Consider the following 54,801-nt stretch of genomic DNA (forward strand, 5'->3'; position numbering starts at 1 on the left):
GGTGATTTCGCCGCCGCTACCGTTGACACAACTCGCCTCATATGAGGGGGCTCTGGCCGGGTGCGCGGTCTCCTGACAGATTCCTGCGACCTTAATGCGATAAGTCGAGGGAAACGCACCGCATGGAGGAATTCATGACCGAGACGCTGGAGATCGTCAGCTTCCGCCTCAAGCCGAAGGCTGCGGGCGATTTTGTCGCCCAAAATGGCATCGTCACCGACTGGCTCGCGCGCCAGCCCGGCTTTCTCAGCCGCCATCTCGGCAAGCGAGAGGATGGAAGCTGGATCGACTTCGTGCGCTGGCAGAGCCTCGAACAGGCCCAGGCAGCGGCGCAGCGGATCATGGCCGAGATCGGCGATTGCGAGGCGATGCGGGCGATCGAGCTGGCCAGCGTCGCCATGAGCCATGCCGTTGTTGCACTGTCGATGCCTTAGCCGGACGGGCCGATACCTGAGCCGCTCAATTCAGGCGATGGCTTTCCAAAGACGCGGATAGTCGACAACGAAGCCGGACGGCGCGACCTCCAACACCTCGTCGTAACCGAATTTCGGCGCGGCATAGGCATAGCGGGTGTCGTCGAGGCGGCGGTAGATTTGGTCGAGGCGTTCGAGCCGCAGTTCGGGAAAGGCCAGATAGGCCGCGGGGGCAGGCATCGCAATGCCAGGCCGAAGATCGAAGCGTCGGATCGGCAGGAGATTCGAAGCGGGCGTGAAACCGAGGTCCAGGTCGATAAGGCCCATCACCTGTGCCTGCTTCTCGCCGTTGAGCATCCAGTCGCCGTCATCAAGTCTGTCGAACTGATAGTGGAGTGCGTCGCCGCCAAGAAATCCTTCAACGCGCGCGGCGCGGGTCCCCCATCCGGCATCGCAGTCGATCTCATAGGAAAGCCCGCACGGCGCGCCTCCTTGCATGAATACGGCCTGCCCTTTCAGGCTCCAGCCGTCGCCCGCCTTGGCAAGCAGACAGCCATCATGGCCTTCCTGGTCGAGCCGACGCCAAAGGATCGAGGCCTGCATGTTTCGCTCCTTCGAAGAATGATGTCCTTCCTTCGCTCGCGAAGCAGCCCTGTTTCATCGCGGGACGTATCAAGCTGCCAGGTGCTGACAACCTGGGGCGCGGTATCGGCAAAGCGCCGCCGCTGATCTTCTCCCTGGCAGCAGCAGAAAAAACCTGCCTTGACTTTCTCCGCCGTGGACCCGACTTCCTAGCGTTCCCCGACTTCCCAGCGTTCGAGGAGACCCGCCCTATGCCTGAGCCCCGCCGATCGACCATCGATGCCGGAGAAGTCGAGCGCTTCTCCGCCCTTGCCGCCGAATGGTGGAACCCGAACGGCAAGTTCCGGCCGCTGCACAAGTTCAACCCCGTGCGGCTTGCCTATATCCGCGACCAGGTGGCGGCGCGATTCGGCCGCGATCCGCGCGCGGCCAGGCCGTTCGAGGGCCTGCGCTTCCTCGATATCGGCTGCGGCGGCGGGCTTTTGTGCGAGCCGATGGCGCGGCTTGGCGCCGAGGTGGTCGGCGCCGACGCCTCGGCCACCAACATCGAGGTCGCCAAGCTGCACGCGGCGGAGGCCGGCGTCAGTGTCGACTATCGCGCCACCACGGCCGAGGCGCTGGCCGACGCCGGCGAGACATTCGACGTCATCCTCAACATGGAAGTGGTCGAGCATGTCGCCGATGTCGATCTGTTCGTCGCCAAATGCAGTGAGATGGTCCGGCCCGGCGGCATTATGTTCGTCGCCACCATCAACCGCACACTGAAGGCGCTTGGCCTTGCCATCATCGGCGCCGAATACGTGCTGCGCTGGCTGCCGCGCGGCACCCACCAGTTCGGCAAGCTGGTGCGGCCCGAAGAGCTGACAAAGGCGCTCGGCGCAGCGGGGCTCACGGTCATCGACCGCACCGGCGTCATCTATCATCCGCTGGCCGACCGCTGGCAGAAGTCCAGGGACATGGACGTCAATTACATGGTGCTGGCCGAAAAAGCCTCGGTCTGACCGGCCGAAGCCTTACAGCCAGCCGCTCGTCTTACGCTTCGAGCGGCCGATAGCCGCCCCGCCAGTAGATCAGCGCCTGGCCGGCGTCTTGTGTCCTGACCGCCTCGACGGTGCCGATGACGATCGAGTGCGTGCCGCGATCGATCATCTCGTCCAGGCTGCAGTCGAAGGCCGCTACCGCATCGGCAAGCAATGATGCGCCCGTTTTTAAAGTCGTCCATTCGGCGCCCTCGTAGCGGTCCTTGCCCTTGATGCCGCCGAAGCCGGAGAACCGCTCAGCCACGCGCTGGTGCTGCGGACCGAGCGAATTGACGCCGAAATGCCGGTAGCGCTCGATGATCGGCCAGGTGGATGAAGAGCGGTTGACGCAGGCGATCACCTTCGGCGGCTCCGCCGAAAGCGACACCATCGAAATGACGACGAGACCGGAGCGGTCGTCGCCGACGCCTGCGGTGATCACGCTGACATTGCCGACGATGAGCCGCATGCGGCGCGGAAGTCTGCGACACTGACCGGACCTTCTGGCGCGGACAAGGCTTCTCCCCTTTCGCCTAGGCCGCCGACCGCATCGCGGTCGGCGCGACGCGATGCCCCTCTCTTCGAGGATAGGCAGCACCGTATCGCGGAAATAGGGGAATTCCTCGACATAGTCGACAAAGGACAGCCGATTCAGCGCGACGCGCTTTTAGAACATTAAGCTGCCTGGCTTTGCATCTTCAGGCTTGGCTGGCTCTGCGCCTTGGTGGTGACGAACACGCCGGCGGTGATGATGCCGGCACCCAGCCAGGTCAGCAGCTGATAGTGCTCGCCGAGGAAGATCGTGCCGGCAAAAAGCCCGACGGCCGCCGCCACATAGCCGATCTGGCTGAGATAGACCGGACCGCCGACCGCCTGCAGCCGGAAGAAGAAGGCAAACATCGCCGAAGCCGACGCCACCTGTCCGGCGACCACCAGCGGCACGCCGCCGAGCGGAGCAAAGGCTTGCCAGCCGAACAGCGTCAGGATGCCGAGGAGAAGCAAAGTCGCCGACGCCAGATGACTGCCGACGGCGAGCTCGATCGGACCTGTACTCTCCGGCCAGTCGACGGTCCGGTAGATGTTGCCGGCGGCGAGGCTGACCGGGATCAGCAACCCGATCGCCACCCAGAAATAATCAGCGGGCTGGCCGGCCTCGCCGCGCGTGAGCGCGACCATCGCAGCACCGACAAAACCGACGGCGATGCCGATGACGCCGAGCAGGTTGGGCCGCCGCACGCCGAGTAGGATCGAGAACACAAGCGTGATGACCGGCGACAGCGTGAACATGATGCCGGTGTATCCGGCGCCCAGATGCGGAATGGCCGAGAACATCAAGAGATTGGGAAAGGCATAGGACACCGCCGCCGTGACGAAGAAATAGCGCAGCTTGTGCGCCGTCAGCCGGATGCGCTGGCCAAGCAGCAGAAGCGCGATCAGCAACACAGCGCCGGCGCCGAGCGAAATGACGAAGGCCCAGACCATGGCCGGCACGCCGGCGGCGGTCGCGAGCTTGCCGAAGGGCAGCGTCATGCCGAGCAAGCCGCCGGTGACGATCAGAAGGCCGAGTGCCGAATCCCAGAGAAATTTCATCCGTATGATCCTATCGCTGCGAAGCCGAGCTTGGCGGTCGCCCTGGCTTGAGGTAACATAGCGGAAAGATTCTTAATGTCAAGATACTTTGCGGTGAGGCACATGGACCGTGCGGCGAAAGCGATCGAGCAGTGGAAGCGCGAACGGCCGGATCTCGACGTCTCGCCGATGGCCGTGATCGGACGGTTGAGCGAAGCCGCGTCGCTGATCTCGCGAGAGCGGCTGGCGCCACTCTTCGCCCGCTTCGCATTGCAGCAAGGCGAGTTCGACGTGCTGGCGACGTTGCGCCGCTCCGGCGCTCCCTACTCTCTGACGCCGACCGAGCTTTACGAGGCGACGATGGTCACATCCGGAGCCATGACCGCCCGGCTCGACCGACTGCAAAAGGCCTGCCTGATCCGGCGCGGGCCGCACCCGAGCGATCGGCGCGGGGTTGTGGTGCAACTGACCGAAAGAGGCCTCGCCTTGGTTGATGAGGCACTTACGGCCCACGTCGCCAACGAGCACACAATTCTGGCCGGCCTGACGTCCGAGGATCGCGAAGTGCTGGCAAAATTGCTCGCGAAACTGATCGGGAGTATGGGTTAACCAATCAAGCGGTTTGGTGGCGCGCGAACCTGCGCCTATGCCGCCATCGCCGATAAGATACGGTCAGGTTGACAAGCCAAGCCGGCATATTGATCGCCACCGGTTTGCGCAAGGCCAATTCGGAACTCAGTTCCGATCCTCCGGCAAGCTTGGAATCGGCATGAACTCGACGCCGTCCTCGGCGAGGCTTTGCGCCTCCTCCGGCGTCGCCTCGCCATAGATGCCGCGTGGATCGGTCTCGCCGAAATGGATCTTGCGCGCTTCCTCGGCGAATTTGTCGCCGACATAATCGGCGTTCTCGCGCACCTTGTCGGCCAGCGCCTTGAGCTGCGCCAGCGCCTGCTTCTGCGCCTCGCCCATGGCGAGCGCCATCTTTTCCTGCTTGCGGGAAGTCGAGACGGCCGGCGCCATCAGCGCCTTCTCGACCTTGTGCGAGCCGCAGGTCGGGCAATCGACGAAGCCGCGCTTCTTCTGGGTATCGAAGTCGTCATTGCCGCGGAACCAGGCTTCGAACTCGTGCTCGTGCTCACAAATAAGCGAAAAACGGATCAAGAGGCTGCACCCCTGAGGCGCGGCGCCTCGCCCTCGCCGGCATTGACGGTGAAATCCCGCGCGTTCTTCAGATTGGGAATTTTCCGGCGCGCGGCAAGCGACTGCGCCGGATCGATCTCGGCGACGATCACGCCTGGTTCATCATGCGCGGCCTCGGCGATGATGCGGCCCCACGGGTCGACGATCAGCGAATGGCCATAGGTCTCGCGGCCGTCCTCATGCAGGCCGCCTTGCGCTGCGGCAATGACATAGGCGCCGTTCTCGATCGCGCGCGCCCTGAGCAGCACGTGCCAGTGCGCCTCGCCGGTCTGGCGGGTGAAGGCGGCGGGCATCGAAAGCAGCTCCGCCCCTGCCAGCGCCTCGGCGCGGAACAGCTGCGGGAAGCGCAGGTCGTAGCAAACGGCAAAGCCCAGCCTCGCGCCGTCGATCGTGGTGACGACAGCCTCCTTACCCGGCTCGTAGGAGGCGGATTCGCGCCAGCTCTCGCCGTTGTCGAGGTCGACATCGAACATGTGGATCTTGTCGTAATTGGCGATCAAGGCGCCATCCGGCGCGAACAGGAACGCGCGATTGGCGAGCTTGCCGTCGGCGCGCAGGATGGCCGTCGAGCCGACATGCAGGAAGATGCCGAGTTCCTTCGCCAGCTTGCGCGCCGTCGAAACCACGACGTCCTTATCCTCGGTTGTAAAGGCGGCAGCAACTGCCTGTTTGTCGCGGATCAGCGCGCCGGTCATTTCCGGTGTCTGGACATAGGTGGCACCCTGGCTTGCCGCCTCACGGACCAGCCGTTCCATGTCGGCCGCGTTGCGCTCCGGGCTGGTCCCCGAACGCATCTGCACTGCCGCCCCCTTGAAAACGCCCATGGTCAAGCCCTCGCTCCGTTGGCAAGCAGTGTGTCCAGCCGGCCCTGAGACTCCAGTTCATGGAGGTCGTCGCAGCCGCCGACATGCGTGTCGCCGATGAATATCTGCGGAAAGGTGGTGCGCCCATGCGCCCGGGAAATCATTTCCTGGCGCAATTCCGGCGAGAAGGAAGCGTCGTGCTCGGTGTAGGCCACCCCCTTGCGCTCGAGCAGCCGCTTGGCGGCCGCGCAATAACCGCACATCATCCGGGTGTAGATCGTCACATCGACCATTAATCAGTCATCCTGCCAATGCATGCCGCTCCCAAAAGTTGCGGAACAATGACATGCACCAAAATACAACCCTATATAGTCGCGGACTCATCGGCCCGAAAGTCCCCCGGCAGGACGCGGGCGAAGGTCAGCACGTCGACCGCTCCGGCGCCGCCCTTCTTCAGCGCCTTGGCCCAGCGCGCACGGTGGCGCCAGTGGTGAAGACATCGTCGATGACGAGCACCCGGCGCCCGGCGATCTCGATCTCGGCCTCAGGCGGGACGCGGAAAGCGGCGCGCACATTCTCCTCGCGCTCGTGCCGTTCCAGCCCGACCTGCTGGCGGGTGAGCTTCACGCGTCTCACCGCCGTCGGCGAAAAGGGCAGGCCGCTGAGCTTCGATACCGCCCGCGCCAGCTCGGCCGACTGGTTGAATTGTCTGCGCAAGAACCGGCGCCAGTGCAGCGGCACCGGCACCACAACATCGGCCTCGGCGATCAGTTCCGCGCCGGCGCGCATCATCCAGCGCGCCATCCACGGCGCGAGATCCGTGCGGTCCTGATATTTCAGCCCCTGCACCATCTGGCGCGCGACGCCTGAATAGACCACCGCCGCCCGCGCCCGTTCGAAAGGCGGCGGATCGGCGATCGCTTCGGCGGAGAGAAAGCCCTCGCCCATGTCATGGATGAAAGGCGTGCCCATCACCGGGCACCAGGGCTTCTCCAGCAATCGAAGCTTCGGCCAGCAGGCGCCGCACAGCACGCCGGGCTGCGAGACTTGGCGCCGGCAGCCGGCGCAGACCGGCGGAAACAGCATGCGCGCCGGCCAGCCCAACGCCTGCCGCGCCATGTCCTTGATCGCAATGGTCTTGATCTTGTGCACCGGATCGGCCACGTGAAGGAAAATCCCGCGCCACCATAGCATCGGTCCGGCATGCGCGGACAACAGGAATAGCCCATTGCAGCCCTTGATCGACACGGAGCTCTGGCTTGCGCACAAGCGCCGGGCGCTCATGCACCCCGTCGATGGCGCCGATTTCCTGATGCGGCGGGCGGCGGAGGACCTTGCCGACAGGCTGGGCGCGGTCGAGCGCAAATTCGGCGAGGCGGCGGCGCTGTTTTGCCAGACAGCGGCGGCAACCCAAGTGCTCGCCCGCAGCGGCAAGGTGGCCGAGATTGTTCGCGTGGAGATGGACGACGCCTTCCTTGCCGGCGAAGCCGGCGTGCTGGCCCCAGCGGAAACCGTGCCGTTCGAAGCCGAAAGCCTCGATCTCGTCGTCTCGCTGCTGTCGTTGCAAGCGATGAACGACATCCCGGGCATGCTGGCGCAGATCCGTCGCGCGCTGAAGCCCGACGGGCTGTTCCTCGGCGCTCTAGCCGGCGCCGGCACGCTTGCGGAGCTGCGCGAAAGCCTGCTTGCCGCCGAGACCGAGCTTCATGGTGGCGCGAGCCCCCGCGTCCTTCCATTCACCGATGTGCGCGACGCCGGCGCGCTGCTGCAGCGTGCCGGCCTGGCGCTGCCGGTCGCCGACGTCGAAACAGTCACGGTGCGCTACTCCTCGCTATTCGGCCTTGCCGCCGATCTGCGCGCCATGGGCGAGACCAGCCCGCTTTTCGACCGCAGCCGGCGTCCGGCCACCCGGCGGCTGTTCGCCCGTGCCGCCGAAATTTATGCCGAACGGTTCTCGGATCCGGACGGCCGCATCCGGGCGAGCTTTTCGATCGTGTGGATGTCCGGCTGGGCGCCCGACGCCTCACAGCAGAAGCCGCTCAAACCCGGCTCAGCCAAGGTCTCGCTGAAGACGATCCTGGAGAAGCCGACGGGGCATTAACCGATCCGAGCCGGGGGTCTACGGCAATTCCAGGAAAAGCGTTTAGCAGTTTTCCTTTCGGAATTGCGCAAGACAGATAGCCGACGCTGGACCGCTCTGATACGCGGTCAGTGCTTGGCAAAGGCGTTGGCAAGTCTGCTGTTGTTGTCGGAGAACAGCCACTGGATCGCATCGGCGGCCTTGCCGACGCCGCCGACGATTGCAAGCGACAGCACGGCAGCGATCAGGCCATATTCGATGGCCGTGGCGCCCGTTTCATCTTGTAGGAATTGCTGCAGCAGGTTTTTCATGGTCGTCGATCCCTCTTGCCGGGAACCATAAGGCCTACCCGTTAAGAAAGGTTAACGGCAAAAGCTTAACGGGGGGTGAAACAGCCGTTTCTGGCGGAATTTATTAACCAATTAGCAGTCGCCGTGGCGGCTGCCATCGTTGCGGATCACGCAGATGGAACTCGGCAGCGGCTGCAGCACGCTTCGCCGCAGCGTGTAGGTGTCCCGGTGGCCGATCGAGCCCGTGCTGGTCATGTCGAGACCGCCGATCAGACCGTTATGTGCGCCCTGCGGCCGCGTCTGGCTGTCCAGGAAAGGCGTCGCGATCAGCGCCAGCGCCACCGCGGCCGACCCGAAAAGCAAGGCGATCCGTAAAATACCCATGCCGGCATCGGCGGCGCGGAAAGTGCGGTCGGGCCGGATCGAGTCCCACTCTCTCTCGAGGCTCATGGATTGGCTCCAAACAAATCTGGATGCCGCCGCGCGGACGACTTTGCCTCAATCTTCCACGTCGAGATAAATCTTCCATTAACGCTGCCTAAAACAGACGAGGCATACGGCAGCTGAGGCAAATCCCGTCCGGAATTGCGTAAAAACAGTCAGCGTCTGGTGGAAACGCTGAACTACCCTGACGATCACAACAGATCGATGAGGAACTGGATCAGCGGCGCGTCCGCCGGCGGCATCGGATAGTCGCGCATCTGGCGCGGCCTGACCCATTTCAGCCCCTGCCCTTCCTTCGGCTGCGCGATGCCGCGGAACTTCCGGCAGACATAGAGCGGCATCAGCAGGTGGAAATCGTCATAGCTGTGGCTGGCGAAGGTGAGCGGCGCGAGGCAAGGGATCTCGGTCTCGATGCCGAGTTCCTCATGCAGCTCGCGCACCAGGCATTCCTCGGGCGTCTCGCCGGGCTCGACCTTGCCGCCCGGAAACTCCCACAGGCCGGCGAGCTGCTTGCCTTCGGGGCGCTGCGCCAGAAGCACACGCCGATCGGCGTCGACCAGCGCGCAGGCCGCGACGAGGAGCAGGCGCCTTCCGGCTGGCTTGATCCCGCTCATGCGCCAGGCGGCCGCCGATAATGGTAGCGGTAGACTTCCTCGAAGCCGAGCGACCGATAGAGCGATAGCGCCGCAGCATTGCCGGCCTCAACCTGCAGCCAGACTTCGCGCGCCCCGCGCAGCCGCGCCCATTTCAGCGCCGACAGGATGAGGTTGCGGCCATGGCCCTTGTTGCGCGCCGATTTTTCGGTGGCGACCTCAAACAGTCCGGCGAGGTCGCCGTCATGGACGCAGATCAGCGTCGCCAGCGGCTCGTTGCCGTCTTCGAGCGCAAACAGCCCGGCTTCCGGCTGGATGGCGCCGATGATCTCCGACAGGCCGGGCCGCAGCGCGGCGTCCGAGCCGTTCGTCCTGATCGCCGCGCCGATGAACCGGCTGATGTCCTTCAGCGGGATCTGGTCCATAGCCGCGTCGAGCTCAGCCTCCTTGAGCGGCAGCCGCATCACCAGCGACTCGTCGAACCGGTTCCAGCCCGCCTCGTCGAGATGCTTCGACAGCACCTGCCCCGAAAGCGGCGACATGCGAAAGGTCAGCGGCCTGCCATAGGCGTCGAAGCGGCGGCTGGCGCGCACGATGCGCTCGGCAATGTGCTGGGTGTCGCCCGGATCGAGCGGATTGACCGAATTCAGGCGCTTCGCCGGATGGCCTGCCGTCAGCCGCACCACCCACGTCCCGTCATAGTGGACGGCCGCCGCCGGCCAGGCGCGAAAGCCCGCCGCCTCGTAGCGCCGCACGATCGCGAGCACGCTTGCCGGATGTCTCGACACCGGCGCCATCAGCTCCGGTAGTCGCCATTGATGGCGACATATTCCTTGGTGAGGTCGCAGGTCCACACCGTCGCCTTGCCGCGGCCGATTCCGATGTCGGCGCGGATGCGGATGTCGTCCCGCTTCATATAAGCCGAGGTCGCTTCTTCCGAGTAAGCCGGATCGCGTTCGCCCTCATGCGCCAGACGATTGTCGCCGAACCAGATCGACAGCCGGTCGCGGTCGGCCGGCTCGCCCGCCTTGCCGACGGCCATGACGACGCGGCCCCAGTTGGCGTCCTCGCCGGCGACCGCCGTCTTGACCAGCGGCGAATTGGCGATCGAAAGCGCGATGCGCTTGGCCGAGCGGGCGGACTTGGCGCCCGTGACGGTGACCTCGACCTGCTTGCGCGCGCCCTCGCCGTCGCGCACCACTTGCAGCGCCAGCGACTTCAGCACCTTGCCCAACGCGCGGCGGAAGGCGCCGAGCCGCGCATCCTTCGGATCGCTGATCGCCGGAGCGCCGCGCGCGGTGGCCTTACCGGTGGCGAAGATGAGCAGCGTGTCGCTGGTCGAGGTGTCGCTGTCGACGGTGACCGCATTGAAGGTCTTGGCCGTGCCGCGCGACAACAGGTCCTGAAGCACGGGTGCCGCGATCGGCGCATCGGTGGCGATGAAGGAGAGCATCGTGGCCATATCGGGCGCGATCATGCCGGCGCCCTTGGCAATGCCGTTGATGGTCACGTCGGCATCGCCGAGCTTCACCATCTGGGTTGCCACCTTCGGATAGGTGTCCGTGGTCATGATGGCCTTCGCCGCCTCGGTCCACAGGTCCGGCTTGCCTTCCTTCACCAGGCCGGCAAGCAGATGGCTGAATTTGTTAGTGTCGAGCGGCTCGCCGATGACGCCGGTCGAGGCCAGGAACACCTCGCTCTCGGAGCATCCGGCGGCCTTCGCCGCCGCCTCGCCCGTCAGCGCGGTCGAAGTCTTGCCCTTCTTGCCGGTGAAGGCATTGGCATTGCCCGAATTGACCACCAGCACGCGCGCCTTGCCGGCGGGCAGGTTCTGGCGGCAGTAATCGACCGGCGCCGAGGGGCATTTCGACTTGGTGAACACGCCGGCGACGGCCGTTCCAGGATCGAAGACCATGGCAAGCAGATCAGTGCGATTCCGATATTTGATCCCGGCCTCGGCGGTGGCGATGCGCACGCCCTCGATGACCGGCATCTTGGGGTATTTCTTCGGTGCGAGCGGCGAAATCGTTGCGGACATGGGGACCCCGGAGCGGCAGAACGCGAAAGGAAGGCCGGTTTGCCCGATAGAACGCGCTGGCGCAAGAGGCGTTCTGGCCGCGGTTCGCGGGCTCAGTTGATGACGCCACAACCTAAAACGGTCCGTTTCGTTTCGCCTCAGGACCCAATATGATCGACAGAAGATTCATCGACTAAGGACGCAGAAATGGGCGAAGTCGCCCCGGGGCGCAAGTCGATCGGCGCAAAGCGAAACCCGGAAAGCGCCGACGCCATCATCGAGGCCGCCGAAGCGGTGCTGGCGGAGGCCGGCTATTCCGGCTTTTCGATCGAGGCCGTCGCACGGCGCGCGCGGGCCGGCAAACCGACCATCTATCGCTGGTGGCCGAGCAAGGCGGCGCTGCTGATCGAGGTCTATCAGCGGCAAAAGCGTGTCGCGGTGCCCGATACCGGCAAGCTCGAAGAGGATCTTGCCGGCTTCCTCGTGAATCTGTTCGCGCATTGGCGCGACACTTCGTCCGGCAATGTCTTCCGGTCGCTGGTCGCCGAAGCGCAATCCGACCAGGCCGCGGCGGTGGCGCTTGCCGACTATACAAAAGGCCGGCGCGCCCATACCGGCGGGATGATCGAACGCGCCAAGGCGCGCGGCGAGGTGGCGGCGGACGTCGACGCCGATATCGTGGCCGACCTGATCGCTTCCTACGCCTGGAGGCATCTTTTGACCAATCGCCTCGATGAAGACGAGGCGACGATCCGCACCGCGGTGCGTTATGTGGTGCGCGGCATAGCGCCCGCCTGAAACGCGAAAAGGGCGCCCGAAAGGCGCCCTCTGCAATGCTCCTAGCCGATGCGGAATTACTTGCCGCTCTCCAGCGTGTCGACCGCCGCTTTCAGCTTCGCGTCCGGGATCTCGACCTTGGCGGCACCGCGCAATTCCTTGACCATGGCGAAATACTTGTCGCGGATCACCGCCTGCTTGGCCTGATCCTTGACGTCGTCGAAGGCCGGCGGCTGCTTGGCGCGCTTGTCCTCGACCTTGATGACATGCCAGCCGAACTGCGACTGCACCGGCTCCTTCGAGTATTTGCCGACATCCAGGGCAAACGCCGCCTTGTCGAACTCCGGCACCATCTGGCCAGGGCCGAACCAGCCCAGGTCGCCGCCACTGGTCTTGCCGCTCGGGTCGCTGGTGTGCTCGTTGGCGAGCTTCTGGAAATCGGCACCGCCATCGAGCTGCTTGATGATCGCCTCGGCCTCTTCCTTCGTCTTCACGAGGATGTGACGGGCATGGATCTCATTGACCGGCGGCGTGTTGGCGATTTCCTGGTCGTAACGGGCGCGGACATCCGCATCCGTCACCTTGTCGACGACCTCCTTCTCGACCACCTCGCCATGCAGGGCGCGCTGCTGCAGGAACGCCATGCGGCGCTGGAAATCGGCATCCTTGTCGAGACCGCTGTCGACCGCCTTCTTGGCCATGACGCGGATTTCGATGGCCGCCGAAAGGGCGGCGGCGCGGCGCTGTTCCGGCGGCAGTTGCTGGAATTGCTGCGACAGCTCGCCTTCGGCCAGCGCAAGGTCGGCCTCGGTCAACTTCTCGCCGTTGATGGTGGCGACCACGGCGTTCGGATCGACCGGAGCGGTGGCGGGAGCCGCAGCGTCCGGCTGGGCGGGCTTGGTTTCCTGCGCCATTAGCGGCGACAGCGAAAGAGCCGAGAGCCCGAAGGCCAGGCCAAGGCTGGCGAGCGACGCGCGGCGGAACGACAAGGACATCAAGATAAACTCCAATGGGGGATTGCCAATAAGGATCGCTTGAGCGGAAGGGTTCCAATCCGTCCGATTGTGGCGGAATTTGGCGCTGCCCATAGGGTCAACGCGGCGTTGACATCAGTTGAGCCCCCTCTTATCTGTCCAACGACTTGGCGTCCAGAACCGTTTTCCGGGCGCTTTTTGCGTTTGTCCGCATTCACGCGGATTTGATGGGCCCGCCAGGCGCCTGTCGCAAACGGCTAAAATTGCTATCGAAAGGGCCATTGGATGGTCAGTCTCGGCGCTCTCGCGCGTAAGGTTTTCGGCTCCTCCAACGACCGCCGAGTCAAGTCGACCCGGCCACGGGTCGAGGCCATCAACGCCATGGAAAACGAGATGCGGGCGCTCTCGGATACCGAGCTTGCCGGCCGCACCGAAAAATTCCGCCAGGATCTCGCCAACGGCGCTTCGCTCGACGACCTGCTGATACCGGCCTTCGCCACCGCGCGCGAGGCGGCCCGCCGCGTTCTGGGCATGCGTCCTTTTGACGTGCAGTTGATCGGCGGCATGGTGCTGCACAATGGCGGCATCGCCGAGATGCGCACCGGCGAGGGCAAGACGCTGGTCGCCACCTTGCCGGTCTATCTCAATGCGCTCGCCGGCAAGGGCGTCCATGTCGTCACCGTCAACGACTATCTCGCCAAGCGCGACGCCGAATGGATGGGCCGCGTCTACAAGTTCCTTGGCCTGACCGTCGGCATCATCGTCCACGGTCTTTCGGATGACGAACGCCGCGACGCCTACGCCGCCGACGTCACCTACGCCACCAACAACGAGCTCGGCTTCGACTATCTGCGCGACAATATGAAATACGAGCGTTCGCAGATGGTGCAGCGCGGCCATGCTTACGCCATCGTCGACGAGGTCGATTCCATCCTGGTCGATGAAGCACGCACGCCGCTGATCATTTCCGGTCCGCTCGAGGACCGCTCGGAAATGTACAACACCATCGACGCCTACATGCTGAAGCTCGGCCCGGCCGACTATGAGGTCGACGAGAAGCAGAAGACTACGATCTTCACCGAGGACGGCACCGAAAAGCTGGAAAACATGCTGCGCGATGCCGGCCTGTTGAAGGGCGAGTCGCTTTACGACGTCGAGAACGTCGCCATCGTCCACCACGTCAACAACGCGCTGAAGGCGCACCTCCTATTCCAGAAGGACAGGGACTACATCGTGCGCAACGGCGAGATCGTCATCATCGACGAGTTCACCGGCCGCATGATGCCCGGCCGCCGTTATTCGGAAGGCTTGCACCAAGCGCTCGAGGCCAAGGAACATGTGCAGATCCAGCCGGAGAACCAGACGCTCGCCTCGGTTACCTTCCAGAACTATTTCCGCCTCTACAAGAAGCTCGCCGGCATGACCGGCACGGCGCTGACCGAGGCCGAGGAATTCGCCAACATCTACAATCTCGAGGTCACCGAGATCCCGACCAACCTGCCCGTCATCCGCAAGGACGAGGACGACGAGGTCTACCGGACCGTCGACGAGAAGTACAAGGCGATCGTCAAGGAGATCAAGGAGGCGCGCGACAAGGGCCAGCCGATCCTGGTCGGCACCACCTCGATCGAGAAGTCCGAGCAACTGGCCGAACGCCTACGCAAGGACGGCTTCAAGAATTTCGAGGTGCTGAACGCCCGCCACCACGAGCGTGAGGCCTCCATCGTCGCCCAGGCCGGCAAGCCCGGCGCCATCACCATCGCCACCAACATGGCCGGCCGCGGCACCGACATCCAGCTCGGCGGCAATGCCGACATGCGCATCGCCGAGGAGCTGGCCGACATGCCTGAAGGGCCCGAGCGCGAGGCCAGGGAAAAGGAAATCCGCGACGACGTCGCCCGCCTGAAAGAGAAGGCTCTCGGCGCCGGCGGCCTCTACGTGCTCGCCACCGAGCGCCATGAATCGCGCCGCATCGACAACCAGCTTAGAGGTCGTTCGGGAAGACAGGGCGACCCCGGCCGCTCGAAATTCTTCCTGTCGCTGCAGGACGATCTGATGCGCATCTTCGGTTCCGAGCGCATGGACGGCATGCTGCAGAAGCTCGGCCTGAAGGAAGACGAGGCGATCATCCACCCGTGGATCAACAAGGCGCTGGAAAAGGCGCAGAAGAAGGTCGAGGCGCGCAACTTCGACATCCGCAAGAACCTCTTGAAATATGACGACGTCTCGAACGACCAGCGCAAGGTGGTGTTCGAACAGCGCATCGAGCTGATGGACGGCGAGGGCCTATCGGAAACGATCGCCGAGATGCGCGAGGGCGTCATCGAGGAAATCGTCACCAAGAACATCCCCGAAAACGCCTATGCCGAGCAATGGAACGTGGCCGGCCTGAAGGAGGAAGTGGCGCAGTACCTCAATCTCGACCTGCCGATCGAGGAGTGGGTCAAGGAAGAGGGCATCGCCGAGGACGACATCCGCGAGCGCATCTCGGCCGCTGCCGAGGCCGCGGCGAAGGAACGCGCCGAGCGTTTCGGCCCCGACGTGATGAGCTATGTCGAGCGTTCGGTGGTGCTGCAGACGCTCGATCATCTGTGGCGCGAGCACATCGTCAACCTCGACCACCTGCGCTCGGTCGTCGGCTTCCGCGGCTATGCCCAGCGCGATCCGCTGCAAGAATACAAGGGCGAGGCCTTCGAGCTGTTCCAAGGCATGCTCGGCAATCTGCGCCAGGCCGTCACCGCGCAGCTGATGCGCGTCGAGCTGGTCCGCCAGGCTGCCGAAGCGCCGCCGCCCGAAGCGCCGGACATGTTCGGCAGCCACATCGACGGCACCACCGGCGAGAACGATTTCGAGGGCGGCGAGACGGCGTTGCTGGTTCGCCAGGAATCCAATGCCATCGTCGCGCCGGAAAATCGCGACCCGAAGAACCCGGCAACCTGGGGCAAGGTCGGCCGCAACGAGGCCTGCCCCTGCGGCTCCGGCAAGAAATACAAGCACTGCCACGGAGCATTCGCCTGATCCCTTTTCCCTTCTCCCCGTTTTACGGGGGTGACGTGGTCCGCGCAGCGGACGAAAAGCCAATTGCTTGGCTTTTCGAACGACGAACGCCCGGAGCGATAGCGAAGGGCCGGGTGAGGGGCAGCGCCGACACCGGCGATGCCTCTTCTCACCCAGGAACCGGTGTTTACAACAACCCCGACGCCCGCGCCGCGGCCGTCGCCTCGCCGCGCGAGACGGCTTCCAGTTTCTCCAGCACCGCCGAGACATGGTGATCGACCGTCTTCGGCGAGATGGTCAGGTGCGCGGCGATCTTCTTGTTGGAGAAGCCGCGCTCGATCAGCTGCAGCACTTCCATCTGGCGCTGGGTCAGGCCGGCGAGGTTGGTGCGCGTTGCCTGCCTTGGCCCCCGCGCGATATGGCTGACGCCGCTCTGCCGCATCAGGCCGCGCACATGCTGCGCTACCGGCCTTGCGCCAAGCCCTTCGAAAATGTCGAGCGCCTCGCGCTGCGCCGCCTCGTCGCCCTGCAGCAAGGCGAGCGCGCGCTCGAAGGGGGCGTCTATCCTGGCCCAGAACGCCGCGGCACCCCGCCAGTCGCCGGCAAGCAAAAGGCGATGCGGCTCGGCCATGCCGTCGATCTCGCCGGGATCGCTGTCAGGCGACAGAAATTGGCGCCAGGTTGCCAGCTCGCCAACCACGGCGCGCGTCGGCGACCGGCTTTCGGCAAGATCGATAAGGCGTAGCGCCTCGGCTCTGTCGCCCTGTCCTAGCCATGCGAGCTCCGCCATCACCGCCGCGTAAGGCGCCAGCCGCTGCAGCTCCATGCCTTTATCCAGGAACCGCTTCATCTCGTCCAGCACCGGCCCGGCTGATGGATCGCCGCGCCTGATGCGCAGTCTCGCCAACGCCACCAGCGAGGGGTAGCGCACCAGCGCGGTCGTCGCCTCGTCGTCAACGACATCATGCGCTATCGTCGCCGCCTCGTTCCACAGGCCGCGCCGCAGCAGCAACTGTGCCTGCACGCCGCGCATGTAGTCGCGCCAGGTCGCCAGATCGTTCTCGACGCAATAGGCGATGCCGCGGTCGAGGAAGGCTTCCGCCTCGTTGAGGTTGAGCCTGTTCATCTCGACGCAGGCGCAATTGGTGAATGCGCGCGCCGCATGCTCCTGGAAATTCCCCGCAAGGGCGATTCCAAGGCTGCGGGCGAGATCGCGTCGCCCTTTGGCGAAATCCAGCCATTGTCCGGCGGCGCCGACATTGTTGAGCGCGTGGCAGAGGATGTCCGGCCGGTTCAGCCGCTCCGCCAGCCCGACGGCCTTGGCTCCAAGCGAAAGCGTCTCGTCGAGCCTTTCGGCCAGCATCGCCAGCTGGGACAGGTTCGAGTAGGCCATGGCAAGCTCGGCGCTGTCGGGCGCCGTTTCCAGAAGCTCGACGGCCTGCACGCCGAACCGGTCCGCCGCCGCGCGGTCGCCGACGAGATAGGCGAAGCGCGACAGGCATCTGAGGCTGTCGCCTTCCTTCAGCCTGTCGCCAAGCGCCTGCCACAGCCGGCGCGCCTCGCCCTGCGCCTCCATGGCCGCGTCGATGCGGCCGATCAAATGGCATTCGAAGGCATGGCCTTCGTGCAGCGCCGCCTGGCCTTCCATCGGCAGGGCGTCAGAATAGCGCAAGGCGACCTCGTAATGGCCGGCGGCATCGCGATGCGCGCCGACGCGCGAGGCCTCGCGCGCGGCAAGCGGCGCAAGCGCGCGCACGGCCTCCAGGTTCTGCGCCTCCACCGCATGATGCACCAGCCTCGCGGTAGCCACATCCGGGTTCTCCTGCAGCGCTGCGAGCGCGCGCTGGTTGTACTCTCGCCGCCGGCTCGGCGTCAGCGCCATCTCGATGGCGCGGCGGGCGATCTCGTGCCGGAAGGCGTAGCCGTCGCCGAAATCCTCGAGCAGGCCTTGGCTGACGCATTCGGCGAGCTGACCGGCGGCGGCGATCCCGCAAAGGCCCTGCAGCGCCCAGCCGTCGGCGCGGCGCGGAAACACCGACACCGCGTCGAGCATCGAGCGGGCGCCGGGTGACAGCCGCTCTGCCCGCGCCAGCACCGCGTCGCGAACACTCGCCGGCAGCGCGGTGTCGCTTTCGGCGGTGAGCAGTTCCGTGACGAAGAAGGCATTCCCGGCGGTGGCCCGGTAGATGGCGCCGCCGTCGCGGTCGGCCAGCTCCGCTAGCGACAGCACCGCGGCCTCGCTGAGCAGCGGCACCTCGATACGCACGACATTGCCGGTCGGGATCTCGCCAAGCGCGCGGCGCACGCGCATCTGTCCCTCGCTGCGATCGGTGCGCGCCGTGATCAGAAGCAGGATGTGGGAGTTTGCAATGCGCCGGCCGAGGAAGCGGACGAAATCGAGCGTCGCGTCATCCGCCCAATGCAGATCCTCGATGACGAGCAGGCTCGGGCCTTTCGCCTCGAAGATGTCGAGCGCGTCGGAAAACAGCGGCAGCTTCTGCCCCTGCCGGTCATCGATCGCGCGCGGCAGTTCCCATTGCGCCTCGCGGGCGAGGTCGTAGAGCGGCCCCAGCGGGTCGGGGATCGACAGGTCCTCGCAGGCGCTGCGCAGCAACGTCACCCCTTGCCCCACATGACTCATGAAAGCCTCGGCCAGCGTCGTCTTGCCGGCACCGGCCTCACCCGCCAGCGCCGCGACGCGGCCACGGCCTTGTGCCGCGTCCGCCAGCAGGGCCTCCAATTGCCGCAGCTGCGTCTGCCGTTCCAGAAGCATCGTCAACTCTCTCACCAGTCGGAATTTTGCCATGGCGGCTTGCCGCCGCGATAGTACGGGATAGGGACTCGACAATGTGACCTTCCACACATTGAGGTGCCTCTCTCCACAAATAACGTCGCCAGCATGGGGAATCGTCCCACCCAATATGGGGAAAGGCTCCGATGCGCGGATTTTGCGAGCGTGGTTTTAGTCCGGCCGCGCTCGAACCGAGCGTCAATCAATTCATGAAAGGAAAACCAATCATGCCTCGCTATCTGGTTGAACGCACATTTCCCGACGGCCTCAATGTGCCGATGAACGATGCCGGCGCGACCGCCATGGGCGGCGTCATCGCCCGCAACGCCGAAAAGGGCGTGACCTGGGTGCAGTCCTTCGTCTCGCCCGACAAGTCGAAGAGCTTCTGCATCTACGATGCCCCCTCGCCGGAGGCGATCCGCAGCACGGCGCAGAAGAATTCGCTTCCCGTCGACAAGATCACGGAGGTGCGGGTCCTCGACCCCTACTTTTATCGCTGATCGAACAGCCGAGCGAGAGAACGATGCGCTTCAGACCGTCCCTGCCGGCGGCGGACCTGATGTCATGCCGGACAGCGAGGGAATACCCGCCCCGGCGGATATCCTCGCGCCACGGCACGGCTTCATCCGGCGGGCCGTGTCGGCGCTGTTTTCGCCTTTGCGAAACCGGCGCCGCCTTCCGCTCCCGCGGGATGACTATCTGAGACGCGACATCGGCCTCGAGGAGCGCGAGATGCCGCGCGAATATTGGGAATATTGGTGGCATCACCGCTGATTTTTGACCGGCGGGTCCGGGCAGTTCCGCCACAGCAATAGCAGGCGAGACAGGCATTTGCCGAACCTGGCCTTTGGCCGGCCGGCTCTGCCTTGCGCGCCTTAACCGAATTGGAGAGGAAAAAATGAGCATCCGCAATTGGAACAGAAGCCTGGTCGCCGCATCGGCGCTGGCTATCCTGGCAGTTGGCGCCGTCAGGGCCGAAACCATCAACCCGCTCGCCGAGAAGGTGCGGGCGGCCGACGGCCGCTTCGAGGACGTCGCGGTGGCGAAAGCCGAGGGCTATGCGCCGATCCCCTGCGCCAGCGGCCTCACCGGCGGCGCCATGGGCATCCACTACGTCAACGCTGCCTATCTGAAGGACGACGCCGTCAACGTCGCCAAGCCCGAGGCGGTGATGTACGAGCCGATGGCCGACGGCACGCTGAAGCTGATCGCTGTCGAGTACATCACCTCGAAGGGTCCGGCCTCGCTCGAAGGCCATCTGTTCAACTTCAACACGGCGCCCAATCGCTACGGCCTCGGCCCCTTCTACGAACTGCATGTCTGGGCCTGGAAGCAGAACCCCACCGGCGCCTTCGCCGACATGAACCCGAACGTGTCCTGCGACGCGATGAACGGGATGTAGGAGGCGCGCCCTTCCCTTCTCCCCGTCACTATACACGGGGAGAAGGAAGCTCCTCACCCAACCGTTTCTTAATGTGTTTCGAATACACCGAAACCTTGGAAACAGGCGGAAAACGGAGAGTATTCGGGGTGCGCTTTTCCGCGGCTACGACTGCCGGGCGGTTCTTGCCGCAGCGCTGGGTGCTGCGCATGCGGCCGCTGCTTGGCCGTATCGACGCCGTGCTGTTCACCGCCGACGAGCGCGGCGAAGCCGGCCGCATGTCGCTGATCGCCTTTTCCATCCGCATCGTCAGCGCCGTCATCGCCTTCATCAGCCAGGTGCTGATGGCGCGCTGGATGGGCTCGTTCGAATACGGCATCTTCGTGCTGGTCTGGGTGACGATGGTGATCGTCGGCAACCTTGCCTGCCTCGGCTTCCACACCTCGGTCATCCGTTTCATTCCCGAATATCGCGAGCGCGGCATGCTCGCCGAACTGCGCGGCATCGTGATGGCAAGCAGGCTGTTCGTGCTGGTCGCCTCGACGGTGATCGCAGGGCTGGGCGCGCTCGGCGTGTGGCTCGCCTCGCCCTGGATCGAGAACTACTACGTCGTTCCCTTCATCCTCGGCGTCATCTGCCTGCCGATGATCGCGATGGGCGATCTCCTGCAGGGGCTGGCGCGAGCCAATTCATGGGCGCTGTTCGCGCTATCGCCTACCTATCTCGTGCGGCCGGTGCTGATCCTGGTGTTCATGGCGGCAATGCTCGCCATGCACTACCTGCCCGACGCCAAGACCGCGATCTTCGCCTCGATCGCCGCCACCTATGTCACGACGCTCGGCCAGCTGATGGGCGTCATCTCGCGCATGGAGAGCAATATCCCGGCCGGACCGATGGCCGTGCATTTCGGCCAGTGGTTCCTCGTCTCGCTGCCGATCTTCCTGGTCGAGAGTTTTTTCTTCCTGCTGACCAATGCCGACGTGCTGATGGTCGGCGCCTATCTCGACCCCAATGATGTCGCCGTCTATTTCGCCACCGTGAAGACGCTGGCGCTGGTGCATTTCGTCTATTTCGCCGTCAAGGCAGGTGTTGCCCAGCGCTATGCGCAATTCACCCACGGCGAGCCGGAAAGGCTCGCCGCCTTCGCCCGCGAGACCGTCTCCTGGACCTTCTGGCCCTCGCTGGCGATGGCGCTGCTGGTGCTGGCGCTCGGCGAGCCGATGCTGGTGCTGTTCGGCCCGGAATTCACCGCCGGCTATCCGCTGCTTTTCCTGCTGGTCTTCGGTGTCGTCGCGCGCGGCGCCGTCGGCCCCTGCGAAAGCCTGCTCACCATGAGCGGCAACCAGAACATCTGCGCCGCCGTCTATGCCATGACGCTTGCCCTGAACATCGGTCTCAACGTGATCCTGATCCCGCTCTTCGGCCTCTGGGGCGCGGCGATCGCCACCAGCCTCGCCATGGTTTTCGAGGCCGGCGCGCTGTCCTTCACCGTCTGGCGCAAGCTCGGCATCGTCATGGCGATTTTCGTGCCTGCAAATAAGGAAGTCGCCTGATGGCCGCAGTTCCGTTGCTTGAAGAGACCAGCGGCGGCCCAGCCGGCGCCATGGTGTCGGGCCTTGCGGGCCTCGCCAGGGAGGCCGATCCCGCCCATATCGAGCTCTTCGCCAACAACCGGCCGGAGCGCAAGCTCGCGATCTATCCGGCTTCGGCCGGCTTCGACCTCGTCGAGGAGCTCGATTATCTCAGCGCCCGCACGATCGAGCCCAACGTCTTCTTCAACCCGCGCTTCGTGGCGCCCGCCATGCCGAGGCTCGAGGATCGCGAAGTGCGGCTGGCCGTGATCCGCGACGGCGACGAGTTCCGCAACCGGCTGCGGCTTCTGGTGCCGTTCTCGGTCGAGCGCCCGGCGATCCCGCTCGGCGTCCCGGTCATGCGCACATGGGCGAGCCCGTTCGGGCCGCTCGGCACGCCGCTGGTCGACCGCGACGATCCGGTCGGCGTCATCGAGGATTTCTTCTCGATGCTGTCCAGGCCGCATCTCAAATTACCGAAAGTGTTCGTGCTGCCCGACATGAAGCTGGACGGCCCGGTGGCGAGCCTGCTCACCTCCTTTGCCGACAGCCGCGGCCTGACCCTGGTCGTCACCGGCAAGGCCGAGCGCCCGGTGCTGGAAAGCGATGCCGACGGCGACGACTACCTCAAGGCATCGTTGCGCGCGCATCACTATCGCGAATTCCGCCGCCTCAAGCGGCGCCTCGCCGACCTTGGCAAGCTCGAGCATGTCGTGGCGCGCGGACCGGACGAGATCCGCCATGCCATCGAAAGCTTCCTGACGCTGGAGGCCGCCGGCTGGAAAGGCCGCGAGCGCACGGCCATGGCGATCGACCGCTACCGCGCCGCCTTCGCCCGCGAGGCCGTGCACAGGCTCGCCGAGCACGACATGTGCCGCATCCATTCGCTGAAGCTCGACGGCCGCACCATCGCCTGTCTGGTGGTCTTCGTCGAGGCGGGTGTCGCCTACACCTGGAAGACGGCCTATGACGAGACGCTGTCGGCCTATTCGCCGGGCACGCTGCTGATGCTCGAGGTGACGAAGCAGCATCTCGATGATCCCAACGTCGTCATGACCGATTCCTGCGCGGTGCCGGACCATCCGGTGATGAGCCGCCTGTGGATGGAGCGCCAACCTATGGGCACGCTGGTGGTCGGCCTGACGCCCGACGCCGACCGGCTGGCCCGCCAGGCGGCCTCGCAGCTCCACCTCTACCGCGAGACCCGCAACATGGCGCGCATCCTGCGCAACCGCATGCGGAGCCTGCTAAAAAGACGCTAGATGAAAGGCTGCACACCGGCTAAGGCATCCGATGGCCGGATCCGGCCGCCTTCACCACAAAGCATTTCCCAATGATCGAAACCTTCCTGCGCTTCGCCCGCCTCTGTGCGCCGCTTGTCCTGCTCGCCATGTTTCCGTCCCGGGCCCTGGCCGATACTTGTCCCGAGGATTGCTCCGAGCCTGCGCCGCCGCCCGTCAACATCTACAGCCACACCACCGCCGGCCATATGAGCCAGGCCGCGGCAGGTGCGTTGCCGCGCGTGTATGTGCCCAACCGCTCCTCGAACAGCGTCTCGGTGATCGACATGGCGACGCTGAAGGAAGTCGACAGGTTTCTGGTCGGCAGCAAGCCGCAGCACGTCGTTCCTTCCTGGGACCTGAAGACGCTCTGGGTGGCCAACAACGGCACCGGCAAGAACGGCAGCCTGACGCCGATCGACCCGACGACCGCCAAGCCCGGCAAGCAGGTTCCGGTCGACGACCCCTACAACATGTACTTCATGCCGGACGGCAGCGCCGCCATCATCGTCGACGAGGCCCTGAGGCAGCTCGACCTGCGCGATCCGCAGACCATGGCCCTGAAAGCGATCATCCCGACGCCGACCTGCCCCGGCATCAACCATGCCGATTTCGCGGCAGACAATTCCTATGCGATCTTCACCTGCGAATATGGCGACGGCGGCCTGGCCAAGATCGACCTCAAGAGCCAGAAAGTGCTCGGCCATCTCGATCTGTCGAGGATGGGCATGCCGCAGGACATAAGGCTCTCGCCCGACGGCAAGGTCTTCTACGTCGCCGACATGATGAATGACGGCGTCTTCCTGGTCGACGGCGACAGCTTCAAGGAGATCGGTTTCATTCCGACGGGAATAGGCGCCCACGGCTTCGTCGTCAGCCGCGACGGCAAGCGGGTCTACGTCTCGAACCGCGGCTCGCACAAGATGGAACAGGGCCGCGCCGACGGGCCGGGCAGCGTGACCGTGATCGACTTCACCACCCACTCGGTCGTCGCCCAATGGCCGATCCCGGACGGCGGCAGCCCCGACATGGGCAATGTCAGCGCCGACGGCAAGCAGCTATGGCTCTCCGGCCGCTTCGACAGCGAGGTCTACTTGATCGACACGACGTCAGGCGCCGTAACCAAGATCCGCGTCGGCGTGGAGCCGCATGGGCTGACCGTGTGGCCGCAGCCCGGGCGATATTCGCAGGGGCATACGGGGAATATGCGGTAAGGCGCTTTTTGGGTGGCCTGTCATCCGGAGCTCGCAGAGCGAAGGATGGTGCCCCTAGCCGGGATCGAACCAGCACTCCTTGCGGAACTCGATTTTGAGTCGAGCGCGTCTACCAATTCCGCCATAGGGGCTCAGGCCGGGCGGCCTGGATGGGCGCGGACTATACGGTTGGACGGGCTTTCGTCAACTGGCCTGTTGCCGATTTGCCGGCGCCGCCCGCGTCCCTGCCACAGCTTTTGGCTTCGTGGCGGCGCCGCCATTGTGCGGCGCGGAAAATCTTTCTAGACATGCGGCGTACCTGTGCCGAGACCCTCTGCTGCGGCGCTTTGGGTCCTTGTCTTCCTGCCTGTCGTTGCCCAAAACCGCTAAGCGCTTCGGGTGGCATGCATTAGGAGAGCCGATGCTTCGCGGACTTTACGACTGGACCCTGTCGCTGGCGGCAAGGAAATCGGCCGAATGGTGGCTGGCCTTCATCGCCTTCGTCGAAAGTTCCGTCTTCCTGGTGCCGGCCGACGTGCTCTTTCTGCCGATGGCGCTGTCCAAACCCGAACGCGCCTATCGCTATGCGCTGATCGCCACTGTAGCCTCGGTGCTGGGCGGCGTCTTCGGCTGGTTTATTGGCCACTATGCCTATGAGGCCGTGGCAAAGCCCGTCCTCGAATTCTACGGCAAATACGACGAGTTCGAGCAGATGCGGACTTCATCCGGTGTCGGCTTCATCATCCTGATGCTGGTCACCTCGGGCGCCGCACACCTGCCGCCGATCAAGGTGGTGACGATTCTCTCCGGCGTCATAGGCGTGAACCTGCTGCTCTTCATCGGGCTGGCGATCGTGGCGCGCGGCGCCCGTTTCCTGCTGCTTGCCTGGCTGCTGCGCCGCTACGGCGAGTCGATCAAGGAGTTCATCGAGAAGCGCCTGGGTATGATCGTCAGCGCCGGCGCCGCTGCCCTTATTTTGCTCTATATCGCGGTCAGATATGCCCACGGATAAGCCCAAGCGAACGGATCAGGACCGATGACAGCGACCATGAATGCCGACACCGGACGCCAGCGGACGCGCGCCGCGTTGTTCCTTGCCGTCGCCATGGCAGCCACCGTCGGCTCGGCGCTGGCCTTCCAGTACATCGGCGGCTACATCCCTTGCCATCTCTGCCTGGAGCAGCGCACGCCCTATTACATCGGCGCGCCGCTCATGGTGGTAGCTGTGGTTGCCTCGACGCTGCGCGCGCCGGCCTGGGTGACGCGCGGGCTGCTCGCGATCGGCGGCCTCCTGATGCTTTACGGCCTCTATCTAGGCGTCTACCACTCCGGCGTCGAATGGGCCTGGTGGCCCGGCCCCGCCGACTGCACGGCCGGCGCCGGCCCGGTGGACACCGGCGGCAAGGGCGTGCTCGACGCGCTCGACAAATTCGTGCCGCCCTCCTGCGACAAGGCGGCCTTGCGCATCCTCGGCCTGTCGCTTGCCGGCTGGAACGCCATCGCCAGCTTCATCCTCGCCGTGGTCGCCTTCCGCAGCGCGCTTTCGCGCGACTGAGCCGGCGCGACCCGGAACTCGCGGCACCCTGCCTGCAGCTGGATTTGAAGGTCGGCGCCGCCCCTCATTGCCCTGCCCGTCCTCCGCAGCAGCTGCGGAGGGTGGACCGGGCATTTCTCCCGTATAGTGACGGGGAGAAAGACGCCGTTATCAATGGTTTCGCCAATCATCAACGTTGCAGAATGGGTGCCGGGGTCGCGGACGGTTCCCTTCTCCCCGTCACTATACGGGGAGAAGGTGGCGGCAGCCGGATGAGGGGCAGCGCCAAAGATCGACAATTTGCGTGGCTGGTCGATTGTGCCGAACTCTACGGCTCCAGTTCGACATCCCAGTAGAGATAATCCATCCAGCTTTCATGCAGATGGTTGGGCGGGAACAGGCGGCCATTGTTGTGCAGGTCATGCACCGTTGGCTGATAGGGTTTTTGCAGCGGCCACATCTTGGCCTGCGCCGGCATCATCCCGCCTTTCCTGAGATTGCAGGGAGAGCAGGCAGCCACGACATTCTCCCAGGTCGTCGCCCCGCCGCGATGGCGCGGGATGACATGGTCGAAGGTGAGGTCGTCGGTGGTGCCGCAATACTGGCACTGAAAGCGGTCGCGCAGGAACACGTTGAAGCGGGTGAAGGCAGGATGCCTGGACGGCTTCACATAGGCCTTCAGGCTCACCACGCTCGGCAGCTTCATCGAGAAGGTCGGCGAGGAGACGGCATGCTCGTATTCGGCGACGATGTTGACCCGGTCGAGGAAGACAGCCTTGATGGCGTCCTGCCACGACCAGAGCGACAGGGGGTAATAGCTGAGCGGACGGTAGTCCGCATTCAGCACCAGCGCGGGAAGCCCATCCGGAGATACGGCAACCGTCACGTTGTTGGCCTCCTTGGTTCTAGAACCGAACGGCGCGGATACTGTAAGCCCGACATGACAGGGATGTGAAGCGGATTGTCGTTCGCCGAAAGGGTCAAAAACGCATGATTTTCATGCTTTTTTGGCGATCTCGACAGGAGGCGCCGCATCCCTGCCCTTCAATTCCCGATAATACGCCCAGAAAAGCCGCGACGCGACACCTCGCCACGGGCTCCATGATTCGGCCAGCCGAATCAGTGTTTTCTCCGGCGGACGGGGGTCGATGCCCAGCGCATGACCGACCGCCGTCTGCAGCGCGACATCGCGCGCAGGGAAGACATCGGGATGGCCGGCGGCGAAAAGCAGATAGCACTCCGCCGTCCAGGGGCCGATGCCGGGCACGGCCGTCATCGCCGCGATCGCCTCGCCGGCGTCGAGCGAGCAAAGGTGATAAAGATCGAGCCCGTCGGCCACGGCCTCGGCGATCGCGATCAGCCCGCGCTGCTTCGGCCGCGACAAGCCGGCCTCGCGAAAAATGTCCTCGCCGGCGCCAAGTATCTCCTCCGGCGTCAGCGGATCGACCAGCCTGGTCAGCCGGGCGAAGATGGCATCAGCGCTGGCGCGGGACACCTGCTGCGAGACGATGATCGAGGCAAGGCTGACGAATCCCGGCTCGGAGAGCCTCAGCGGCACCTCGCCCGCCATGCCGCGCACCTTCTCCAGCCGCGGATCGATCAGGCAGAGCGCGTCCAGTCCTGCCGCAATGTCGTCGAGCGAGGCGATGCGTTGCACGTTTGCTTGTTCCCTAGGCGCCCGCGAAGTGGCAATTGATGGTCTCTAACTATCAACCGGCAAAAGCGCCTTTCAACCCGAATGCCGCCTGAGACATGACGCTCCTGACATTCCGCTTCGCGCCCAGTCCCAATGGCGAATTGCATCTCGGCCATGCCTATTCGGCCCTGCTCAACCAGCAGATGGCGGCGCGGGCGGACGGACGGCTGTTGCTGCGCATCGAGGACATCGACATCACGCGCTGCACGCCGGAATTCGAGGCCGGCATATATCGCGACCTGAAATGGCTGGGCCTCGCCTGGGAAGAGCCGGTGCGGCGCCAGTCCGAGCATTTTTCCGAATACAAGGCTGTGCTCGACCGGCTGATCGCCGAGGAACTCGTCTATCCCGCCTTCATGAGCCGCGGCGAGATCCGCGCTTTCATTGCCGAGGCCGGGAAACGTGGCCGCGACTGGCCGCGCGACCCCGACGGCGTGCCGCTCTACCCGCCGCTGGATCGGGCCTTGTCCGTGAAGGAGCGCAAGCGGCGCATCGCCGAGAATGCGTCTTTCGCCTGGCGGCTCGACGTCGACGCGGCCATGGCGCGGGTGTCGGGTGCCCTGTCATGGACCGAGTTCACCGACGGGACCATGGTTGCGACGCACACCGTCGAAGCAAGGCCGCAGTCCTGGGGCGACGTCATCGTGGCGCGGCGCGACATCCCGACCAGCTACCATCTCGCCGTGGTTGTCGACGATGCGCTGCAGAGCGTCAGCCATGTCGTGCGCGGTCAGGACCTGTACGCGGCCACCGGCGTGCAGCGCCTGCTCCAGGAGCTGCTGGGCCTCTCGCCGCCGCGTTACTTCCACCATCGCCTGATTCTCGGACCGGACGGCAGGAAACTGTCGAAAAGCCTCAAGGACACCGGCCTTGCCGCACTTCGGGATGCGGGGACGTCGCCGCAGGAGATCAGGCGGCTGGTCGGGCTTTGATTAAAGGCGCGCCAGCCCGGCCTTGATCAGCGCCATCACGCTGATGAAGATGAAGGCGCCGCTCAAGCCCCATGCCACTGCGAGCCTGAGGTCCCTGAAGGTGATGCCGTGCTCGTTGGCGACCATCACTGCGACGAAGAACCCCAGCGTGAAGAGCAGCGTGTTGCCGGTCGAGCCGAAACCGTCGTCCTTCATGATGGCATCGAGCGCAGTGCCAAAAAAGAAACCGAAGACGGCAACGGTCGCGACCGCGAACAGAAGCCAAGTCGTACCGAGATGCAAAAGCATGTCTGCCCACGGCGTGCCTTAACGCCATGCCCCTCTGGCACCGTTTGTTGAATTCGAATGAGCTTATGGATCAACCGTTTCGTTTTGCTTGCCGAATTGAACGGCATTAGAGCAATTGCCGTCATCAACTTTTCACCCGCAGCCAGAGCCCTCGCGAAAATGCACAGCATCAAGCGGTTCATTCCCGCCTCTTTCGTCGTCCTGTGGACGACCGGCTTCATCGGCGCGCGTTATGCCATGCCGTGGGCGGAGCCTTTCACCTTCCTCGCCGTCCGCTTCGTGCTGGCGGCGATCCTGTTTGCGGGGCTGACCGTTCTCATCGGCTCGCGCCGGGCGACCCGCGAGGAGGCGCTTCACGCGACGGTGGCCGGCGTTCTCATGCATGGCGTCTATCTGGGCGGCGTGTTCTGGGCGATCCACCGGGGCATGCCGGCCGGGCTATCGGCGCTGATCGTCGGTCTCCAGCCGCTGATCACGGCGGTGCTTGCCGGCAAATTCCTCGGCGAGGCGATCCTGCCGCGCCATTGGGCGGGCCTCGAGGTCGGGCTTCTGGGCGTCGTTATCGTGCTCTGGCCGAAGCTCGGCATGATCGGCGGCGGCGTCACCGCGGCGACGCTGACGGCCTCGCTGGTCTCGGTGCTCGGCATGGCCGCTGGAACGATCTGGCAGAAGCGCTTCGCCTCCGGCGGCGACCTCGTTTCGGCGACGATGTGGCAGTATGTCGGCGGCTCCGTCGTGACGATCCTCGGATCGCTCGCCTTCGAGACGCGCACGATCACCGTCAACGGCGAGTTCATCTTCGCCATGGCCTGGCTGGTCCTGGTGCTGTCGGTCGGCGCCATCTTCCTGTTGATGGTGATGATCAGGGGCGGCGAGATGTCCAAGGTCGCTTCCCTTTTCTACCTGGTGCCGGCCGTCACCGCCGTCATCGCCTGGGCCCTGTTCGGCGAAGCGCTCAATGCGCTGCAGATCGCCGGCATGGCAATCGCCACGCTGGGCGTCGGCCTGGCCACTGCCCGCCGGAACAGGGCTCAGCCGACTCGCGCCCGCGCATCGAGATAGCGGCTGATCGCGGCGTTGAGCTCGCCGCCGAGGATGAAAATGGCCGAGATGATGTACAGGAACACCACAGCGATCATGATCGAGGCGAGCCCCGCATAGGTCGTCACATAGGACGAGAAATGGTCGAGATAGGTGGCGAAGATGGTCGAGCCGGCCAGCCAGGCGACCAGCGTGAAGACGATGCCCGGAACGATCGAGACAAAGCGACGCTTGCCGGCCGGCAGCCAGATATGCACCGAAAACAGACCGATGACGATGACCGTCGAGGCGATGACGTAACGCCATATGGTGATCGTGCCCATATAGGGCTTGATCCATTCGAGATGCGCCTCGGCCAGCCGCGCGAGCAGCGGCGCGAACACCAGAAGCACGCTGACGGCGAGAAAACAGGCCGTCGCGATCAGCACGAAAATGATGCTCTGCACCCTACGGTGGATGATGCCGCGCGTCTCGGTCACGCGATAGGCGCGGTTGAGCGAGGTGCGCAGCGCCTCGATGCCGTTCGAGGCAAAGTAGGCGGCCAGCAGCACGCCATAGGTCAGAAGGTCGGTGCGCCGCACGGTGAGCACGTTCTGCACCTCGCGCGCGATTGGCTTGGCGATCTGCTCCGGCCAGGTGTCGAACACCAGATGCACGGCCGTGTCGGCGAAGGCGCGCGCGCCGAAGAAACTCGCAAGCGTCGTGGCGAAGATCAGGAACGGAAACAGCGCCATCAGCGAGGTGATTGCCAGATGGCTGGCCATCGCCCAGCCGTCGTCCGTCGTGAAATGGCCGATCGCATCGTAGAGGACGCGCTTGATGGCGACGATATTCCTGAGCAAGGACCCGCGCTCCGCTCGATTGTGTCGACGCCGCGAATATGGGAAGTGATTGCGGCAAATGGCAACCCCGGGGTCAGACAACGTTGCCCACCGCTGAACAGTTGCGCAGCATCATCGTCACCGGCGCCTCCTCCGGCATAGGCGCCTATTGCGCGCGGGCATTGAAGGCGGAAGGCTGGCGCGTGTTCGCCACGGCGCGCAAGCCGGCCGACATCGCCGCGCTCAAGGCGGACGGCATCGAGGCCTTCTATCTCGACTATCGAGAAGCCGACTCCATCGCCGCCCTGGTCGATGCCGTGCTGGGGCGCACGGGCGGCACGCTGGCGGCGCTGTTCAACAATGGCGCCTACGCGCAGCCGGGCGCCGTCGAGGACCTGCCCGTCGAGGCGCTGCGCGAGCAGTTCGAGGCGAACTTCTTCGGCTGGCACGACCTGACCCGCCGTGTCGTGCCGGTCATGCGCCGCCAGGGCCACGGCCGCCTCGTCCACTGCTCTTCGATCCTGGGGCTCGCCCCGGTCCGTTTTCGCGGCGCCTATTCGGCGTCGAAACATGCCATCGAAGGCTTGATGCTTTGCATGCGCCAGGAGCTCGAAGGCAGCGGTATCCATGCCTCATTGATCGAGCCGGGGCCGGTGACCTCGAAGATCGCCAGCAACGGCCTGGCCTGGTTCTTGAAAAATATCGACGTCGAGAACTCCGTCCACCGCGCCGACTACCAGGCGCAGCTTGCGCGGCTGCAGGCCGGCGGCAGCGTCTCGCGTCTGAAGCCCGGACCGGAAGTGGTTCATGCCGCCTTGCGCCACGCGCTTCTGTCACAGCGCCCACGTCCGCACTATGTGGTAACGGTGCCGGCCAGAATCGGCGTGGTGCTCAAGCGCATCCTGCCGGCATCAGCGCTCTACCGCGTGCTCGCCAGGCGCGCCTGACCAAAACCGAACTGGAGCCCGCCCATGGCAACCGTCTTCAACATCCTCGCAATCGTCGTCATGGCCGCCGTCGTGGTCGTGCTGATTCGCGGCCTCATCAACATGATGCGCGGCGGCTCCGGCTTCACCTCGAACAAGCTGATGCAGGCCCGCGTGCTGCTGCAGTTCATAGCCTTGGTGCTGATCATGCTGACCGTCTACTTCACCCGCAAGTAACGGGCCGGGAGGGCGACGTGGTCAAGCTCAACAAGATCTACACCCGCACCGGCGACGACGGCACCACCGGTCTCGGCAGCGGCGAGCGGCGGCTGAAATCCGATCTGCGCGTCGAAGCCTATGGCACGGTGGACGAGGCTAATGCCTGCATCGGCATGGCGCGCGTCCACACCGCAAAGGATCATCCGGCGATCGACGCCATGCTCTCCCGAATCCAGAACGACCTTTTCGATCTCGGCGCCGATCTTGCGGTGCCCGACGAGGGCAAGCCGCTCGACTACGAGCCGCTGCGCATCGTCGCCGCGCAGACCGGACGTGTCGAAAAGGATATCGATGTTCTCAACAAGGACCTGCAGCCGCTGAAGTCCTTCGTGCTGAACGGCGGCACGCCGGCCGCCGCCGCCCTGCATCTGGCGCGCACGGTGGCGCGGCGCGCCGAGCGCGTCATGGTGGCGCTGGCGCAGCATCCTGCCGAGCACGTCAACCGCGAGGCGCTGAAATACATCAACCGCGTCTCCGACTTCCTGTTCGTCGCGGCGCGGGCGGTCAATGACAACGGAAATGCCGACGTGCTATGGGTTCCCGGCAAGAACCGCTGACAATCGGGTATGGCGGGAGGGTCCGATGTTCATCCCGCTCTACGACACCAACAGGCTGCGCCACATCCGCCTGCAATATGTGACGATCGGCCTGATCGCGGTGAATGCGCTGGTTTATCTCGCGACCACGCTTGGCGGCGAGAACTTCACCAACGCCGCGGTGCTCGGCCTCGGCTTCATCCCTTCGGTGGTCCACGACAAGGTCGAGCTGTCGCCCGAATTCGTCGTCATTCCCGAAAGCCTCAGCTATCTCACCTATTCCTTCCTGCATGCCGACATCTTCCACCTCGGCGGCAACATGCTGTTCCTGTGGGTGTTCGGCGACAATGTCGAGGATGCGCTCGGCCATATCCGCTACCTGATCTTCTACCTCGCCTGCGCGGCGGCGGGCGCTTTCTTTCAAGGGTTGGTTGGCTGGGATTCGCAGGTGCCGTTGATCGGCGCCTCCGGTGCCATCGCCGGCGTGGTCGCCGCCTATCTGATCCTCTATCCGAGGGTTAAGGTGTGGGTGCTGGCTTTTGCCCGCATCCCCTTGCGCATTCCCGCCTTCATCCCGCTCATCCTCTGGATCCTGTTCCAGATCGTGATGTTTGCCGCGGGCGGCGAGGACCAGATTTCCTGGGCCTGCCACATCGGCGGCATCATCGCCGGCGCCGTTCTGGTTCTGGTGCTGCGCAGCCGGGGCGTGCCGCTGCTTGCCGGCGCCGACGGCGAGCCGGACCCGACGCCGAAGGTCCAGCAGGTGCCGGTTCCGACCGAGCCCGGGGCAACCCCCGAAACTCCGGCGCAGCCGGCGCCGCAATGGGGCCGCGGCGCGGCGTCCCCTCGGGACTGAACCGATTTGAGTGCGTCGTGCATATTGACGCGCCGGATTGCCGCCACTACGGAAACGCCCACCACACTGGACGGATATTCCGCCCGGAATGTCGGCTTTCGACAACTCTGACAAGGCGCACACTGCTATAGCGCGCCCGACTATCTCAGGAGAGGTGACAGGAAAATGAAGATCCTTGTGCCCGTGAAGCGGGTTGTGGATGCGAACGTCAAGGTCCGGGTCAAGGCCGACGGACTGGGCGTGGAGCTTGCCAACGTCAAGATGGCGATGAACCCGTTCGACGAGATTGCGGTCGAGGAAGCGATCCGGATCAAGGAAGCCGGCAAGGCCGAAGAGATCATCGTCGTGTCGATCGGCCCGCAGCAGGCGCAGGAGACGCTTCGCACCGCGCTCGCCATGGGCGCCGACCGCGCCATCCTGGTCAAGACGGATGAGCAGACCGAGCCGCTGGGCGTCGCCAAGGTGCTGAAGGGCGTGGTCGAGGCCGAGAAGCCCGGCCTCGTCATCCTCGGCAAGCAGGCGATCGACGATGACTCGAACCAGACCGGCCAGATGCTGGCGGCACTTTTGGGCTGGGCGCAGGGCACCTTCGCCTCCAAGATCGAGCTCGGTGGCGACAAGGCCAAGGTTACGCGCGAGGTCGATGGCGGTCTGCAGACGGTGGAGCTGAAGATGCCGGCGATCGTCACCGCCGACCTTCGCCTCAACCAGCCGCGCTATGCCTCGCTGCCCAACATCATGAAGGCCAAGAAGAAGCCGCTCGACGAGAAGAGCCCGGCCGACTACGGCGCCGACGTCAAGCCGCGGCTCAAGGTGATCAAGACCGAGGAGCCGGGCGGCCGCAAGGCGGGCGTCAAGGTCAAGAGCGTCGCCGAGTTGATCGAGAAGCTGAAGAACGAAGCCGGCGTTCTGTAAGGGATCGGGAAAGGACAAGAAAAATGGCAATTCTCCTCATCGCCGAACACGACAACGCAACCCTTTCCGACCAGACCGCCAAGGCGCTGTCGGCGGCCCTCCAGATCGGCTCCGACGTCGACGTGCTGGTTGCCGGCAAGGGCGCCAAGGCCCCTGCCGACGCCGCTGCCAAGCTGAAAGGCGTTCGCAAGGTGCTGCTGGCCGAAGCCGATGAGCTCTCCGAGCGTCTGGCAGAACCGCTGGCCGCGCTCGTGGTGTCGCTCGCCGGCTCCTATGACACGATCGTCGCGCCGGCCACCTCGGCCGGCAAGAACGTCGCGCCGCGCGTCGCGGCCCTGCTCGACGTCGCGCAGGTGTCCGAGATCATCGAGGTGGTCTCGCCCGATACCTTCAAGCGGCCGATCTACGCCGGCAACGCCATCCAGACCGTGCAGTCGACCGACGCCAAGAAAGTCATCACGGTGCGCACCGCCTCCTTCTCGGCCGCGCCCGAGGGCGGCTCGGCTTCGGTCGAGACGGTGAACGCCGCCGCGAACCCCGGCCTCTCCTCCTTCGTCGAGAACAAGCTCTCCGAGAACGACCGTCCGGAGCTGACCTCGGCCAAGATCATCATCTCGGGCGGCCGCGCGCTCGGCTCGTCGGAAAAGTTCCAGGAAGTGATCCTGCCCGTCGCCGACAAGCTCGGCGCCGCCGTCGGCGCCTCCCGCGCGGCGGTCGACGCCGGCTACGCCCCGAACGACTGGCAGGTCGGCCAGACCGGCAAGGTGGTCGCCCCCGATCTCTACATCGCCGTCGGCATCTCCGGCGCCATCCAGCACCTCGCCGGCATGAAGGATAGCAAGGTCATCGTCGCCATCAACAAGGACGAGGAAGCGCCGATCTTCCAGGTTGCCGACTACGGCCTCGTCGGCGATCTCTTCGTTATCCTGCCGGAGCTGCAAAAGGCGCTTTGACGCGTTCTGCTTAGGCATATTAAAATCCGAAGGGTGGGGTAGACGAAGTCGCCCCGCCCTTTTAGTTTGCACTGCACAAAAAGCAGGCCGTGAAAGGCCTGGGCAATTCCGGGAAAAGTGGGTAGCGGTTTTCCGTCGGGAATTGCGACAAACAAAAAAGGCAATTCCAGGAAAGGGCGCAGCGTTGTTGCGTCCGGAATTGCGGGAAACAAAGAGATGGGAGCGTTTCCGTGCGTCGCAGAAGCGGAAATGCTCCAGACGGGATCGGGGTAATGAGCAAGATCGAGACGATCGGCATTGTCGGCGCAGGTCAAATGGGCGGCGGTATCGCCCATGTCGCGGCGCTGGCCGGCTACAAGGTCCTGATCCACGACATCTCGTCCGACCGGATCGAGAAGGGCATCGCCACTGTCAGCGGCAACATGGCCCGCCAGGTCGGTTCGGGGAAGCTCGAGGAGAAGGCGCGCAACGAAGCGATGGCGCGCATCTCGTCAGCTACCGCCATGGCCGATCTCGCGGCTGCCGACCTCGTCATCGAGGCGGCGACCGAGGACGAGACGGTCAAGCGCAAGATCTACGCGCAGCTCTGCCCGCAGCTCAATCCGGAGGCGATTCTCGCAACCAACACCTCCTCGATCTCGATCACCCGGCTCGCCGCGCAGACCGACCGGCCGGAGCGCTTCATCGGCATACATTTCATGAACCCGGTGCCGGTGATGAAGCTGGTCGAGCTGGTGCGCGGCATCGCCACCGAGGACCGGACCTTCGAGGCCGCCAAGACGTTCGTGAACCGACTCGACAAGACGATCACCGTTTCGGAGGATTTCCCGGCCTTCATCGTCAACCGCATCCTGCTGCCGATGATCAACGAGGCGATCTACACGCTCTATGAGGGCGTCGGCACGGTCGACGCCATCGACACCGCGATGCGGCTCGGCGCCAACCATCCGATGGGGCCGCTGCAGCTTGCCGACTTCATCGGTCTAGACACCTGCCTGTCGATCATGCAGGTGCTGCATGAGGGCCTGTCGGACTCGAAGTATCGCCCCTGCCCGCTGCTGGTGAAATATGTCGAGGCCGGCTGGCTGGGCCGCAAGACCGGCCGCGGCTTCTACGACTATCGCGGCGATCATCCGGTGCCGACGCGCTGATCCTCCCGACCAAACGCTCTCCGTCGCGGCGCTCAGGATGCCGCGGCAAGCGGCAGCGGCGCCGCGTCGTCTTTCGAGGCTTCGTCCGGGGCCGCCGAAACGCAACCGCGTCCGGCCGCCTTGGCGGCATAGCAGGCGGCGTCCGCTCGAGCGATGATCTCGTCCGCCTCGCCGCAGCCGGCGCGGATCGGCGCGAGCCCGATGCTGGCGCCGATCGAATGCGGCCGACCGTCCCAGCTGAAATTCAGGTTGCGGATGGTATCGATGATGGAGCGCGCCGCTATTGCAGCCCGTGCCGGTGCGCTTGACTTCAGGATGACGGCAAACTCGTCGCCGCCCAGACGCGCGACGATGTCCTCGGGCCCGAGCACATTGCGGATCGCATCGGCCACGCGTTTCAACAATGCATCGCCGGCGGCATGGCCGCCGGTGTCGTTGACCGCCTTGAAATGATCGAGGTCGACGAACATGAAGTGGTGCTCGCCGCCGGTGAGACGGCACCGATCGACCAGTTCCTCCATCGTGCGGATGAAGCTCGAGCGGTTGGCGAGCCCCGTCAGCGCATCATGGGCGGCGGCGTAGGCGAGCTGGCGCTGCAGGGCGCGCGCGTCGGTGAAATCCTGGAAGACGATGACCAGCCCGCAGAATTCGTCGCGGTCGTTCATGATCGGCGAGACCACCTGGCGGATGCTGCAGCGCGTGTCGTCGCGCCGGATGAGAACGGCGCGGGCGTTCTGGTCGCAATGGTGGCGATCGCCGGCCGAAGGTCGCGTCAGGCCGATCCTCTGCCCGCTTTCCTCGTCGACCGCCTGGTAGACATGGCCGAGCACCTTGCCAAGCGCCTCGCCGCTGGCAACGCCGGTGAGCTTTTCGGCGACCGGGTTCATAAAGGTGATGCGGTTGGCGGCATCGGTGCAGATCACCGCGTCGCCGATCGACTGCAGCGTCACCCTGAGCCGCTCCTTCTCGTCGGCCAGCATGGCGGCGGAAACCTTGAGCCGTTCTTCGGCTTGCTTGCGCTGGGTGATGTCGGTCAGGCTGCCAATGGCGCGTATCAGCCGGCCCTCGGCGTCGCGCTCGATCGTCTTACCGCGGTCGAGGATCCAGACCCAATGGCCGTCCTTGTGACGCATCCGGAACTCGGCCTCGAAGAAAGGCGTCTCGCCGGCAAGATGCGCCCGGTCCGCCTCGGCGACGCGCTCGCGGTCGTCCGGGTGGATCATCGTCAGCCAGCGGTCGGGATCGCCGTCCAACTCGCCATCGTCATAGCCCAGCATCCTGACCCAGGTCTCGGAGTAGGTCGTGCCGCCCCTGCGCATGTCGAGGCTCCAGACGCCTTGTCCGGCGCTGGTCAGCGCGAAGTTCCAGCGCGTTTCGGCTTCGGCGATGCGCGCTTCGGCCTGCTTGCGCGCATCGATGTCCTCGATCTGCGACACAAGATAAAGCGGGCGACGGGTTTCCTCATCGCGGATGACGGACCCGGCTAGCTGCGCCCACACCGGGGTGCCGTCCTTGCGGAGGTAGCGCTTCTCGAAATGGAAGGAATCGATCTTTCCCTCGTTCAGCGCGATCATCGTCTCACGGCCGATCCGCAGATCGTGGGGATGCGTGATCTGGAAGAAGGTCAGCGCCTCGATTTCCGCGCGGCTGTAGCCGAGCATCGCGGCGAAGGCGGGATTGGTCTGAAGGATGCGGCCATCGAGGCCGACGATGGCGACGCCGATCGCCGAATCCTCCATCGCGCGGCGAAAGCGCTGCTCGCTCTCGGCGATCTGCCGGCGGTCGTCGATGATCTTCCGGATGAACAGCGCCGAGACAAACAGCGTCACGGCCGTGACGGCGACGGATATCTGCAGGCAGACCCTCAGCGCCTCCGAGCCGAGCTCCAGCGCCGGCAACAGGACCGATGCAGTCAGGGTAACGAGCCCTGCCGCCATCAAGAGGGGCACGGCGCGCTTGCCGGCCCGCGGACCTTTCCAACTCAACCACGCCAAAATGCGATCCCACCCAATGCGCAACTGCGCGTCGCCACAACCCTCGCGGATCGATTTTAAGGAATGGTTGCGTAAGCGGCGGCGGCCACTCCGCTAACCGGCAAACAATTGCCGGCATGATTAAAGATCGGTGTGCGATCCTACCAGCGAACGAAAAGCCGCCCACCAAGCGCGCCGAGCGCGGTGAGGAAGGTGATCGCGATCGTGTACCAAGTGGCGACGAACAGCGGCGAATCGTCGAAGCAATGCGCGGCATAGAAGGTCGCCGCCAAGCCACCAGCCAGAAGACCCGCGATAGCGCCGGCCAGCACCGGCCGCGTCGGCGCGCCATAGCGCAGCATGCCGAGGAAGATCGCCAGCGGGCCGATGCCGATCAGCGGGATGAAGCTCATGCAGATCATCATGTTGGAGCCCACGAGCCGCCTGCCCCACTCCGCCTCCGGCACGACGAGAAGCTCCAGGATCACGGCGATCACGACGAGCACGGGCGCGGCGAGCATCCATAGTTTGGCGCGCCTGCTCGCCTCACCGGGCGTCGACAGCGCCCGGACCAGGGCGAAGGCGCTGGCCGTGAGCGCCAGGGTGAAGACGAACTTCGACATGAAGCGCATCGTGTGCATGGCCGGCATGATGTCCGGGCGCGGACCGATGGTCATGAAAAAGACCATCGCCGCGACCACCACCGCCACGCCGACGGCCAGGCACCAGGCCAGGCCAAGCGGCATCGCCTTGTTGCGGGCATCAGCGTCCAGCGCCTTGATGAGGTCCTCGGTTCTCATGTCACTGTCGTCCGAACCTTTTGGCGATCGCGGCAAGGCCGCGATGCAGCGACACCCGCACCGCCGTCTCGCTGATGCCGAGCTTGGCTGCCGTCTCGCCGATCGAATGGCCGTCGACCGAGATCGAGGAAACCACGGAGCGCTGCGCAGGCGGCAAGCCGTCTAGAGCCCGGTTTATGTCGCGCTCGCTGACCGTCTCCGCTTCCGGCTCGGCGAAAGACTCGGCGATCTCGTCGATCTCGACCTCGATGCGCCGGCCTCGCCGGCGGAAGGCATCGATCAGCTTGAAGCGGGCGATCGCATAGACCCATGGCAGCACCGGCGCGTCTTCTCGCCACGTGTGCCGTTTGACGTGAATGGCCAGCAAGGTTTCCTGCACGACATCCTCGGGGTCGACCCCGCCCTGAACGATCTTGCGCCGGACGAAGCCGCGGACGAGGGCGGCTATCCGGTGAAGAAAGTCGGCATAAGCCCTTTCGTCTCCCGCGATCGCGGCCCTGAGCAGCCGGGAGAGCTCGGCTTCGTCCTTGCCGGTCACAAGAGTGTACCCCCGATGTTCGCGTCTCGGCCCTGGTTTGTTACGTGGCCGGCGAAATAATGTCCAAGCCAAAGTGCCGGAAAATCACGAAAGTTTGCGGCGCGGCGACTGATTGAAGCAGCATCACAATGTTGACTATGCTAATCAGGTATTGATAGGTGCAGCCGTGCCCGAACCCTGTCTCCAGATGTGAGGACGATGCCCATGAAACTTGCCCTTTTGACCCTTACCGGCGCCGTCGCGCTGACGGCGAGCCTGATCGCCGGTCCGGCCCTGGCCGAGGATGCCGGCATCATCGTCTACAACGCCCAGCATGAAAGCCTCGCCAAGGAATGGGCGAAGGGCTTCACCAAGGAAACCGGCATCAAGGTGACGCTGCGCAATGGCGGCGACAGCGATTTCTCCAACCAGATCGTCGCCGAAGACGCCGCGTCGCCGGCCGACGTGTTCCTGACCGAGAATTCGCCGGCGATGGCGCTCGTCGAGGCGGCCGGCCTGTTCGCGCCGGTCGATGCCGAGACGCTGGCGCAGGTGCCGCAGGAATACCAGCCCTCGACCGGCAAGTGGGTGGGCGTCGCAGCGCGCAGCACCGTCTTTGTCTACAACAAGGACAAGCTGAAGGAAGACCAGTTGCCCAAATCGCTGCTCGACCTCACCGATCCGAGCTGGAAGGGCCGTTGGGCCGCCTCGCCGTCCGGCGCCGATTTCCAGGCCATCGTCAGCGCTCTGCTCCAGCTCAAGGGCGAGCCCGCGACGACTGCTTGGCTGAAGGCGATGAAGGAGAACTCCACCACATACAAGGGCAACAACACGGTGATGAAGGCGGTCAATGCCGGCGAGATCGATGGCGGCGTGATCTTCCACTATTATTATTTCGGCGACCAGGCGAAAACCGGCGAGAACAGCAAGAATATCGGGCAGCACTATTTCAAGAAACAGGATCCGGGCGCGTTCGTGTCGATCTCCGGTGGCGGCGTGCTGGCTTCGAGCAAGCATCCGAAGGAAGCCCAGGCCTTCTTGAAATGGGTCACCGGCAAGGGCGGCCAGGAGGTGCTGAAGACCGGCACATCCTATGAATACGCGGTCGGCAAGGGTGCCGAGTCCAACCCGAAGCTGGTGCCGCTGGCCGACCTGCAGGCGCCGAAGGTCGATCCGGCGACGCTGAACTCCAAGAAGGTCATCGACCTGATGACGCAAGCCGGCTTGCTTTAGTTCGCGTTCGTCCTAAAAGGACACCGACCGTGCTCCTGCGGGAATTCGCTTTCCGCGGGAGCGCTTTTGTTTTGGAGATGGCCTCGTCGATGACGATCAGCTGCCTTTCCGGCCGCGTTCGCGGTTCATCGGATCGCCTGCGTCCGTCGAGCCTGGTGATGCATTCCCTCTGATGGTATCCGCGATCGACCTCACGCCCTCAGGCCTGCCGGCTGCCGCAAGGCAGCGCCGGCGGTCCACGTCGTGGATCACGCTGGCCGCCGCCCTCGTCTCGCTGATCGCGCTGCTGCCGCTTGCCTTCATCGTCTGGACGGCGATCCAGACCGGCTGGGAAACGGTCGTGGCGCTGATCTTCCGTCCTCGTGTCGGCGGACTCCTCATCAACACTGTCCTGCTCGTCGTCGTGTCGGTGCCGGTCGCCATCGTGCTGTCGGTCGCGCTCGCCTGGCTGACCGAGCGCAGCGATCTGCCTGGCAACCGGCTGTGGTCGTGGCTGTCGGTTGCGCCGCTCGCCATTCCCGCTTTCGTCCACAGCTATGCCTGGATCAGCCTTGTGCCTGGCCTGCACGGGCTCTGGGCCGGCGTGCTGGTCTCCGTCATCGCCTATTTCCCGTTCCTCTATCTGCCGATCGCGGCCGCGCTGCGCCGGCTCGACCCTGCGCTGGAGGATGCCGCGGCCGCGCTTGGCCTCGGCCCGTGGCGGGTCTTCGCGCGTGTCGTGCTGCCGCAATTGAGGCTCGCCATCTGCGGCGGTTCGCTGCTGGTCGGCCTGCACCTGCTTGCCGAATACGGCCTCTTTGTCTTCGTTCGCTTCGACACCTTCACCACGGCGATCGTCGACCAATTCCAGTCGACCTTCAACGGCCCGGCGGCCAACATGCTTGCCGCCGTGCTCGTCGCCTGCTGCTTCGTGCTGCTTGGCTTGGAAGTGATCGTGCGCGGCGAGGAGCGTTATGCGCGCGTCGGCTCGGGTGCGGCGCGCCAGCAGCAGCGCACCCGGCTCGGCCGCGCCATGCTGCCCTGCCTGCTGCTGCCCGCCGTCACCGCGCTGCTCACGCTCGGTGTGCCCTTCGTGACCGTCGGCCGCTGGCTGCTCGCCGGTGGCGCCGATATCTGGCGCTGGGACGAGATCGGCCTGGCACTCGGACAGACGCTGTTCCTCGCCATCGCCGGCGCGCTGCTTGCCACCATCGCCGCGATGCCGATGGCCTGGATCTCGATCCGCGCGCCGGGCCCTTTGCAGCGCCTGCTCGAGAGCTGCAACTACATCGTCAGCTCGTTGCCAGGCGTCGTCGTCGCGCTAGCGCTGGTGACTATCACCGTGCGTATCGCGCTGCCGCTCTATCAGACGCTCTTCACCATCCTTTTCGGCTATGCGCTGATGTTTTTGCCGCGCGCGCTGGTCAGCCTGCGCGCTTCGATCGCGCAGGCGCCGGTGGAGCTCGAGCGCGCCGCCTCCAGCCTGGGCCGCCCGCCGCTCAAGGCGCTGTGGGCGACGACGATCCGGCTGTCGGCGCCGGGTGCTGCGGCCGGCATGGCGATGGTGGCGCTCGGCATCACCAACGAGCTGACCGCCACCCAGATGCTGGCGCCTAACGGCACCCGCACGCTGGCGATGGCGTTCTGGTCCTACAGCGGCGAGATCGACTACGCCTCGGCCGCGCCCTACGCCTTGATCATGGTTGCGATGTCGCTGCCGATGACCTGGGTGCTCTACGTCCAGTCAAAGCGGATGGCCGGCCGATGAGCTTCCTCGAACTCAGCGGCGTGACGAAACACTATGGCCCGGTGGCGGCGCTCGCCGGCGTCGACCTCACTGTCGAAGGCGGCAGCCGCACCGCGATCGTCGGACCCTCCGGCTGCGGCAAGACCACCTTGCTGAGGCTGATCGCCGGCTTCGAGGCGCCTGATCGTGGCCGCATCGCGCTCGACGGCAAGGTGCTTGCCAATGGCGGCGCGGCCGTGCCGGCGCATCGCCGCGGCATCGGCGTGGTCGCGCAGGACGGCGCCCTGTTCCCGCATCTCACCATCGCCGACAATATCGGTTTCGGCATGGCGCGAAACGCCGAGAAGCGCGCCGAGCACATCGTCGAGCTCGCCTATATCGTCGGGCTGGACAAGGCCATCCTGAAGCGCCGTCCGCACGAGCTTTCCGGCGGCCAGCAGCAGCGTGTCGCGCTGGCCCGCGCCATGGCGATGAAACCCCGGCTGATGCTGCTCGATGAGCCGTTCTCGGCGCTCGACACCGGCCTCCGTGCCTCGATGCGCAAGGCGGTAGCCGAGCTTCTGGAGGAAGCCGGGATCACCACCATCCTGGTCACCCACGACCAGGCCGAGGCGCTGTCCTTCGCCAGCCAGGTGGCCGTCATGCGCGACGGCCTGTTCTCGCAGGTCGGCACGCCGCGCGAGCTCTATTTCCAGCCCAAGGACAGGATGGTCGCCGAGTTCCTCGGCGACGCAATCATCGTGCCGGCCAGGATCGCCGGCGGCTTTGCCATCTCGCCGCTCGGCCGCATCGCCGTCGACACCGCAGAGCGGCGCGATGTCGCCCGCATCATGCTCAGGCCCGAGCAGGTGGTCCTCAAGCGAACCTCGCGCGAAGGCATGTCGGGAACGCCGGACATGCTGTTCGGCGAAGTGACGGACTCCGAATTCGCGGGCTCGGTCTGCACCATCGCGGTGCGACTGCTCAACAGCCCCGATCCGCCGGATGCGGCCGCGATCGGCAACACGCCGCTCATCCTGCGCAAGACGGGCATGGATGCGCCGGCGGTCGGCGAGATCGTGCGCCTCACCGTTATCGGCAAGGCGCACGTGTTTGTCTAAAACGGCGGGCTGGCGCGGTTGCTCTACCGTACCCTCTCGCCGGTGGCCGGCGACCAGAGCGGCCAGCTCTCCAGGAAATCATGGCTGTGCACGATGACGCGCGGCCCGTCGATCAGGATGATCGAATAGGCGGGCGGCGCCTGCTCGACCACCTCGTCGCCCACCAGGTCGAGCATGAAGCGGGCATGCAGGCCGCGCTGAGCCGAGAACGGAATGCCCGCGACCGTGCCGGCGATGTCGCGATGGACGTGGCCGAAGAAGATGTAGCGGACATTGCCGTGGCGGGTGAGCATGTCGAGCAGCCGCTGCGGCTGTTCGAGGCCGAGCGGATCGAGCAGCGCGAGACCGAGCTCGACCGGCGGATGATGCAGGAACAGATAGGCTGACCGGCCCTCCGCTTCGGCAAGCCGCGTGTCCAGCCACGCAAGCCGGTCGTCGCACAGTTCTCCCGTGACGCGGCCTTCGGCCAGGCTGTCGATGAACACCAGCCGCCCCTCGGGCGTATCGAAGACCGACTGCGCGAAGCCGTTGCCATCGGTTCCGTTTTCCGGAAAGGCGGCAATGAGGTTGGCACGGCGGTCGTGGTTTCCGGGCAGCAGCCGGTAGGGCACTAAGAGCCGGCTGAGCGCGGATCTCAGGTCGGCATAGCTTTCCGTATCGCCGGACTCGGTCAGATCGCCGGTAAAGACGCAGAGCGCCGCATCGCCATTACGGGCATTGATATGGTCGATGCAGCGGTCGAGCCGCTCATGCAGATTCGCGCCGAAGCGGACCTCTCCCCGACGGCCGAGATGGACGTCGGTAACCTGGATGATCTTCATTCCATGAACCCTCAATCAATCTTGCAAAAGCAGCCGGCCGCTTACAGTGCCGGCTCTGGCACCGAAGCCTTGAACACGTCGAGCCGGCTTCCGGTCTCCGACGAGAAGAAATGCAGGTCGCTCTCGGCGAATTGCAGTCCGATCGCGCTGCCTGGCTCGGGATGGACGGTCTCGGAGGTCACCACCGAGAACGGCGCTCCGTCGAGATCGACATAGACGACCCGGCCGGCGCCAAGCTCTTCGACCAGATCGACCGTTGCGGCGAGCGCGCCGGGCGTACCCGGCGCCACCATGCGCACGGCCTCGGGCCGGATGCCGACCGCGACTTTCGAGCCCACGGGGAGGCCCGCGCGGGAAACCGCTAGCCGCCGGCTGCCGCCCAGAAGCGATAGTCCTTCGAGCGTGACCGTGCCTTCGAGCATGTTCATGGCCGGCGCGCCGACGAAGGTCGCCACGAAGCGGCTCGCCGGCCGGCTGTAGACTTGCGCCGGCGTGCCGACCTGCTCGACGCGGCCGCCATTCATCACCACCAGCCGGTCGGCCAGCGTCATCGCCTCGACCTGGTCGTGCGTGACGAAAACGGAGGTGGCGCTGAGCCGCCGGTGAAGTTTGCGGATTTCCGAGCGCATCTGCACGCGCAATTTGGCGTCGAGGTTGGAGAGCGGCTCGTCGAAGAGGAAGACCTTGGGCTCGCGGATCATGGCCCGACCCATGGCGACGCGCTGGCGCTGGCCGCCGGAGAGCGCCATCGGCTTGCGGTCGAGCAGATGCTCGAGCTCCAGGATGCGGGCGACGGCCTGGATGCGCTGGACGCGTTCGGCTGCGGGAACGCCGGCCACCTTCAGCGAATAGCCGATGTTCTGGGCGACGCTCATATGCGGATAGAGCGCGTAGTTCTGGAACACCATGGCGCAGCCGCGCTCGCGCGGCTCGAGCTTGTTGACCACGGCGCCGTCGATGGCGATCGTGCCGTCGGAGATCTCCTCCAGCCCCGCGATCATGCGAAGCAGCGTGGACTTGCCGCAGCCCGACGGCCCGAGGATGACGACGAACTCGCCGGATGCGATGTCGAGATTGACGCCATGCACGACCTCAATCTTGGCATAGCTTTTCCTAACATCGCGGATGGTGATGGAGGCCATTTTATCGTCTCCCTATTTTTCGGTGGCGATCAGGCCGCGCACGAACCAGCGCTGCATCAGCACCACGACGATCAGCGGCGGCAGCATGACGATCAACGTGCCGGCCATGGCGATATGCCATTCCGGCGCGCCGCCGACATTGGGAATGAGCTGCTTGAGCTCGGTCACCGCCGTCGCATGTGACCGATCGGTGGTGATGAGCAGCGGCCACAGATACTGGTTCCAGGCCCACAGGAACATGATGGTGCCGAGCGCGGCCATGTTGTTGCGCGACAGCGGCAAGAGGATGTCGATGAAGAAGCGCAGCGCGCCGGCGCCGTCCATGCGCGCGGCTTCCGTCAATTCGTCCGGCACCGTCAGGAAGAACTGGCGGTAGAGGAAAGTGCCGGTGGCGGTGGCGATCAGCGGCATGATCAGGCCGGTGTAGGAATTGAGCAGCCCGAGGCTGAGCGAGACCTGCACGCCGGAGATCTTCTCGATCAGCCAGCTGATCCCGGTCACGTCCATGATCGCCTGATAGGGCGACAGCACGTTGGCGACCACGGCGTAGGTCGGCACGATGCGCACTTCGAGCGGCAGCATCAACGTGACGAAGATCAACCAGAAGATCAGCATCCGCCCGGGATAGCGGAAATAGACGATCGAGAAGGCGGTGAGCGCCGAGATGATCACTTTGCCGGCGGCGACGCCGGCCGCCATGACGAAGCTATTGAAGAGCTTCGGGCCGAGGTCGGCCGTCGTCCAGGCGGTCTTGATGTTGACCCAGAAATCGCTGCCCGGCAGCAGCGACATCGGCACGTCATTGACGTCCTTCAGATTGTGCGAGGCGGCGATCGCCACGATGACGAACGGCGCCACGCAAAATACGAAGCCGACGAACAGGATGAGATGCGTGAAGAAGTTGAGGATCGGGGTGCGCTCGACCATGGCCGCCTCAGCGATAGTGCACGCGCCGCTCGATGAAGCGGAATTGGAAGATGGTGAGCACGATGATGAGCAGCATCAGGATGATGCTCTGCGCGGCGGCGCCGGAATAATCGAGGCCTTTGAAGCCGTCGGAATAGATCTTGTAGACCATCAGGTTGGTGGCGTTCGCCGGGCCGCCGGCAGTCATGATGTCGACGATGCCGAAGGAGTCCTGGAAGCTCTCGGTGATGTTGATGACCAGGAGGAAGAAGATCGTCGGCGTGATCAGTGGGAACTGGATGTCCCAGAAGCGGCGGATGACGCCTGACCCGTCCATCGCCGCCGCCTCGATCAGCGAGCGCGGGATGGCCTGCAGCGCGGCGAGGAAGAAGATGAAATTATAGCCGACATATTTCCACGAGAAGGCGATGATGACGGAAGCCATGGCGTCGGCGCCGTTGAGGCCGGGATCCCAGAAGCCCGGCCAGACCTTGTTGACGGCGGCCATGAAGCCGGCCTCGGGCGCCAGGATGAAACGGAATGCCATCGCAAGCGCCGGCGCTGCGATGCCATAGGGCCAGATCAGCACGACGCGGTAGAGACGTGAGCCGGCAAGCTGGCGGTCGGTCAAGGTGGCGAGCACCAGCGCGATGAGCATGGCAAGCCCCGTGCTGATCCCGGCAAAGACAAGGCTGGCGGTGATCGAATTCCAGTAGTCGGCATTGGCGAGGATCGAGCGGAAATTGTCGAGGCCGACCCAGATGTTGCCGCCGCCCCAGGGCTGCTGCAGCGTCAGCGACCAGTAGACCGCCTGCCCGGCCGGCCAGTAGAAAAAGGTGAAGATCAGGATGAGCTGCGGCACCGCGAACAGGATGCCGATCGTCCATTTGCCGAAAGTGACGCGTTTTTCCATCGATCCGCCGAAGCCGTCGAGCGGCTAGCCTGATAAGAAACGGCCGCCCGCCAATTGAAGCATGATCCCGAAAAGTGGCAACCGGTTTTCGGAGAAGATCATGCTCAACAAGAATCGGCGAGCGGCCACGAATTGTCGAGGCTTAGGGAAGCGTCTTGTTCGGGTAGGTCTGCTGGAAGCGGTCGAGGATGGCGTCGCCGTTCTTGACCAGCGCGTCGATGCCGTCCTGCACGCTCTCCTTGTTGGCGAAGATCGCCTGCATCTGCGTGCCGAACTCGGCGCGGATCTGGGTGAAGTTGCCGAGCCGGATGCCGCGGGTGATCTCGGTCGGCTCCGAGGCGGTCAGGCTGGCGATCGCCACTTCACGGCCCTTATAGGGCGCCTTGTCGTAGAAGCCGCTGGACTTCATGTATTCGAAGCCCGACTTCGTCACCGGAATATAGCCGGTGTTGGTCGACCAGAACAAAGCGGTCTTGGGGTCGTGGATGAAGTTGAGGAAGGCCGCGGCACCTTTGTACTCCGCCTCCGACTTGCCGGACAGCACCCACAGCGAAGCGCCGCCGACCAGCGAGTTCTTGCGCTCGGTGCCGGCATAGACCGGCAGCTCGGCGACATCCCAGTTCATGCCTTCCTTCTGGGTCTTGCCGACCGTGCCGTGATCGCCGACCGAGGTCATGATGACCTGGCAGGTGCCGGTGGCGAAGGCCTGCACCATATCCTGGCCGAGGTCCTTCGACTTGATCTTGATCAGGCCGTCGTCATACCACTTCTTGAGATCGGTGACATACTGGACGAACGTGGTCTTGTTCATTTCCAGGCGGGCGTCGAGGCCGTCATAGCCGTTGTTCTTGGTGGCGATCGGCTGATTGTGGATGGCAGAGAACTGCTCCATCAGCTGCCAGCTCTCGTTGCCGGAGATGTTGATCGCCATCGGGCAATCATAGCCGGCGTCCTTCAGCGCCTTGACGTCGGCGCCGACGTCTTCCCAGGTCTTCGGCGCTTCGGTCTTGCCGATCTTGGCGAAGGCGTCCTTGTTCCAGTACATCAGCGCCGTCGACGAGTTGAACGGGAAGGACAGCATCTCGCCCTTCGACGTCGCATAGTAGCGGGCGATGCCGGGGAAAAAGTCGCTGTAGTCGATCTTGTAGCCGTTCTCTTCCATCAGCTTGTCGGCGGGCTTGTAAGCGCCCGACAGCATCATGGTGGCGGTGCCGACGTCATAGACCTGGACGACGGTGGGCTGCTTGCCGGCGCGGAAGGCGGCGATCGTGTTCTGTAGCGTGGCGTCGTAATTGCCCTGGCTGGTGCAGACCACTTCGTAGTCGGACTGCGAGGCGTTGAAGTTCTTGCAGAGCGTATCGACGACGCGCGCCAGATCGCCCGACAGGCCGAACCAGAAATCGAATTTGACCGGCTCCGCAGACGCAGGAGCCGCGAGCGCAGTGCTGAGCGCGCCGGCGGCAAGGGCAGCAAGGCCCCGCTTGATGATGGTCATGGTTTTTCCCTCTTGAGTGGCAGTTTCACAAGGTTTTGCGCAAGTCCTTGCCCGCTCTCTTAGAGAAGGTATGTGACAGTTCTGTTGTGGGCTTTGCGGCCTGTGGACAGCCAGTCTCTCCTCCCCCTCGGCGGTCGCGCCGGCATGAAATCGTCATATCGGCGGTCTAGCAAGCTAGGGCGCTTAAGAGCAGCGTAAAGACCTTCTTGGTTAACCGGCTAAATTTTGGCGAACGCCATGCTTGTCCCGCAACTGACCCATGTGCCGATCGCCGACCGCCTGGCGATGCGGGAAGGTCCACGCGACAGCGCCACCCATATGCGCCACGCGGCCGCCATTCCGGCATTGGGCGAAATCGAGATCGGCGGCAGGACCTCCCGCGACGGCGCCGGTGAAAGCCTGACGGTGATGGCCTGGAACGTCGAGCGGCTTCGCCATGTCGAAGCGATCGCCGCGACGATCGCCGGCCAGGCGCCGGACGTGGTGCTGCTGACGGAGGTCGACAAGGGCATGGCCCGCTCCGGCAACAGCCATCCGCTGAGCCGGCTTGCCGATCGGCTCGGCCATGCCTTTGCCTACGGCGTCGAGTTCGTCGAGCTCGGCGCCGGCAATGCATCGGAGCAGACGGCAGCCGGCAAAGCCGAGAATACGGAAGGCTTTCACGGCAACGCCGTGACCAGTGTTGTCCCGCTCAACCGGCCGTTCCTCATTCGCCTGGATGCCGCCGGCGGCTGGTTCCGGCCCGAGCGCGGCCAGCCACGCATCGGCGGCCGCATGGCGATCGGCGGCCAGGTGCTGCTCGACCAGCGCCGGGTGACGGTCGTCTCGGTGCATCTCGAAAACCGCACCGATCCCGCCGGTCGCGCGGACCAGACACGCCACCTCCTCGACGCTATCGACAAATACGATGCGCAAGCGCCGGTGCTGATCGGCGGCGATTTCAACACGCTGACCGCCAGCCATGAGGAGCGGCACGACGACCCGGCCGCATGGCGCGCGCGGATCGCGGCCGAACCCGATCGGTTGATCGAGGTGGTACGCCGCGAACCGCTGTTCCAGTTGCTTGCCGAACGCGGCTACAGCTGGCGCGACGCCAACACGCTCGACCGGCCGACCCAGCGGCGCGCCGCCGGCGATCCGACGCCGATCGGCCGCATCGACTGGTTCTTCACCCGTGACCTGGTGGCAAGCGCGCCGGCCACTTTGCCGGCACTGTTGCCCGATGGCAGCCCGAGCGCCGAGCATGACGCGATCGTCGTGACCGTTCACCTTGAATGACGGCTGGTCAGGCGCCGCACAATACAACCTGAGAGGCCCGCTGCAGTTGCGGGCGCGCTAATCGATTCTTCAGTCGTCGAGCCCTAATCAATCTCGACTTGATTGATGCGGGAAGATCAGGTGAAGCAAGATGTTGACCGTCTATAATTGTATCGTGCATGAGCACGATCTGAGATTGGTCGCGCTTGCGGCGCTGATCTGCGGAATTTCGTCTTTTTCTGCGGTCAATCTTCTTCGCCATGTCCAGCAATCGACCAGTCGAAATCGCTATGCCTGGCTGCTGATTGCGGCCACGGCCACCGGATTTGGCATATGGGCGACGCATTTCATCGCCATGGTCGCCTTCACGCCGGGAATACCCAACGCCTATAACGCGGAGCTCTCCGCGCTGTCGCTGGCCGCTTCCGTCATCCTGACCGCCGCGGGAATGTGGATCGCCACCATACGCGGCGGCATCGATCACTACCTTGTCGGCGGCGCCGTGCTCGGCGCCGGCATCGCAACGATGCATTATACGGGCATGGCAGCGTTCGAGGTCCAGGGCAGGATCGTCTGGAATGAGCTGCTCGTCGCGCTTTCGCTGGTGGCGGGCGTCACGCTTGCATCGCTTTCGCTGATCGTCGTGCTGCGGCGACCGTCGACCCTGGCGACGATCGCCGCCGCCGTCCTTTTGACGCTGGCGATCTGCACCCTGCATTTCATCGCCATGGCGGCTGTCTCGATCTACCCGGACTCATCGATAGAGATCTCGCAATTCACGATCGCGCCGATGTCGCAGGCCTTCGCCGCCGCCACGGCAAGCATCATCATCCTGGTGCTCTCGGCCGCCGCGCTCCGCATCGATCTGCGCTTCCGCCGCCACCGGGTCGAGGCCGAACGCATGCATGGGCTGGCGAATGCCGCCGTGGAAGGGCTGATCGTCTGCGACGGCAGCCGCATCGTCAGCGCCAACGACAGCATCGCGGCGCTGAGCGGCATCGCCGCCGGCACGCTGAACACGATGACGCTTGGCGATCTCTTCGGCGAGCGGATCGCCTCCAGCATCGCCGGCGGCAACGCGCAGGCGCAGGAAGCCGAGCTGCGCAGCCTGGACGGCACCCGGATCCCCGTCGAGCTGATCGCCCGCAGCATCGACTATTGCGGCAAGCCCCACAACGTCGTCGCCGTCCGCGACATACGCGAGCGCAAGAAGGCCGAACAGGAGATCATTCGCCTCGCGCATTTCGACCCGCTGACCGGGCTTGCCAATCGCCGCAGCTTCACCGGCCGGCTCGAAGCCGAGATCGCCGCGGCGGGCGGCAACGGCAAGGGCGGGCAGCTCGCGCTCATGCTTCTCGACCTCGACCGGTTCAAGGAAGTGAACGACCTCTTCGGTCACGCCGCCGGCGACGCCGTGCTGCAAAGGGTGGCGCAATGCGCTTCGAGCGTGCTCCGCCAAGGGCAGATGCTCGCCCGCCTCGGCGGCGACGAGTTCGCCATCATCGCCCCGAACCTTCCCGATCCGCAGGCAGCCGGCCGCATCGCCGAGGCGGTGCTTTCCAAGCTGCGTCAGGAGAGCCAGCTGTCGCCCGGCGGTGAGCTGGTGTCGGCGAGCATCGGCATCGCCCTTTGCCCGCTGGATGCCGACGAGCAGGCGGCGCTGGTCAGCCATGCCGATACGGCGCTCTACCGCGCCAAGGCCGAGGGCAAGGACACCTACCGCTATTTCGAGGCTTCGATGGGTGCGGAGACGCGCGACAGGCGCGCCATGGAGCATGATCTGCGCCAGGCGGTGGCGCGCGGCGAGTTCCGGCTGGTCTACCAGCCGCAGAAGGAGATCAGCAGCGGCAAGATGATCGGTTTCGAAGCCTTGATCCGCTGGCATCATCCCGAACGCGGCAATATCCCGCCGTCCGTTTTCATTCCTGTGGCCGAGGACAGCGGCGGCATCGCCCAGATCGGCGAATGGGTGCTGGCGACGGCTTGCGGGGAAGCCGCGCGTTGGAAAAATCCGCTGACGATCGCCGTCAACGTCTCGGCGGTGCAGCTCCACAACCCGAATTTCAGCCGCAAAGTGCACGAGATCCTTCTCCGCACCGGTCTTGCGCCTGGCCGGCTGGAGCTTGAAGTGACCGAGACGGCGCTTATCAAGGATATGCCGCGGGCGCTGGCGACCTTGCGGCAGGTCAAGGCGCTTGGTGTCCGCGTCGCGATGGACGATTTCGGAACCGGCTATTCGTCCCTGTCCAACCTGCGCGCCTTCCCCTTCGACAAGATCAAGATCGACGGGTCCTTCATCAAATCGGTCGACAGGAACGGCCAGGTCGCGGCCATCGTGCGCGCCGTGCTGGGGCTGGGGCGCGGCCTCGGCCTGCCGGTTCTGGCCGAAGGCGTCGAGACGCTCGACGAATTGCGCTTCCTCGATGCTGAGGACTGCGAGATCGGCCAGGGATACTATCTCGGTAGGCCAGGCCCGATCGAAACCTTCAGCGAGCTCACCGGCGTGCCGGCGCCGGCTGCCAACGATCGCGTCATGTCGCGCGGCGGCAGCATTCTGATGCTGGAACCGGCCGCAGCATCGCGCTCGATCTGACGGTTATTCGATCCAAGGTCAGCGACGCAAACCCGGCTTCACTCGTTCGGGATCACGGTCCGAGCGCGGCTTCCACCAGCCGCTTGGCGTCGGGGCTCGACCATTCCGCCGGGCCGTTCATATGCGCGATCAGGCAGCCTTCGCCGTCGATCAGCATGGTGACGGGCAAACCCAGCGCCAGCCCGCGCGTCTTGACCTCGTTGAACAAAGCTATCGTCGGATCCCGATAATAGCCGAGCGTCTCGACGCCGATTTCCCTGAGGAATTTCTTCGGCTTGGCGTCGTCTCCGGTGTCGACATTGACCGCGACGACCTCGAAGGCGTTGCCGCCCTTTTCCTTCTGCAGCGCATCAAGCGCCGGCATTTCGGCGCGGCAGGGCGCGCACCAGGTCGCCCAAAGATTCAGCAGCACCGTCTTGCCGGCATGGTCGGCGATGGTCATCGGCTTGCCGTCGGGTCCGTTGAAGGCAAGGCTCTTCAGCGATTGCGGCGGGTCCGCGGGCTGCAGCGCCGCGACCTGGCCGACGGCCTTTGCCGCGACCTGCCTGGCATGCTCGGCCTTGGCCTTGCAGGCGACGTCGTCCTTGCCGTCGGCACGCGCGGCGGCCTGGGACGGGGCGTTGTTGCCAGAACCGCTCTCGCTGACATATACCGCGACCGCGCCGGCCAGCACGCCCGCCACCAGGGCGGCGAGGATGAGGCGCGGGGCCGGGAAGAATTTATTGCCGTCTGCCATTTTCTTAAAAACTGCTCCAGAGCACGGGTTATAGCGATGAGCGACAAGAAGGCCAGCAACCAGATGTGGGGCGGACGTTTTGCCTCGGGTCCGGCCGCGATCATGGAAGCGATCAACGCGTCGATCTCCTTCGACCGCAAACTCTACGCGCAGGATATTCGCGGATCGATCGCCCACAGCGAGATGCTGGCGCAAACGGGCATTATTTCGGCGGCCGATCAAGAAAAAATCGCTCACGGCCTGGACACGATCCTGAAAGAGATCGAAGCTGACAGGTTCGAATTCTCGACCAAGCTCGAAGACATCCACATGAATGTCGAGGCGCGCCTTGCCGACCTGATCGGCCCGGCCGCCGGGCGGCTTCACACCGCCCGCTCGCGCAACGACCAGGTGGCCGTCGATCTGAGGCTCTGGGTCAAGGAGGAATGCCAGCGCGTCGCCCGGGCGCTGAAGGATCTGATCGCCGCTTTCCTCGAACGCGCCGAGGAGCATGCCGCAACCGTTATGCCGGGCTTCACCCACATGCAGGCGGCGCAGCCGGTGACCTTCGGCCATCACTGCATGGCCTATGTCGAGATGTTCGGCCGCGACCTCTCGCGCGTTCGCGACGCCATCGAGCGCATGGACGAAAGCCCGCTGGGCGCCGCCGCCCTTGCCGGCACCAGCTTCGCCATCGACCGCCACATGACGGCGAAGGCGCTCGGCTTCCGCGAGCCGATGCGCAATTCGCTCGACAGCGTTTCCGATCGCGACTTCGCGCTCGAGTTCCTGTCGATCGCCGCGATCTGCGGCACGCACCTGTCGCGGCTTGCCGAGGAGATCATCATCTGGTCGACGCCGCAATTCGGCTTCGTCCGGCTCTCGGATTCCTTCTCCACCGGCTCCTCGATCATGCCGCAGAAGAAGAACCCGGATGCCGCCGAACTGGTGCGCGGCAAGACCGGTCGCATCAACGGCCATCTGGTCGGCCTGCTGACAGTGATGAAGGGCATGCCGCTGACCTACGGCAAGGACATGCAGGAGGACAAGGAATCGGTCTTCGACGCCGCCGAGACGCTCGACCTGATGCTGGCCGCCACCACCGGCATGGTGCGCGACATGACCGTGAACGCCGCCGCCATGAAGAAGGCCGCCGGCGCCGGTCATGCCACGGCGACCGACCTTGCCGACTGGCTGGTGCGCAATCTCGGCCTCCCCTTCCGCGAGGCCCATCACGTCACCGGCCGCGCCGTCGCTCTTGCCGAGGAGAAGAAGGTCGGGCTGGAAAGGCTCTCGCTGGAGGACCTGCGCTCGATCCATCCCGGCATCACCGAGGGCATCTTCTCGGTGCTTGCCGTACAGAATTCGGTGAAGAGCCGCGTTAGTTTCGGCGGCACCGCGCCGTCCGAGGTGAAGAAGCAGATCCGCTATTGGAAAAAGCGGCTCGCCAAGGCGTAATGCCGGGATGCAATGCGCCGAAAACTCGGCTAAAAGCGGCGGCTGGACAAAACAGTTTCGAACGGATGGATCGATGACCCGAGGCAGGATTTTGGTGACGCTCGCGCTGCTGGCGGCGGTTGTCACCGTCACGGCCTGCGGCAGGAGGGGCGGCCTCGATACGCCTTACGAGGCTGCCGTCCAGGCCCGCAAGGATGCGGAAAAGGCGAAACAGCCGCTGCCGCCCGAGCCGGAGAAACCGGTCAAGGAC

The 54,801-nt window shown here is 64.8% G+C and carries 56 protein-coding genes, 1 tRNA gene and 1 pseudogene (1 of these 58 only partly in view); 30 read left to right on the forward strand and 28 right to left on the reverse strand.

Features of this window, described 5'->3' with window-relative positions; translation table 11 throughout:
• Positions 1–134: 134 nt before the first annotated feature.
• Complete coding sequence (locus tag AU465_RS19260) at positions 135–434, forward strand: antibiotic biosynthesis monooxygenase family protein (protein ID WP_192251268.1); 300 nt, start codon at positions 135–137, stop codon at positions 432–434.
• A gap of 30 nt (positions 435–464) precedes the next feature.
• On the opposite strand, the gene AU465_RS19265 is transcribed toward AU465_RS19260, so the two are convergent.
• Positions 465–1,016, reverse strand: a complete 552-nt coding sequence (locus AU465_RS19265) for a putative glycolipid-binding domain-containing protein (RefSeq protein ID WP_192251283.1) — start codon at positions 1,014–1,016, stop codon at positions 465–467.
• A gap of 230 nt (positions 1,017–1,246) precedes the next feature.
• On the opposite strand from AU465_RS19265, the gene ubiG reads away from it, so the two are divergent.
• Positions 1,247–1,996 carry a bifunctional 2-polyprenyl-6-hydroxyphenol methylase/3-demethylubiquinol 3-O-methyltransferase UbiG gene (gene ubiG, locus AU465_RS19270; RefSeq protein WP_192251286.1) on the forward strand — a complete coding sequence of 250 codons (750 nt, stop codon included), beginning with the start codon at positions 1,247–1,249 and terminating at the stop codon, positions 1,994–1,996.
• A 31-nt stretch (positions 1,997–2,027) separates the two neighbouring features.
• Here ubiG and AU465_RS19275 read toward each other — a convergent pair whose 3' ends face one another.
• Together AU465_RS19275 and AU465_RS19280 are read right to left on the reverse strand one after the other, a co-directional pair.
• A complete protein-coding gene (locus tag AU465_RS19275) occupies positions 2,028–2,483 on the reverse strand; it encodes a flavin reductase family protein (RefSeq protein ID WP_192251288.1) in 456 nt (151 codons plus the stop codon).
• A 206-nt stretch (positions 2,484–2,689) separates the two neighbouring features.
• Positions 2,690–3,604: a DMT family transporter gene (locus AU465_RS19280; protein WP_192251292.1), complete on the reverse strand. Its 915-nt coding sequence runs from the start codon at positions 3,602–3,604 to the stop codon at positions 2,690–2,692.
• Between the two features lie 102 nt (positions 3,605–3,706).
• On the opposite strand from AU465_RS19280, the gene AU465_RS19285 reads away from it, so the two are divergent.
• Complete coding sequence (locus tag AU465_RS19285) at positions 3,707–4,192, forward strand: MarR family winged helix-turn-helix transcriptional regulator (protein ID WP_192251295.1); 486 nt, start codon at positions 3,707–3,709, stop codon at positions 4,190–4,192.
• A 126-nt stretch (positions 4,193–4,318) separates the two neighbouring features.
• Here AU465_RS19285 and AU465_RS19290 read toward each other — a convergent pair whose 3' ends face one another.
• The 4 genes and pseudogenes from AU465_RS19290 to AU465_RS19305 form a co-directional block, all read right to left on the reverse strand.
• Positions 4,319–4,744 (reverse strand): DUF1178 family protein, encoded by a 426-nt coding sequence (locus AU465_RS19290; RefSeq protein ID WP_192251298.1) that lies wholly within the window; start codon positions 4,742–4,744, stop codon positions 4,319–4,321.
• Positions 4,741–5,607 carry a carbon-nitrogen hydrolase family protein gene (locus AU465_RS19295; RefSeq protein WP_192251956.1) on the reverse strand — a complete coding sequence of 289 codons (867 nt, stop codon included), beginning with the start codon at positions 5,605–5,607 and terminating at the stop codon, positions 4,741–4,743. The genes AU465_RS19290 and AU465_RS19295 overlap by 4 nt, the downstream gene beginning before the upstream one ends.
• A gap of 2 nt (positions 5,608–5,609) precedes the next feature.
• Positions 5,610–5,879, reverse strand: coding sequence for a glutaredoxin 3 (grxC, locus tag AU465_RS19300; protein WP_192251301.1), 270 nt, complete (start codon positions 5,877–5,879; stop codon positions 5,610–5,612).
• 71 nt (positions 5,880–5,950) lie between these two features.
• A pseudogene (locus AU465_RS19305) lies at positions 5,951–6,750 on the reverse strand (ComF family protein).
• A gap of 64 nt (positions 6,751–6,814) precedes the next feature.
• Here AU465_RS19305 and AU465_RS19310 point away from each other — a divergent pair.
• Positions 6,815–7,687, forward strand: coding sequence for a methyltransferase domain-containing protein (locus AU465_RS19310; protein WP_192251304.1), 873 nt, complete (start codon positions 6,815–6,817; stop codon positions 7,685–7,687).
• Positions 7,688–7,794: 107 nt separating this feature from the next.
• Here the strand turns inward: AU465_RS19310 and AU465_RS19315 are convergent, their stop codons facing one another.
• From AU465_RS19315 to argJ, 5 genes are all read right to left on the reverse strand, one after another.
• Positions 7,795–7,977: a Flp family type IVb pilin gene (locus tag AU465_RS19315; protein ID WP_192251307.1), complete on the reverse strand. Its 183-nt coding sequence runs from the start codon at positions 7,975–7,977 to the stop codon at positions 7,795–7,797.
• Between the two features lie 111 nt (positions 7,978–8,088).
• Positions 8,089–8,406 (reverse strand): hypothetical protein, encoded by a 318-nt coding sequence (locus AU465_RS19320; protein ID WP_192251310.1) that lies wholly within the window; start codon positions 8,404–8,406, stop codon positions 8,089–8,091.
• Between the two features lie 185 nt (positions 8,407–8,591).
• Positions 8,592–9,014, reverse strand: coding sequence for a (deoxy)nucleoside triphosphate pyrophosphohydrolase (locus AU465_RS19325; protein ID WP_127426148.1), 423 nt, complete (start codon positions 9,012–9,014; stop codon positions 8,592–8,594).
• On the reverse strand, positions 9,011–9,790 hold the full coding sequence (locus tag AU465_RS19330) for a GNAT family N-acetyltransferase (protein ID WP_192251313.1): 780 nt from the start codon (positions 9,788–9,790) through the stop codon (positions 9,011–9,013). The genes AU465_RS19325 and AU465_RS19330 overlap by 4 nt, the downstream gene beginning before the upstream one ends.
• Positions 9,790–11,031 (reverse strand): bifunctional glutamate N-acetyltransferase/amino-acid acetyltransferase ArgJ, encoded by a 1,242-nt coding sequence (gene argJ / locus AU465_RS19335; protein WP_192251316.1) that lies wholly within the window; start codon positions 11,029–11,031, stop codon positions 9,790–9,792. The genes AU465_RS19330 and argJ overlap by 1 nt, the downstream gene beginning before the upstream one ends.
• 186 nt (positions 11,032–11,217) lie before the next feature.
• Between argJ and AU465_RS19340 the strand changes: the two genes are divergently transcribed.
• The gene (locus AU465_RS19340) at positions 11,218–11,808 is read left to right on the forward strand and encodes a TetR/AcrR family transcriptional regulator (protein WP_192251319.1); all 591 of its coding nucleotides are present in this window, start codon (positions 11,218–11,220) and stop codon (positions 11,806–11,808) included.
• A 56-nt stretch (positions 11,809–11,864) separates the two neighbouring features.
• Here the strand turns inward: AU465_RS19340 and AU465_RS19345 are convergent, their stop codons facing one another.
• Positions 11,865–12,782 carry a peptidylprolyl isomerase gene (locus AU465_RS19345; protein ID WP_192251322.1) on the reverse strand — a complete coding sequence of 306 codons (918 nt, stop codon included), beginning with the start codon at positions 12,780–12,782 and terminating at the stop codon, positions 11,865–11,867.
• 264 nt (positions 12,783–13,046) lie between these two features.
• On the opposite strand from AU465_RS19345, the gene secA reads away from it, so the two are divergent.
• Entirely contained in the window at positions 13,047–15,779 is a 2,733-nt protein-coding gene (secA, locus tag AU465_RS19350; RefSeq protein WP_192251337.1) for a preprotein translocase subunit SecA, read from the forward strand.
• Between the two features lie 166 nt (positions 15,780–15,945).
• Here secA and AU465_RS19355 read toward each other — a convergent pair whose 3' ends face one another.
• Entirely contained in the window at positions 15,946–18,564 is a 2,619-nt protein-coding gene (locus AU465_RS19355) for an ATP-binding protein (RefSeq protein ID WP_246506258.1), read from the reverse strand.
• A 212-nt stretch (positions 18,565–18,776) separates the two neighbouring features.
• Here AU465_RS19355 and AU465_RS19360 point away from each other — a divergent pair, with 212 nt between their 5' ends.
• From AU465_RS19360 to AU465_RS19385, 6 genes are all read left to right on the forward strand, one after another.
• On the forward strand, positions 18,777–19,049 hold the full coding sequence (locus AU465_RS19360) for a DUF4242 domain-containing protein (RefSeq protein ID WP_126091742.1): 273 nt from the start codon (positions 18,777–18,779) through the stop codon (positions 19,047–19,049).
• A 64-nt stretch (positions 19,050–19,113) separates the two neighbouring features.
• Positions 19,114–19,323 (forward strand): hypothetical protein, encoded by a 210-nt coding sequence (locus AU465_RS19365; RefSeq protein ID WP_192251339.1) that lies wholly within the window; start codon positions 19,114–19,116, stop codon positions 19,321–19,323.
• Between the two features lie 124 nt (positions 19,324–19,447).
• Complete coding sequence (locus AU465_RS19370; RefSeq protein WP_192251341.1) at positions 19,448–19,951, forward strand: hypothetical protein; 504 nt, start codon at positions 19,448–19,450, stop codon at positions 19,949–19,951.
• 128 nt (positions 19,952–20,079) lie between these two features.
• Positions 20,080–21,483, forward strand: a complete 1,404-nt coding sequence (locus tag AU465_RS19375; protein ID WP_192251344.1) for a lipopolysaccharide biosynthesis protein — start codon at positions 20,080–20,082, stop codon at positions 21,481–21,483.
• Positions 21,483–22,763: a GNAT family N-acetyltransferase gene (locus AU465_RS19380; protein WP_192251347.1), complete on the forward strand. Its 1,281-nt coding sequence runs from the start codon at positions 21,483–21,485 to the stop codon at positions 22,761–22,763. Before AU465_RS19375 ends, AU465_RS19380 begins: the two co-directional genes overlap by 1 nt.
• 71 nt (positions 22,764–22,834) lie before the next feature.
• Positions 22,835–23,995, forward strand: a complete 1,161-nt coding sequence (locus AU465_RS19385; RefSeq protein ID WP_192251350.1) for a YncE family protein — start codon at positions 22,835–22,837, stop codon at positions 23,993–23,995.
• A gap of 46 nt (positions 23,996–24,041) precedes the next feature.
• On the opposite strand, the gene AU465_RS19390 is transcribed toward AU465_RS19385, so the two are convergent.
• A tRNA-Leu gene (locus AU465_RS19390) sits at positions 24,042–24,126 on the reverse strand.
• Positions 24,127–24,395: 269 nt separating this feature from the next.
• Here AU465_RS19390 and AU465_RS19395 point away from each other — a divergent pair.
• Together AU465_RS19395 and AU465_RS19400 are read left to right on the forward strand one after the other, a co-directional pair.
• Positions 24,396–24,986, forward strand: coding sequence for a YqaA family protein (locus tag AU465_RS19395; RefSeq protein WP_192251353.1), 591 nt, complete (start codon positions 24,396–24,398; stop codon positions 24,984–24,986).
• 24 nt (positions 24,987–25,010) lie between these two features.
• The gene (locus AU465_RS19400) at positions 25,011–25,529 is read left to right on the forward strand and encodes a disulfide bond formation protein B (RefSeq protein WP_192251356.1); all 519 of its coding nucleotides are present in this window, start codon (positions 25,011–25,013) and stop codon (positions 25,527–25,529) included.
• Positions 25,530–25,836: 307 nt separating this feature from the next.
• Here the strand turns inward: AU465_RS19400 and AU465_RS19405 are convergent, their stop codons facing one another.
• Both AU465_RS19405 and AU465_RS19410 read right to left on the reverse strand, forming a co-directional pair.
• Entirely contained in the window at positions 25,837–26,394 is a 558-nt protein-coding gene (locus AU465_RS19405) for an HNH endonuclease (RefSeq protein WP_040970486.1), read from the reverse strand.
• Positions 26,395–26,505: 111 nt separating this feature from the next.
• Positions 26,506–27,165 (reverse strand): DNA-3-methyladenine glycosylase family protein, encoded by a 660-nt coding sequence (locus tag AU465_RS19410; protein WP_192251359.1) that lies wholly within the window; start codon positions 27,163–27,165, stop codon positions 26,506–26,508.
• A gap of 95 nt (positions 27,166–27,260) precedes the next feature.
• On the opposite strand from AU465_RS19410, the gene gluQRS reads away from it, so the two are divergent.
• Positions 27,261–28,136 (forward strand): tRNA glutamyl-Q(34) synthetase GluQRS, encoded by an 876-nt coding sequence (gene gluQRS, locus AU465_RS19415; RefSeq protein WP_192251362.1) that lies wholly within the window; start codon positions 27,261–27,263, stop codon positions 28,134–28,136.
• Here gluQRS and AU465_RS19420 read toward each other — a convergent pair whose 3' ends face one another.
• On the reverse strand, positions 28,137–28,424 hold the full coding sequence (locus AU465_RS19420) for a hypothetical protein (RefSeq protein WP_192251365.1): 288 nt from the start codon (positions 28,422–28,424) through the stop codon (positions 28,137–28,139).
• Positions 28,425–28,583: 159 nt separating this feature from the next.
• Between AU465_RS19420 and AU465_RS19425 the strand changes: the two genes are divergently transcribed.
• Positions 28,584–29,486, forward strand: coding sequence for a DMT family transporter (locus AU465_RS19425; protein WP_192251368.1), 903 nt, complete (start codon positions 28,584–28,586; stop codon positions 29,484–29,486).
• Here the strand turns inward: AU465_RS19425 and AU465_RS19430 are convergent.
• Positions 29,456–30,307: a YihY/virulence factor BrkB family protein gene (locus AU465_RS19430; RefSeq protein ID WP_192251371.1), complete on the reverse strand. Its 852-nt coding sequence runs from the start codon at positions 30,305–30,307 to the stop codon at positions 29,456–29,458. The two genes, AU465_RS19425 and AU465_RS19430, sit on opposite strands and share 31 nt — an antisense overlap.
• Before the next feature lie 38 nt (positions 30,308–30,345).
• Between AU465_RS19430 and AU465_RS19435 the strand changes: the two genes are divergently transcribed.
• The 7 genes from AU465_RS19435 to AU465_RS19465 all read left to right on the forward strand — a co-directional run bounded on the left by AU465_RS19435 (position 30,346) and on the right by AU465_RS19465 (position 35,902).
• Positions 30,346–31,233: an SDR family oxidoreductase gene (locus tag AU465_RS19435; RefSeq protein ID WP_192251373.1), complete on the forward strand. Its 888-nt coding sequence runs from the start codon at positions 30,346–30,348 to the stop codon at positions 31,231–31,233.
• Positions 31,234–31,257: 24 nt separating this feature from the next.
• Positions 31,258–31,449 carry a twin transmembrane helix small protein gene (locus tag AU465_RS19440; RefSeq protein WP_192251375.1) on the forward strand — a complete coding sequence of 64 codons (192 nt, stop codon included), beginning with the start codon at positions 31,258–31,260 and terminating at the stop codon, positions 31,447–31,449.
• A 17-nt stretch (positions 31,450–31,466) separates the two neighbouring features.
• Complete coding sequence (locus AU465_RS19445; RefSeq protein ID WP_192251378.1) at positions 31,467–32,048, forward strand: cob(I)yrinic acid a,c-diamide adenosyltransferase; 582 nt, start codon at positions 31,467–31,469, stop codon at positions 32,046–32,048.
• Between the two features lie 25 nt (positions 32,049–32,073).
• Positions 32,074–32,883 (forward strand): rhomboid family intramembrane serine protease, encoded by an 810-nt coding sequence (locus AU465_RS19450; protein WP_192251381.1) that lies wholly within the window; start codon positions 32,074–32,076, stop codon positions 32,881–32,883.
• 165 nt (positions 32,884–33,048) lie between these two features.
• Positions 33,049–33,798 (forward strand): electron transfer flavoprotein subunit beta/FixA family protein, encoded by a 750-nt coding sequence (locus tag AU465_RS19455; RefSeq protein ID WP_192251385.1) that lies wholly within the window; start codon positions 33,049–33,051, stop codon positions 33,796–33,798.
• Between the two features lie 23 nt (positions 33,799–33,821).
• Positions 33,822–34,751, forward strand: coding sequence for an electron transfer flavoprotein subunit alpha/FixB family protein (locus AU465_RS19460; RefSeq protein WP_192251388.1), 930 nt, complete (start codon positions 33,822–33,824; stop codon positions 34,749–34,751).
• A gap of 272 nt (positions 34,752–35,023) precedes the next feature.
• Positions 35,024–35,902, forward strand: coding sequence for a 3-hydroxybutyryl-CoA dehydrogenase (locus AU465_RS19465; protein WP_192251392.1), 879 nt, complete (start codon positions 35,024–35,026; stop codon positions 35,900–35,902).
• A 32-nt stretch (positions 35,903–35,934) separates the two neighbouring features.
• Here AU465_RS19465 and AU465_RS19470 read toward each other — a convergent pair whose 3' ends face one another.
• From AU465_RS19470 to AU465_RS19480, 3 genes are all read right to left on the reverse strand, one after another.
• Positions 35,935–37,851 (reverse strand): PAS domain S-box protein, encoded by a 1,917-nt coding sequence (locus AU465_RS19470; protein ID WP_312891292.1) that lies wholly within the window; start codon positions 37,849–37,851, stop codon positions 35,935–35,937.
• A 185-nt stretch (positions 37,852–38,036) separates the two neighbouring features.
• Positions 38,037–38,675, reverse strand: a complete 639-nt coding sequence (locus tag AU465_RS19475) for an NrsF family protein (RefSeq protein WP_192251395.1) — start codon at positions 38,673–38,675, stop codon at positions 38,037–38,039.
• A gap of 1 nt (position 38,676) precedes the next feature.
• Positions 38,677–39,213 (reverse strand): sigma-70 family RNA polymerase sigma factor, encoded by a 537-nt coding sequence (locus AU465_RS19480; protein WP_192251398.1) that lies wholly within the window; start codon positions 39,211–39,213, stop codon positions 38,677–38,679.
• Positions 39,214–39,417: 204 nt separating this feature from the next.
• Here AU465_RS19480 and AU465_RS19485 point away from each other — a divergent pair, with 204 nt between their 5' ends.
• The 3 genes from AU465_RS19485 to AU465_RS19495 all read left to right on the forward strand — a co-directional run bounded on the left by AU465_RS19485 (position 39,418) and on the right by AU465_RS19495 (position 43,251).
• Positions 39,418–40,425, forward strand: coding sequence for an iron ABC transporter substrate-binding protein (locus AU465_RS19485; RefSeq protein WP_192251401.1), 1,008 nt, complete (start codon positions 39,418–39,420; stop codon positions 40,423–40,425).
• A 172-nt stretch (positions 40,426–40,597) separates the two neighbouring features.
• A complete protein-coding gene (locus tag AU465_RS19490; protein WP_192251404.1) occupies positions 40,598–42,172 on the forward strand; it encodes an ABC transporter permease in 1,575 nt (524 codons plus the stop codon).
• Positions 42,169–43,251, forward strand: coding sequence for an ABC transporter ATP-binding protein (locus AU465_RS19495; protein ID WP_192251406.1), 1,083 nt, complete (start codon positions 42,169–42,171; stop codon positions 43,249–43,251). The genes AU465_RS19490 and AU465_RS19495 overlap by 4 nt, the downstream gene beginning before the upstream one ends.
• A gap of 23 nt (positions 43,252–43,274) precedes the next feature.
• Here the strand turns inward: AU465_RS19495 and AU465_RS19500 are convergent, their stop codons facing one another.
• The 5 genes from AU465_RS19500 to AU465_RS19520 all read right to left on the reverse strand — a co-directional run bounded on the left by AU465_RS19500 (position 43,275) and on the right by AU465_RS19520 (position 48,528).
• Positions 43,275–44,072, reverse strand: coding sequence for a phosphodiesterase (locus tag AU465_RS19500; RefSeq protein WP_192251409.1), 798 nt, complete (start codon positions 44,070–44,072; stop codon positions 43,275–43,277).
• A 41-nt stretch (positions 44,073–44,113) separates the two neighbouring features.
• Positions 44,114–45,214: a sn-glycerol-3-phosphate ABC transporter ATP-binding protein UgpC gene (gene ugpC / locus AU465_RS19505; protein ID WP_192251412.1), complete on the reverse strand. Its 1,101-nt coding sequence runs from the start codon at positions 45,212–45,214 to the stop codon at positions 44,114–44,116.
• Positions 45,215–45,226: 12 nt separating this feature from the next.
• A complete protein-coding gene (locus tag AU465_RS19510; RefSeq protein ID WP_192251415.1) occupies positions 45,227–46,141 on the reverse strand; it encodes an ABC transporter permease subunit in 915 nt (304 codons plus the stop codon).
• Positions 46,142–46,148: 7 nt separating this feature from the next.
• On the reverse strand, positions 46,149–47,033 hold the full coding sequence (locus AU465_RS19515; protein ID WP_192251418.1) for an ABC transporter permease subunit: 885 nt from the start codon (positions 47,031–47,033) through the stop codon (positions 46,149–46,151).
• A gap of 142 nt (positions 47,034–47,175) precedes the next feature.
• The gene (locus AU465_RS19520) at positions 47,176–48,528 is read right to left on the reverse strand and encodes an extracellular solute-binding protein (protein WP_192251421.1); all 1,353 of its coding nucleotides are present in this window, start codon (positions 48,526–48,528) and stop codon (positions 47,176–47,178) included.
• A 237-nt stretch (positions 48,529–48,765) separates the two neighbouring features.
• Here AU465_RS19520 and AU465_RS19525 point away from each other — a divergent pair, with 237 nt between their 5' ends.
• Both AU465_RS19525 and AU465_RS19530 read left to right on the forward strand, forming a co-directional pair.
• Entirely contained in the window at positions 48,766–49,806 is a 1,041-nt protein-coding gene (locus AU465_RS19525) for an endonuclease/exonuclease/phosphatase family protein (RefSeq protein WP_192251424.1), read from the forward strand.
• Between the two features lie 130 nt (positions 49,807–49,936).
• Complete coding sequence (locus AU465_RS19530) at positions 49,937–52,378, forward strand: bifunctional diguanylate cyclase/phosphodiesterase (RefSeq protein ID WP_192251427.1); 2,442 nt, start codon at positions 49,937–49,939, stop codon at positions 52,376–52,378.
• 52 nt (positions 52,379–52,430) lie between these two features.
• Here AU465_RS19530 and tlpA read toward each other — a convergent pair whose 3' ends face one another.
• Positions 52,431–53,114: a thiol:disulfide interchange protein TlpA gene (gene tlpA / locus AU465_RS19535; protein WP_192251430.1), complete on the reverse strand. Its 684-nt coding sequence runs from the start codon at positions 53,112–53,114 to the stop codon at positions 52,431–52,433.
• A 36-nt stretch (positions 53,115–53,150) separates the two neighbouring features.
• Between tlpA and argH the strand changes: the two genes are divergently transcribed.
• Together argH and lptM are read left to right on the forward strand one after the other, a co-directional pair.
• On the forward strand, positions 53,151–54,551 hold the full coding sequence (gene argH / locus AU465_RS19540; RefSeq protein ID WP_192251433.1) for an argininosuccinate lyase: 1,401 nt from the start codon (positions 53,151–53,153) through the stop codon (positions 54,549–54,551).
• Positions 54,552–54,624: 73 nt separating this feature from the next.
• Positions 54,625–54,801, forward strand: partial view of an LPS translocon maturation chaperone LptM gene (lptM, locus tag AU465_RS19545; RefSeq protein ID WP_192251436.1) — the 5' portion only. It continues 30 nt past the right edge of the window; 177 of the gene's 207 nt are visible here — the first part of the coding sequence; it begins with the start codon at positions 54,625–54,627; its stop codon lies beyond the right edge, outside the window.

It is taken from the genome of Mesorhizobium silamurunense (assembly GCF_014843905.1).
Classification (GTDB): Bacteria; Pseudomonadota; Alphaproteobacteria; order Rhizobiales; family Rhizobiaceae; genus Mesorhizobium; species Mesorhizobium silamurunense.

Excerpts from the sequence above, each read along its gene's own strand:
- AU465_RS19485 (WP_192251401.1), top strand. The coding sequence starts at position 39,418 with ATGAAACTTGCCCTTTTGACCCTTACCGGCGCCGTCGCGCTGACGGCG.
- AU465_RS19525 (WP_192251424.1), top strand. The coding sequence starts at position 48,766 with ATGCTTGTCCCGCAACTGACCCATGTGCCGATCGCCGACCGCCTGGCG.
- ugpC (WP_192251412.1), bottom strand. The coding sequence starts at position 45,214 with ATGGCCTCCATCACCATCCGCGATGTTAGGAAAAGCTATGCCAAGATT.
- AU465_RS19330 (WP_192251313.1), bottom strand. The coding sequence starts at position 9,790 with ATGGCGCCGGTGTCGAGACATCCGGCAAGCGTGCTCGCGATCGTGCGG.
- AU465_RS19295 (WP_192251956.1), bottom strand. The coding sequence starts at position 5,607 with ATGGGCGTTTTCAAGGGGGCGGCAGTGCAGATGCGTTCGGGGACCAGC.
- AU465_RS19275 (WP_192251288.1), bottom strand. The coding sequence starts at position 2,483 with ATGCGGCTCATCGTCGGCAATGTCAGCGTGATCACCGCAGGCGTCGGC.
- AU465_RS19455 (WP_192251385.1), top strand. The coding sequence starts at position 33,049 with ATGAAGATCCTTGTGCCCGTGAAGCGGGTTGTGGATGCGAACGTCAAG.
- AU465_RS19315 (WP_192251307.1), bottom strand. The coding sequence starts at position 7,977 with ATGAAAAACCTGCTGCAGCAATTCCTACAAGATGAAACGGGCGCCACG.
- AU465_RS19495 (WP_192251406.1), top strand. The coding sequence starts at position 42,169 with ATGAGCTTCCTCGAACTCAGCGGCGTGACGAAACACTATGGCCCGGTG.
- AU465_RS19280 (WP_192251292.1), bottom strand. The coding sequence starts at position 3,604 with ATGAAATTTCTCTGGGATTCGGCACTCGGCCTTCTGATCGTCACCGGC.
- secA (WP_192251337.1), top strand. The coding sequence starts at position 13,047 with ATGGTCAGTCTCGGCGCTCTCGCGCGTAAGGTTTTCGGCTCCTCCAAC.
- AU465_RS19325 (WP_127426148.1), bottom strand. The coding sequence starts at position 9,014 with ATGAGCGGGATCAAGCCAGCCGGAAGGCGCCTGCTCCTCGTCGCGGCC.
- AU465_RS19320 (WP_192251310.1), bottom strand. The coding sequence starts at position 8,406 with ATGAGCCTCGAGAGAGAGTGGGACTCGATCCGGCCCGACCGCACTTTC.
- AU465_RS19365 (WP_192251339.1), top strand. The coding sequence starts at position 19,114 with ATGCCGGACAGCGAGGGAATACCCGCCCCGGCGGATATCCTCGCGCCA.
- AU465_RS19380 (WP_192251347.1), top strand. The coding sequence starts at position 21,483 with ATGGCCGCAGTTCCGTTGCTTGAAGAGACCAGCGGCGGCCCAGCCGGC.
- AU465_RS19490 (WP_192251404.1), top strand. The coding sequence starts at position 40,598 with ATGGTATCCGCGATCGACCTCACGCCCTCAGGCCTGCCGGCTGCCGCA.
- AU465_RS19460 (WP_192251388.1), top strand. The coding sequence starts at position 33,822 with ATGGCAATTCTCCTCATCGCCGAACACGACAACGCAACCCTTTCCGAC.
- argJ (WP_192251316.1), bottom strand. The coding sequence starts at position 11,031 with ATGTCCGCAACGATTTCGCCGCTCGCACCGAAGAAATACCCCAAGATG.
- AU465_RS19400 (WP_192251356.1), top strand. The coding sequence starts at position 25,011 with ATGACAGCGACCATGAATGCCGACACCGGACGCCAGCGGACGCGCGCC.
- AU465_RS19260 (WP_192251268.1), top strand. The coding sequence starts at position 135 with ATGACCGAGACGCTGGAGATCGTCAGCTTCCGCCTCAAGCCGAAGGCT.
- AU465_RS19385 (WP_192251350.1), top strand. The coding sequence starts at position 22,835 with ATGATCGAAACCTTCCTGCGCTTCGCCCGCCTCTGTGCGCCGCTTGTC.
- AU465_RS19475 (WP_192251395.1), bottom strand. The coding sequence starts at position 38,675 with ATGAGAACCGAGGACCTCATCAAGGCGCTGGACGCTGATGCCCGCAAC.
- AU465_RS19530 (WP_192251427.1), top strand. The coding sequence starts at position 49,937 with ATGTTGACCGTCTATAATTGTATCGTGCATGAGCACGATCTGAGATTG.
- AU465_RS19285 (WP_192251295.1), top strand. The coding sequence starts at position 3,707 with ATGGACCGTGCGGCGAAAGCGATCGAGCAGTGGAAGCGCGAACGGCCG.
- AU465_RS19440 (WP_192251375.1), top strand. The coding sequence starts at position 31,258 with ATGGCAACCGTCTTCAACATCCTCGCAATCGTCGTCATGGCCGCCGTC.
- grxC (WP_192251301.1), bottom strand. The coding sequence starts at position 5,879 with ATGGTCGATGTGACGATCTACACCCGGATGATGTGCGGTTATTGCGCG.
- ubiG (WP_192251286.1), top strand. The coding sequence starts at position 1,247 with ATGCCTGAGCCCCGCCGATCGACCATCGATGCCGGAGAAGTCGAGCGC.
- AU465_RS19420 (WP_192251365.1), bottom strand. The coding sequence starts at position 28,424 with ATGCTTTTGCATCTCGGTACGACTTGGCTTCTGTTCGCGGTCGCGACC.
- AU465_RS19360 (WP_126091742.1), top strand. The coding sequence starts at position 18,777 with ATGCCTCGCTATCTGGTTGAACGCACATTTCCCGACGGCCTCAATGTG.
- AU465_RS19450 (WP_192251381.1), top strand. The coding sequence starts at position 32,074 with ATGTTCATCCCGCTCTACGACACCAACAGGCTGCGCCACATCCGCCTG.
- AU465_RS19515 (WP_192251418.1), bottom strand. The coding sequence starts at position 47,033 with ATGGAAAAACGCGTCACTTTCGGCAAATGGACGATCGGCATCCTGTTC.
- argH (WP_192251433.1), top strand. The coding sequence starts at position 53,151 with ATGAGCGACAAGAAGGCCAGCAACCAGATGTGGGGCGGACGTTTTGCC.
- tlpA (WP_192251430.1), bottom strand. The coding sequence starts at position 53,114 with ATGGCAGACGGCAATAAATTCTTCCCGGCCCCGCGCCTCATCCTCGCC.
- AU465_RS19395 (WP_192251353.1), top strand. The coding sequence starts at position 24,396 with ATGCTTCGCGGACTTTACGACTGGACCCTGTCGCTGGCGGCAAGGAAA.
- AU465_RS19465 (WP_192251392.1), top strand. The coding sequence starts at position 35,024 with ATGAGCAAGATCGAGACGATCGGCATTGTCGGCGCAGGTCAAATGGGC.
- AU465_RS19340 (WP_192251319.1), top strand. The coding sequence starts at position 11,218 with ATGGGCGAAGTCGCCCCGGGGCGCAAGTCGATCGGCGCAAAGCGAAAC.
- AU465_RS19520 (WP_192251421.1), bottom strand. The coding sequence starts at position 48,528 with ATGACCATCATCAAGCGGGGCCTTGCTGCCCTTGCCGCCGGCGCGCTC.
- AU465_RS19345 (WP_192251322.1), bottom strand. The coding sequence starts at position 12,782 with ATGTCCTTGTCGTTCCGCCGCGCGTCGCTCGCCAGCCTTGGCCTGGCC.
- AU465_RS19500 (WP_192251409.1), bottom strand. The coding sequence starts at position 44,072 with ATGAAGATCATCCAGGTTACCGACGTCCATCTCGGCCGTCGGGGAGAG.
- AU465_RS19435 (WP_192251373.1), top strand. The coding sequence starts at position 30,346 with ATGGGAAGTGATTGCGGCAAATGGCAACCCCGGGGTCAGACAACGTTG.
- AU465_RS19265 (WP_192251283.1), bottom strand. The coding sequence starts at position 1,016 with ATGCAGGCCTCGATCCTTTGGCGTCGGCTCGACCAGGAAGGCCATGAT.
- gluQRS (WP_192251362.1), top strand. The coding sequence starts at position 27,261 with ATGACGCTCCTGACATTCCGCTTCGCGCCCAGTCCCAATGGCGAATTG.
- AU465_RS19355 (WP_246506258.1), bottom strand. The coding sequence starts at position 18,564 with ATGGCAAAATTCCGACTGGTGAGAGAGTTGACGATGCTTCTGGAACGG.
- AU465_RS19510 (WP_192251415.1), bottom strand. The coding sequence starts at position 46,141 with ATGGTCGAGCGCACCCCGATCCTCAACTTCTTCACGCATCTCATCCTG.
- AU465_RS19425 (WP_192251368.1), top strand. The coding sequence starts at position 28,584 with ATGCACAGCATCAAGCGGTTCATTCCCGCCTCTTTCGTCGTCCTGTGG.
- AU465_RS19370 (WP_192251341.1), top strand. The coding sequence starts at position 19,448 with ATGAGCATCCGCAATTGGAACAGAAGCCTGGTCGCCGCATCGGCGCTG.